Source organism: Lysinibacillus sp. NPDC096418 (assembly GCF_044762775.1).
Lineage (GTDB): Bacteria > Bacillota > Bacilli > Bacillales_A > Planococcaceae > Lysinibacillus.
In genome coordinates, this window is the sequence record NZ_JBIWEY010000012.1 from 1 (window position 1) to 57,671 (window position 57,671).

Here is a 57,671-nt window from a genome sequence, read left to right on the forward strand (position 1 = left end):
ACGGACACCCTTGCTCTTGGCTAACCTCTACTTCTGTCTTCGGGGTTCGGGACTTACACCCTATAGTTCATGTGCATGCCGGGCGCACCAAAAAAGCCCCCATCCCTAAAAAGGGACGAGAGCTACCCGCGTTGCCACCCTAATTGATTAGGCATATACCTAATCCACTTATTTCATAACGGCATTTCAGCCGGCTACAGCCTACTTACATTACTTCGACTGTGCAACTCCAGGACGGATTCACAAGTGCTTCTATCAGCTTCCACCAACCGCTGACTCTCTAAAAAAAACATGCTTGCTACTACTTCCCATCATCGTGTTCAGTTATTTAAATTTTAACCATACTGTACTATATGAAAACAGATTTTGCAAGTATTACTATAGGATACAAAATATTCTAGAATCACGGTTAATTCCGGATGAAATTCACAACCCAATAAATGACAATTTTGCACTAAGATAATTTTCCCCTCATATTCAGCGAATTTCAACATATTTACCGACTGCTTTAATATGAGGAGCCCGAAGTCTTCAATGGAAAGGTCAGAATAAAACGATTGAATGTTTTCAATAAAGTTATATTTCATCTAGAATAACCCTTTAAGTATCTTTCTATTGTTTAGCTTAAGGACAATCCTTCACAATCTCAACTATAATTTAACAGAAAAATCCAAATACTTTAATACCTTTACAAGTTACTCCACAATATGGCCCTATTGCTGAATAAGGCACAATTCACCTTCAAGAATTGCGCCCAATTGTTGTAGTTCTACCCTTTCTGACTATAAAATCCATAAGCGATAGATCCAAGTAATAACCCAATTCCAGCTCCTATAGCAATTGAAAACCCTTGAGAAATTGGTTCGAAAAATATGCCAAGAATTACACCAATAGCAGAACCAAAAATCATCCCTAGTGGTATTAAACTATTTATTAGATCTTTATTTTTCACACCTAATGTTTCTCCCCTTCATGTAACTGTAATTTTATATCCTCTAACAATCTGGCACGATAGTTGAACACAAGTTAAACAACACTCTTCAACTAACCTGCTGCGTTAGTTCAATAACCCTTGCTCTTTCCATTGGTCGAAATACTTTTGATAACCCATTTCTTCAGCAGTCATCGTGTATTGAGTAGCTTCCAATTTAAAAGTATGAGAACCCGACAAGGCTTCATAGGTCGGATTCTCTTTTGCATCCCCGAAAAGCGTTTCGAATGTATTCACATCCACTGATGCTGTCGTTCCATTCTCGTAGGTTTCACAAAGAATGAAATCAACCTCTCCCTGTTCTGCATGCCCTTTAAACATTAAATCCGCTTCTTTTAATGACAAATTTAATTGTTTCATACACAACCTCTGCTTTCACTGAAAAATTAATTACCTTATTATACTAAACTGCATCGTTAGTTCAATAAAGAAAAAAAGAGCTGCATATGCAACTCAATGATCTTCAATTAACGCCCCAGTTACTTTAAGTGTAAACCTTCACAATATTGAGTTTTAGTAAGGTATTGTTTTACCTTATTCGAATCTTTAGAAGGGTATTGATATTCAAGAATATTAGCTACTTCAATAGCTACTTGCTCAAACAAGTTAATTGTTTCAAACAATGAATTCCAAACTTGTTCGTAATCTCCATTAGGATATGTTCTCATCAATCTTTCCCAAATGTCGTTATCAAGGTAGCTCTTTAAGTACTTACTGTTTTTTCCTACACTCAATGAAAAATTGGTTTCTATACCAACTTTCCACTCAAGCATTGTTAGTAACATCTCTCTTGCGCTATTCAAATGGTCAAAAGCGTAAAGTATTTCTTGTCTCCATAACCCTTTTGTTACATAAGTTGAAACCCACCAAAATTCATTACAACAATCTGCAAAAAATTCAGCAGAAGGCTTTTTTACCCAGTAATCTTTATCTGTTGGTTCAGAAAGTTTAGGCATATCCCCATCTTTATCCAATAAGATAACTGTTAATCCATCTTCAGTACAATAAATATCTTTTTCCTCATTCGGTATCAGCATTAAATCAAGTCTATGCCCATCTTCAAATAACATTAAATATGTAAACCTCCCATCCAATTCAGGTGGAAACATTGCCATATCCTCTGGTGTTTGCATTATTATTCTTTTCCCAAAAACATTTACCCAATCAGGATTGATTAGAAACGATTGAAGGTCAGAAACAAGATAAACAATATCATAATCTCTGAAAGTATCTTTAGGCACATTAGAATTCGTACGAGAACCATTCATTGCAACAGCTCGTACTCTCTCATCTTTCTCGGCAACTTTTAATATCAATTCCATAATTTCTTTTTCTGTTCGCATTTTTTATACCACCTAAATCTATATTATAAGTGTTATTCAACTAAACTCCCTCGTTAGCTCAAGAAGCGATTGCTCTAATTGAATAATCGCCATTCATGTCGCGTAAAATCAACGCTACACTACAGAAAATGGGGGATTTTTACGTTCTTTCATGGGAGTTTAAAAAGACAGCTTTGGAAACCAGAAGTAGCCTTTGATAATATAAATAATTTTTTAACAGTACATCTTTTTTTCAAACAGTCCGACTTTATTTCAAAGACACAACGATTTCACTACGCAATTTTTATTTATCCCACACACTCATCTGCTAGTACTACTATTTTTTATTAGGAAATTAGCCGTTTCACTCGGATGGCTAAGAGGAAAATGATGACCATATGGAACAAAATCAACCTTACCAAGATTCGAAGGAGCAGAATAGCCTCTGTCATAATCCCCCCAAATAATGTGAAGATTATACTTTTTTACTTCATTGAAATCACTTTGATAGTTTTTCAATAGTAAACTGTTAAGCTGAACCGTAGTATTTAAAATTCTAGGAGAAGTAAAACTGTTACTTATTTTTTTAATATAATGTTCAGGGATGCTCTCCGTACTTTCAAACAAACCATTACTTAATACATAACGCTCTATCAAATTAGTAGTTGCCAATTTCAATGTCCATTTGTTCATAAATTGAGGAACATTAAGTACTTTAGCATTTCTTTTAGCAACAGGTGGCTGAAGTAAAGTAATTGTATACTTCTTATCTATGTACTTTTGTACTAATGCTTCCAAAAGAATAAACGCACCAAATGAATGTCCAATTAGATGTGCACCATTAGTAGCTTTCTCCAACAACTTTTTCACTACATTCAAATAGATATCTAGAAGATTTTTCTCTCGTTTAAAAGGAGAACGTCCCAAACCTGGAAGATCCAAGATCCATACAGGTTGACCCGTTTTTTCATGAAGCTCTTGTCCTAAAGGAAATAAATCCTCTCCATCACTCAATAAACCATGTAATAAAATAAACGGTTTACCCTCTCCTTGTAATTGGTAAATGGTAGTGTTATCGCATAATGTTCGTTTAAATAAATGATTATGCTGGCCATTTGGATACATCATTCGATAATCCAGATCAGCTACTACGGCAGGGAAAAATTTCATTACACTCGTCTTCTTAAACCAATCTTCTCCCATAATTTTTTTCGCTGAACCATTTGAAAATGTTCGGTTTGTAATAAAATTCAGTCCATCAGAAGGAATTTGTGTTATTTTACTTACTCCACTATTCATAATTGTTTTCATAAGTGGCATTGGGACAGAGATTTTAGGTACCCTTATATTCATACTTTCCGACATAACACTTAATAATTCAGAAATGTTCTGATCATGCTGTTTGTCTTCAACAAGTGTATATGTTTGAATAGTCGATTGCCCCAATCTGAAAACCTGGACAATAAACTTCGCAAGCTCATCATTTGAAATAAGTGGTAATCTATATCCCTTACCTCCAGGAATCACTGGCATGAGCCCTCTGCGCATACTCATCACAAGCAAGCCTAAGCCTGCTATCTGCTCTGTACTCCCTGTTTTACTACTACCAACTACTGTTGGTGGATTAATTACAGAAAGTGGATAACCTACAGCAGATGCCTGCTGACGGATATAAAGATCTGCTAAAAATTTTGTTCTCTCATATGGATTTTTTATTTTCAAATAATGGTTTCCTTCTTTAAACACATCAATGGCAATCTTGCTATTTTTATCATCAAAGGGACTCATATAACCTACAACATGAATAAATTGTTGCAATCCCTTCAATTGATGAATATTTTTAGCGAATTCACTAATATGTTGGGCACCATTCAAAAATACGGAAGCTGCCTCTTTGCTTGTCGCTTGAATATCCATGGGGCCTCCTGCGTGAATAATCACATCCGTTTTCAATACCCTCTCCTTATCTTCAGCACTTAGACCTAAGTCTATTTTCGTCAAATCACCTTCAATAAAGTGCATAACTGCCTCTTTTAATATACCTCTTTCTTGATAAATGCGTGTTGCTTTACTTTTCGACCTCACTAAAAGGAGTATTTTAACATCCTCTTTGGCTAATTCTTTCACTAATTGCTTTCCAATAAAGCCTGTTCCACCAGTTAAAAATACTGTTCTCATATAAAATCCCCTTTTTAGTACTATTCAGTACTAATTTGATGTAAAAAAAATGCTTCTTTTATCGAAGCAAGTTAAAAAAATGATCTGCAGTTTTCGCGATTACAGTTGCATCCTTCAATGTTTCAGAAATAAATAGCGCTCCTTCAAGATTTGTAATAAAAAGTGATGCAACCTCATCAATATTAATCGTATTTCTGAATTCCCCATTCTCTACCCCTTGTTTAAGTAATAGAGAAACTTTCGTTTGTAATCCTGTAAAAAAAAGACCTATCTTTTCTTTTACTATTGTGGCATTTGCAGGGCTTTGAATATAAAGCGTAATAAATGGACAGCTCCCCTTATATTCTCTCGACTGAACTCCTTGCGATAATTGCTTTAAAAACAGTTGAATACGATCTTCAACTAAAAATTGGTTCTGAGAAAGTACGTCCTCAATTGCAGATTGATACATTTCAATCCAATAATCAACGACCCCTTCTAATAATTCTTCCTTATTAGAAAAGTGATAATACACATTAGACTTTGAAACTTTGCTTACACGCACTAATTCATCCATACTTGTATAAGCAAACCCTTTTTCTAAAAATAATGTTGCAGCTACTTCAATCACACGTTTTTGATTCATTAATTTTACCTTTGTCATGAATAGTACTATATAGTACTAAAGTGAATGTTGCAAGTATTTATATTGGTTTAGAAACAGTTTAATTAAAAAAGTTCCTCTAACATTGATTTTACTACCAAAAATGATCTCATATTGAACGAAGATGATCCGAACCCTGAAACTATTAATACATTCCGTCAAATAGGACTTCTTTACCTTCTTCATTTTCATTCCATTGATAAACAGTTATGTAAGTTGTCTTTTCTTTAGGCTGTTTTCTCAAAGATTGTTGCTTCTGGTTTGACTATCTTTTTCAACTAAAGCCTTTAGTAGCACCAGCACTAGAAGAAATACTCAATATTATAAAGAATAGATAAGATGAACATCAAAAGAATAATTGTAGTGACGTATTGTTTTGAGTTCTTTATATATTTCCATTCCAGAATAGCTTGAAAACCCCATATTATAGTTACATAGAATACCCAATACCACATTGTATTATATATATCATTCGCAAAGACAAAGGGCAGTGTGCATAGCAAAATGACTAAAATAATTCCCCTTCCCCATCTGTCAATACTTTTACCAGGGGTTTCGGAAATTTTCCTTTTTTCTACGCCAAGTAATTTATTGGTTATTTTCTCTAACAAGAACGCAAAAATTGCCAAAACGATTAAAGACCCTAAAAATCCCATAATAATTCCCTCATTTCATCTGTTCCCTTACAGTCCATATTTGGATTGTTAGGGCTTTTTTTATGGCTGTTGTCTCAAAGCTACAAGTGAAACGATTACACCTAAAAATGAAACTAGAAGTCCGAAAGTTGTTGCTGAACCATATGATGTTAAGATAAGTGCTATACCAAAGATTGATATTGAAATTCCCAAAAAGTGATAATTTCATAACTACATCTCCCCATCTTTGACTTGATATAAGAGTTATTTTTTTCAGCTCTTCATTAGTTGAATAGCAACAATCTTTTCGAAAACAGCTTTGTTTTTTCGTTTTTGTCAGATGTCGAAAATAAAAAGAGGAACTAATCATTAGCACACATATAGAAATTGCACGTTAAGCTTCTGCGAAGATTATCAAGCAAATCAATTCCTTTATAATAAACTTCAATGAACCTATTACTTTTTATACGTTTGAAATGATTATAAGTTCCATATATAAATGAATTTACTTTAAAATTAACAAAAATCCATCTATGCTTATTAAACTAAACTGCCCGGTTAGCTTAAGTACATTTTTTCACAAACTCACATCAAGATTAACATAAAACCCCATTTTTAATTTAGAAGTGTTATTCAATTAGATGGCCCGATTGTGGAATAAAATAAAATCCTGCTTTGATACAGGATTTTTAAACAAACTTTATTATGATCAATCTTTTTTAGAAATCTACATTATACTCTTCCTAAAATTTCTAAGGTTTTAGAAATCCATATTTCTACAGCTTTTTATTGGCGACACAAAATCCTTAATGTTGTCCGTTCGTTAGGTAATCAATCATTAAAAGGCATCGTTGAGAGTGATGAAACAATTTTCTTAGAAAGTGATAAAGGTAAAAAGTCTATCACACACAGAAAGTCTCGAAAGCGTGGCGGTGTCGCAACTATACGAGGGATTTCTATAGAACAAACTTTTGTTTTGGTAGCACAAGATCGTAATGGACAAGTCATTTCTCAAATGGCAGGTAAAGGGCGGATTAAATCAACGGATATTGACAGAGTGTAGGGTGAATTTTTAGACACCTCTGCTTTGTTGTGTTCGGATACCGCCACAAATTACAAGAAGTTCGCCAAAGACAAGGGAATGCAACACGAAATGGTGAATATGCGAAAAGGAATTTATGTGAAGAAATCTATCTTTCATACTCAACACGTTAATGCGTATCAAAAGCGACTAAAGCAGTTTATGGGTGATTAATGTGAGGCTACAAAATACCTTGATAATTATTCATTTTGGTTTAGAACCTTGAACAAAGTAAAAAAGTTACTCACAAAAAATGTAAAGCAACTTTTATTTGGTGCCTGCCAATAATCAAATTATAGTACAGTTGATATGATTAGAAGTGCATAAAAATGTTTGGTAGTACCGAACACTCCTATTTATTATCTTCGCCCCCTAATTTTGCTAAATAATCTATCAAAAAATGAAAAATGATAAGTGGTAAAATTGAACCTATTCCAATATAAAGAACAGAAAATATCACCCCAAAAACAGTGGTTCTTATAACGCCAGTGAATCCTTGGTAGGTATGAGCTAATCCGAATAAAAGTGAAGCCAAAAATAATACTAACCAAACAGAGAGATTTGGAAACAAATAAGCCAAAGCGAAGATTAAAAAACCTCTGTATATAATCTCTTCAGTAATTCCCGCTGTTAACGAAACATAGTTCCATATTTTTTTCTCTTTATTAGAAACTGGCAATATTTCTGAAAAACTGACCTTATCATATTCTTTCTGTTGTGCTTGTTCGAATTTAGTCCTAATCTTATCGCTAAAATGATAGCCGATAGAATAATACAAGATACCAATTAAATATAAAAAAACAATTATAAACACTGAATAAGTAACCAATGGTCCTAATGTGTTAGTGTTGATGTTTGGGAAAGACAAACCAATATCTTTTAAAGTTAATTCTGTAAAAGTAACTAAAAGCAATATGAAAATGGTAGGAATCCAAAGACCAACAATTATACTTTTATAAAATTTCAATCTCGCATCCTGATTTTCTTTTACATCAACTTTAAATTTTTTGAAATCAAAATACCCTATTATCGGTTCATATAATAACGCAAAGATGATAACCATCCAAAAACCAAATTCCATAAAACTCAATATCCCCTTTCATCTTTCCACTTTCCTTTATTTTACCATTTTTTAAAAAACAATCTTATTAAAAACAACAATCTATACGAAAACAGCGTTTTTTTAATTTACAATTTCTTCTCCTACTTTATCGTAAAATTCAGGATGCGCTTCTTTTAGTACAGTTGGTCGTAGCAATATGAGTGTTATTACAAAAATAATTGCACTCGTCACTAGCAAAATACCTGTCGCTGGTAAATAGTCGAACAATGCACCATAGACTAGCATACCGATAGGCATCATTGACATCGCCATCGTTTCCATTAGACCGAATACCCGCCCTCTATAGTCCTCCGCAATGAGCTTTTGCATATAAACCCCAAGTGGCATATTAATGCCCATTTCAAAAATCGAGATGATAAAATATAACCCAATAAAAAATCCTACTATGTTCATATAAGAGAGGTCTATAAATAGTGGTAGCACTGCTAGTAATAAGCTACCCGAAAGTAGCAGTAAATTGATTTTTGAAAAGCGCAATGGCGTTTTGATTTCTGCCTGCGTTGCAAAATATATGGAAGCTATAAGCATCCCTACAGCACCCGCTGCCTCGATAAACCCAAAATGTTTAGAACTCACCTCTAGTAATTGGATAATTATATACGTACTACCAATCGCCACCCCAGAGAAAAATAAATTAATCCACACTGAAAGTAACATGACAATCATTATAATTTTATGCTGCTTAATATAACGGAATCCTCCCATCAAACCCGCAAACAGCTTTTCCTTTTCCACAGCTTCCCCTCGTGTACTATATAACGTAAAATTCATTGTTGCCTCTAAACAAAAAGCAATCCCATACGCTACCATATGAACGATTAAAAATACATCCATCGGGAAAAATCCATACATCACCCCGCCAATTACAGGGCCACCAATTGCAGCGATTGAGATAGACATCTGGTTAAAAGATATAGCACGTTGCAAACGCTCAGGATTAACGAGTGTGGCTATTGCAGAACTAAATGTTACGCCCGAAAACGCCGAGCAAAATGTATATAAAATCGTTGCTACATAAATCGCATTCACCGACATACCCATTGTTTCCGTATAAAGTAATAAGCCACCTGCTGTTAGTATTCCCCCAGCCTGCGCAAGTAAAATCGTACGCTTTTTCGGAAAATTATCTGCTACATAGCCAGCAAGTGGTGCAACAAGCGCTCTCGGTAAAACAGAGCAGATCATATTTATTGCAAAACTCATTGCTGAACCAGTAAGCGCTAAAATATACAAACTAATACCGAAAGAAAGGACACTCGATCCCAACATAGCAATCATTTTACTCGCCGTAAATGTCCACAAATGATATGTGGCTTTTCGATATTTCTCTGCTTCACTCATCAAACCCCTCCATTTATTTAATTAAAATAAATTGTTTAATTTAATTAAACAAAAGATACCATAGTTATCCCTTTTCACGCAAGATAAAGTTTAATATAATTAAACATAGGGAAGGGTGAGGCGATGGATTCTTTAGGTGCGCGTATTCGAAAATTACGCAAAGAACAAAAATTAACATTAGAGGCACTAGCCGCAGATCGTTTGACAAAGGGCATGCTGAGCCAGATTGAAAATGATAAAGCAAAACCATCAATTGAAAGCTTACAATATATCGCCGAGCGTCTCGGTGTCGAAGCAAGTGAATTATTGGAGCAAATAAATCCAACTTCATTACGCCATCTTCTAGAGGATGTTGAGTCATTATTTACGAAGTTGAAAAACGGTGATCAGGACAACCACCAACAAATTGTAGATATGATTGAGCCGTATGCGACGGAATTGCCATTTTGTTATGAGTCAGGCCGATTACTATATATTTATGCTGCTGCTCTATATAAAACTGGTATCAGGACTTGGGAATCTCCCCTTACACAGGCGCGTGCAATATTCAAGGACATTAATTTACCAAGCCATTGGTTTGAAACCTATGTATTACAACTTGGAATACTATTAGAAAACCGGCAGTTTGACGAGGCATATACCTGTATTTTGCAAGCGAAATTGGAAAGCGAGGAAGAAAGTGTTCAATTAGATATACGTGATACAAGCAAAATGTCATACTATATTTCCATCATGCAACTAGCAATTGGTGAATACGAAGCTGGGAAAAAGTTAATACATGAAGCAATTACAAATGCACACCAAAATCAGTTGTATTATTACATTGACGATATGTATCGTATTGCTGCTTACTGTGCCATGATTGATGGTGATTTCAAACAGGCAGAGCACATGTTGAAGAAGCTGGAACAGTATCGAATATTTGCAGAGCATGAAATTGTGGACGCATTAATATTTGTATTAAGAGCACATTATTTTAGTAACTATCTACTGGATTATCAGAAATCATTAGAAGAAATAGAGCGTTTTAAAGCACTCATACATAGTGATTCCATACAAATAAATGAAAACTTTTATTTCGCCGAAAAAGGGAAATCATTGTATTTCCTTGGACGCTATGATGAAGCAAAAAAAGCATTTGAACAATTTACTAATGTCCCTGCTTTCATTTTACATCCGTACGATATACTGAGTATGAATGAGTGCTTCTCTTATAAAGCACTTTGCTATGCACAGTTTGGTGAGCTCACAACTGCTTTTGAAATTGCGAAAAAAGCCTATGTAGATACGCTCGATTTAATTGAATTACCGTATAAGAAAACCATTGCTAGTGTTTACTTTGACATAAAAGCACAAATTGACGAGAAAAAGGACTTGTAGAAAATACTCTGCAAGTCCTTTTTTATGCCGCTTTATGTTGAGCTTCTTGATTCAAAGATTTTCGAACCTGATAACAATAGTAAAGCTTCAATCCTCACAAATATAATGCTAAGGTACGTTACGACCATACCTCTTTTGTTTGCCCTACATATAGCTTTCCAAACTAATAATTTATTTCAAGAAAATCGCAACATCTTTGTTTTCCTTATAAAGTCTTGATAATTATAATTTAAAATTTCATTTACAAAGATTTTTTCAGCAGTGATCAACTTGTTGAAGAAATTAAATAACAATCAAAAAGGATGTTGTATATGAAACCAAGGCTTTCACCCATTTCTGCCAAAGAGCGGATGGAAACACTCGATATATTAAGAGGGTTCGCATTATTTGGAATTATACTAGCAAACATTGTTTGGTTCATTTATCCTGTCTACATGCAGGAAGATCCAAGTTTTAAAAATGAGTGGACTTCTTTTTGGAATCAGACTGATCACACAGTCAAATTCCTTCTTTCGATGTTTGTCGATGGAAAGTTTGTCATGCTCTTTTCCATACTGTTTGGCTTTGGAATGGTTATTATGCAGGAAAGAGCAGCTGCAAAGCAATTAAACTTCTGGGGAATATATTCTCGACGACTTATAGCTTTATTTATTTTCGGTTGTATCCATGCCTATTTCATTTGGTTCGGAGATATTTTAACAGACTACGCAATTTTAGGATTAGTACTCCTTCTCATGCACAAATTAAAACCTAATGCACTGCTAATCATTAGCGTAACTTTATATAGCTTACTTTTTGTACTTTTTACGCTAGGAGCTCTATCCTCCGATTCTACGATGCCCATGGCAATATCAGAGGAAAGTCGTCAGCTTATGAATGCTACAATAGATGCCCATCAAAATGGGAGCATTCAAGAATTAATGGATGCAAATTTAATGGAAAGAACTTTTTATACAACGCGTAATGGGTTATATGCTCTTTATTTAGGTAAGCCTATAATTTATTTATTTTTAAATCTACCGTATTTACTAATGTTCTTATTTGGGGCAGCTGTTGCGAAGAAAAAGTGGATTCATCGTTTTGAAGACTATCGAAAAGGTTTTTTCATTACTTGGTTAATAACATTGATTTTGGGTGGAACATTGAGTTGGATACTACCTTTCCTTTTAGAAAATTCATCAGGAGCTCAAACAATACAATATGTCAGCTCTCCATTCCTCACAATCTTTTATGCAATTAGCTTGCTCTTCATCTATCACACGGTTAAAGGGAAGAAAGTTTTGCAGTGGTTAGCGTTCCCTGGAAGAATGGCATTCACAAACTATATTGGCCAATCTATCATTTGTACATTTTTATTTGGGCCATTTGCATTTGGCGTATACGGGAAACTACACTTAACAACAGCCATCATCATTGCCATCGTCATTTTTGTGCTACAAATGATTTTTAGTAAACTGTGGTTATCTAAATTCCGCTTCGGACCATTAGAATACGTGTGGAGGTCAATCACTTATTTAGGAATTAAAAAATAATCTATTTATTACTTACGTTTGCTATTCTTATAAACCCGTAACATAAAGTATGTATGCTACACAATGACCAAGGTTCGGTGTACATTTTATCGATATTACTAAGTTGTTAAAGGATAAGACATTATCATGCACATGTCCCGTAAAGGTACGCTCGCTGATAATGCCCCAGTTAAATCGTTTTATTCTGCATTAAAGTCCGAAACATTCTAGTTAGACAATTAAGAAATACCACGAATACAAGTGAAACTAAACAACCAGTCGCCGGTGCAATTCCGACAACTGGTTGGATAAATATTTTTTGACCTCTGTCATATACGGGGGTCAACCCCTACTTCTACAGATGCTCTTTTTAAGCCGATTTATGTTGGGCTCTTCTTATTTCTACTATTTTCGAACCCGAAAACAATAGTAAAGCTAACCAAATAATACTGAATGCCAGCAATTCTACATTCGTAAATGGTTCTTTATACAATACAACCCCTAAAATTAACATCGTCGTTGGTGACACGTATTGAATAAATCCTAATAAATATAACGGTATATTTTGTGCACCTTTCGCGAATAAAATTAACGGTACGGCTGTTACGACCCCGCTTACGATCATCAAAATATCTGTTTTAACATCAACATGTAAAAATGATGCCTGCCCCGTCATAAATAAATACACATAAAACCCTAGCGCAAATGGCAGGATAAATAATGTTTCAATCGCTAAACCTCGTGTGGCATCAAACGTAATTTTCTTTTTCAGCACACCATACGTAGCAAATGATAACGCAAGAAGTAAAGCTACCCAAGGTATAGTGCCATAATTAATCGTTAAAATAAGCACGGCGATAAACGCAATACCAGTAGCTACCCATTGTACGCCACTCAACGACTCTTTAAAGAAAATAACACCAAAAATAACCGATAGTAATGGGTTGATGTAATACCCAAGGCTTGTCTCAATAATATGCTCATGCGTTACAGCCCAAATATATAAATACCAGTTCATCGAAATGAAAAATGAAGCCGATGCGAGCAACCAAAATACCTTCTTATTCGCCCATAAGTATTTTAGATCCTCTACTAACTTCTTACGCATACCTATTAGTATCACGACTATTACCGTAAAAACAAAGGACCAAATAACGCGTCCTAATAATATTTCCATACTGTCCACATGCTCGAGCATTTTCCAGTAAAGCGGGAAAGAACCCCAGATGGCATAAGCTAGAAATGCTGCCCATACCCCTTTTTTCTCGTTTGACATTACACTTAATCTCCTACTCTAGTTGTATCCCTGCAGATTAGACTAATTATAGGACTTAAGCCGAACGCTGTAAATGCTCATTTTGTCATTGTTGCATTTCAATGTCTATGCGAGCGATATAGATAAATTGATAAGCGTTTATAAACGCTATTTATATAAGTGATTTTCCTGTTTTAGAATGCCTATTCTTTATAAGAACTTTCATAAAGAATAACGGATAAATCATTAAGTATAAATTAAATAACCACCAAGTAAAATCGAAGTCTTTGATAAATGCCCAAAATGCAATTGCTTGCAATCCTGAGCAAAATGTTAAAACAAGAGAAATAAGCGCCATACTTTCCCAGGTAGGACGATTCTTTCTGTACAAATACAAACTATACAATCCTGTAATAGAAATTAGAATATCCAAAGGGAAAAATGACCAGTTCCATGCAATAATCATTGGATTATCATAGTCCTTAAATGCAACTTCCTTTGGTATTAAATAAAAATAGGTGGCAATCCAATAAAGAATAAAACCGACATCTGTTACAAGAAAAAATGGTTTTAATAATTTCATTTATCTTCTCCTTAATATGGAATATTATGTATTTTGATGTTCAAGTACGTTTGTTGCTTTGTTGAAATATTATAAGAGTACATTGATTTTTGTTTCGGGATGCTATCTTTCCTTGGACAAGCAGAAGTCGTGTCCCCCTCTGGCTACAATTAAATAACAGTTGTATTTTGTGGATAAATTGAAAATAACTTTTACTAATTAATTTCTTCTATTTCTATTGTTTCTTCAATACTGCTATGATTACTTTCCATATTCAAAACGACAACCCCTATTAAAATAAGAATAATTGATACTGCTTTTACTATACTTAACTTTTCGTGAAACATGAAAAATCCAATTAAAGTTATAATTACTATTCCTACTCCAGACCAAATAGCATAAGCAACAGAAACATCTAGGTTTTTTAACGATAACGTTAGAAAAGTAAAACTTCCAAGATAAAAAGCTATCATTAAAATACTTGGATACAGCCTCGTAAAACCTTCTGATAACTTCATACTAGTTGTTCCACCTACTTCAAAAATAATAGCTAAGCACAAGTAGAGCCAATGCATTTCTATTTATCACTCCGTTCATTTATAATTCCTTGAAACAACATATCTACTACTGACTGAAATACTTCTCCAACTGCCATTTCATTCTTACTAGCAAATTTAGATTGATAAATTTGATTAATTGCCCCTAAATATACCTCAATGAATAGAGATAAATTTATATTTTTTATTAAATTTTCTTTAATCGCCTGCTCCATTAAGTAAACTAGACTATCCCACTCTTCTTTCAAAAAACGATCTAATTTTATCCATTCCTCATAATGATATTTTTTTAAATCTGCAAGTAACCGTACATCCATTAATTCAAATTGTTTAGGTACGCAAATGAGTAATTGATGTATTTTTTCCAATAAACAAAGTTGATTGTTCTCAATAATAAATCTCTCTTGCTCTTTAATCTGAATCAATAAATGTTGAATTACTTCTTCCACTAGCTGATTCTTTGAAGAAAAATATGTATAAATAGTTCTTTTACTTGTTGATAATCCGTTTGCAAGATCACTTACTGTAAATGAGAATCCTTTATCTTCAATCTGCAATATTGTTTCATTAATAATCCGTTCTCTCAAAAAATTACCTCCTAACATTTTTGGTACCAGTATAGTTTTTCTGGTACCGCTATTTAAAAGTATACACACTTTCTGTAAAAATCCAATGTTTTTTATAAATTATTACTTTATAGGAATATTTTTTCCTAGACGTACATTCAAAAAGCTTAGAATTTCGAATGATGTCAAAATAACAAGTTAAATTCCTTATGATGCCGTAGATTTTTGAAGGTTGATATATCTAAGCTCATTAATCGCTAGTCTATATGCATTGAATCTAACTAAATTACAATGAACTTTAGCCTTATTCATCTAAGTTTCTGTAGTTCTGAAACAAAAGAGGCTTTGCTTAAACAAAAGGGAAACATAAATATTGAAAAGTGCGAGATGAAATGCCTGGATGCCATTTCTAGCAAATGATAAAATGAAGCGATGTGAATACGTGGCTTTAACGCTAAATAGTATGAATTCAGATAATGAAACATGGGACTTCGCTCAAGGTTGGGCTTTATGGAAGTCATTAATTACTTACGATGAAAAATCCGTGAAAACATCCATTTGACAATCGATGCTATTTTAAATGATAGATGTGAGGTAAACATGAATATACAAATAATGAGGTTTAAAGAAAGCGATGTTGAAGAAATTGTTTCCTTGTTTTACGAAACAATTCATTCAGTTAATTTAAAAGATTATACTCAAAGCGAAGTAGATGCTTGGGCACCAAGAGAAGAAAAAGAAAAGAAAATTAAATCTTGGATCGTTTCATTAGGTCAAAATATATCATTTGTTGCAAAAATTGATGATCAAGTAGTGGGCTTTGCCGATTTAACCTATGATGGACACTTAGACAGATTATATGTGCATAAAGATTATCAAGGTCAAGGTATAGCTTCCGTATTAGTTGATAAGCTTGAAAGTGAAGCGAAAAAGTTAAATCTATTTGAAATTGATACAGATGCAAGCATTACAGCTCAGCCATTCTTTGTACATAGAGGCTACGATACTGTTTGCTCACAAACGGTTGAGCGAAAAGGTGTCAAATTGACTAATTATAAAATGGTAAAAAAGATAAATGGTTCATCTCCTTCTACTCTCTTATAAAGTAAAACAAATTTCTAATAAATATCTAGTTGATTGGAGTGGAAGACGGTGACGCCTAGGGAATCTGCGAGCAACTTGAGATCCTGCTGGAGCATTAGAGTAACGAAGGCTAAAGACGTCACGTCCTGTGACAACGCCTTCATGACCAACATCCTGTTGCCCCAAGCGGTTCAAAGTTCGCACCCTGGAAAGCACCGTCTGTAACGGAGATCAAAGGGTCATTCATCTATTACCCTTTTTTGTTCGATTCTAGCTCCGAAATATATTTTCTTACCATACTATAGCTGATATCGGGATTAATCTGACGTTTAATGCGAATGTGAATTTCTTTAATGCCTACCCCCTGCTCGCGTAAATCACGGATCATTGACTTTAACGGGCCTGAAAGCGATTCCTTAGTGAAAACAGTGAATTTACTTAGCTCAATCAATAATTCAGTATTTTGGCTACGGAGCTCTTTCATCTCATCGACAATGCAATTATTCTCCGTTATCTTTTTTTGCAGCACTACATTTTGCTGCGTCAACTTTTGGATATCATTTAATAGTACTTCATTTTGTTTTTTTAACTTCTTACGTTCTTGCTCTAATATGTATTGCTTTTCACTCAACCCCTCTTGAATAGCGTTGTATAATGCTTCTATTCGCAATAACTCTTTGTATCGTTCTTGTGGTAACAGCATTAATGTATCAGTTGCAGTCACAGCAAGCGCTCCATCTTGCAGCGTTTCATAGGTTAGCGCTATTTGGTCCATTTTATTTATCATCAGTCATTCACTCCATTACAAAGATGTTTGTGTAATGGTATTTCTTTAATTGGCATTCTCTAACTTCCTTCAATTTTGATAATCATTCTCATTTATATAATCATAATTTCTTATTTTCATTTTGTCAAAATAAAAAGCTCTTTGTACGCAGCTGGTACAAAGAGCTTCACACTTACATTTTTTTCAGTTTCTCATATTCAAGTTGTAATTGTTCAATACGTTTGCGACCTTCTTCACGGTTTTTCGCTGTTTCCGCTTGAATTTGCTTCGTTTCTTGAATACCACTCATAATTGTTTGCCATGTTGTTTCGATTGTTTCAATCTTAATGCTTGGGCTACCAGCCGTACGTGCAATATTGACACTGTTTTTACTAATATTTTCAGCATTGCGCACTAGCATTTCGTTTGTACGACGATCAAGCTCGCTCATTGAATCTGCGATAAGTTTTTGGCGCTGTAATGTTACTGCATGAATAAGACCTTGCTTGAAAATAGGAATTGTCGTTACAAATGCCGAGTTAATTTTACCGATCAGGTGATTATTACCTTGTTGCATTAAACGAATTTGTGGTGCTGATTGGAATGACACTTGTTGCGCCATTTCTAAATCATATCGACGTTGTTCAAGTAAATCAACCGCACGTTGCATGGACTCATATTCCATAGCTGCTAACTGGTCACCTGTTTGCGCTTTTTGCTCAAATGCAGGTAGTGTTGCACGTACTTGATCTGCCTTTACTTCAATCGCCGCAATATATTTACTTAATGTTTGGAAGTAATTTAAGTTTTGATCATATAAATGTTCAAGGTCGACTGTATTACGTTTCATTTCGACCTCATATTTCTGAATTTCATTGAAAATCACATCGATTTCCTTGTTCATGCTGTCATATTTAGAGAGGATTCTTTCTAATTGCTCTTTCCCTTTATTGAAAAGTCTTGTGAGGAAGCCACCTTTTTTCTCCTCTACAAAGTCTTTCGGATCAAATTTATCCATAATTTTATTTAAATTATTTAAGAGTACACTTGATTCCTCAAGCTTACTTGCTTTCATTGTTGCAAGCATTCTATCTGAGAACGTGGAAATGCCACTTGCCGTTTCTTTTCCAAGTTCAAGCATGGCAATTTGATCTTTCACGTCGATTTTTTGCGCAAGTGCATGCACTTCTGGATCTTGCTTTAATGCAAGCTGATTTTGTGCAATTTGCGAACGCTCTTGCTCAGACACAAGCTGCACTGGTGCTGAAGCCGGCGTAGGTTGTAATAACGGATTTGGCTGTGGTTGTAGTAATGGATTTTCTGAAGCAAATGGATCTTTTGGTTTGAATAAATCATTGTCGAATTCTGACATGCGTAATACCCCCTGCAATTAATATCTATTATGTTAATACGATTTGAAGGTTAAAAAGGTTTCATTTATTCGAACACGATTAAATTTGAGCGTTTATGCCCCTTCAACACCTTCTTTTCTTAAATTATAGCTTGTTTGAAATACAAATACGACTGTATTACCGAAATAACTCATATCATTTGTTTCGAATGCAAAAGAGCAGCCACATAAAGTAGCTGCTTTTCATCATCATGTTGTCACTTTCAACACAGTTTTAATTTTTTGGATCACGCCACCTGTGCTATATGTCAGCACACTGCGTTTATAGAACGATAAGCTAAACATGTACACAACAATAATTGTGCCAATTAAAATACCGAGTGACAACATCGGCTCTATCACGCCAATATCTGTCGCACCAATTCGCATTGGCATAACCATGCCAGATGTAAATGGAATATATGAAAATACTTTGATAAGTATCGTATCTGGGTTGCCGATACCTGTTAGCATGACATAGAAGCCAACCAGTGTAACCATCATCGCTGGCATTAAAACTTGATTGCCTTCCTCCACTTTCGAAACAAGAGAGCCAAACAAAGCACCGACAATCAAATTCAATATAATTGTTAGCAGTAAAAAGGCAACTGCATATAACACATAACCAAGTGATAACTCTTTAATAATGTCAGCTGCAACACCCCAAATTACGCCATCCTTTGTGAATTTTGCGTAGAGTAGAAATGCCCCTAAAATAATCATCATTTGGGTGATCGCTAAGAGGAACACTCCTGCAATTTTCGCCTTGAAATGTGTGGTCGGTTTAACACTAACTAGTAGCATCTCCATTGCGCGAGAACCTTTTTCAGAAGCAATTTCTGTCGTAATCATAGATAAAAACCCTACAACAAATATATAAATTAGGATACCTACCGCATAAGAAACCCATAATCCGGCTTGCTTCTCACCCTCACTTTTTCCACCTGATACTTCTTCGTTCAAACTTTTATTTGTGATAATTGTTTCAGCAGCCATAATTTGCGCAGCTTGATCTGGTGATAGCGATAATTGTTGTACCGCATAGTTCTGACCAGCATACTCCAATAAAGAAGAAAGCGTCATTTGGTCATTTAATTTCAATGGGGTAAACGTAGCTATTTCCGCATGTAATTGACCATTTTGGTCATTCACTTCAACGATTGCTACAATTTCTTCATCTTTCACTTGCTGCTCTAATTTACTTACATCTGTTTCATCCAAAATATACTCGAAATCACCAGTTGAAATAAAAATTCCACTTAGATCTGCAGTTGTGTTATTGACAATAGCAACTTGCTTTGCCTCATCATCACCTGTAAAGAGTTCTTTAATATCTGACCAGAAAACTGCTACTGACATCATTACAACATATAGCAGTGTCGTCAAAATAAAGGTCTTTGATTTTATTTTTGACGTATATAGTTGCTTCATTAATAAATTAAACTTCGACAACGTTGCCACCTACCTTATCTTTGAATATTTCATCTAGTGATAAATAATCTAAGCTGAATTTTTCGATATACTTCCCATTCGAAAGCTTTGCGAAAATCTGTTGTGCATAACGCTCATCTTCAAGAGTTAATACAGTTTGCTCTTTTTCTTCACGTACTTCTTTGACACCTTCAAGTGACTGTAATTCTGCAATCGACCAATCTGTACGCACAGCGAGCTTCGTTTTACCATACTGTTTCTTCAAGTCTAGTAAGCTTCCTGAAAATAGTGAGACACCACGTTTTAATAAACATAGATGGTCACATAGCTCCTCAACATTATCCATTTGATGACTTGAGAACAAAATCGTTGCGCCCTGATCTTTTAATAGTAAAATAGCATCTTTCAGTAAATCTTTATTGAGCGGGTCTAGTCCACTAAATGGTTCATCTAAAATTAAAAATTGTGGCTTATGGATAAAACTCGCAATCAACTGTACCTTTTGCTGATTCCCCTTCGACAGCGTCTCCGCCTTATCCTTACGCTTTTCCTCTAAATCAAATCGAGCAATCCAAAAATCGATTTCCTTTTTCAGCTCTGATTTCTTCATGCCACGTAGCTCGCCGAAAAAGTACAGTTGCTCCTCAACTTTCATCGTCGGGAAAATACCACGCTCCTCAGGTAAATACCCAAGTACATCACGGTTAATGCTATTAACAGGCTGGCCGTTCCACGTAATCGTGCCAGCAGTCGTCTCCTGCAGATCCAAAATCATACGGAACGTCGTCGTTTTCCCCGCTCCATTTTGCCCTATCAACCCGAAAATTTCACCCTTTTCAATTGTGAAATTTAAATTATCGACTGCTGTAAAATCCTTATACTTTTTCGTGACATGTTGTAATTGTAATGTCATCTCATATCCTCCTTAACCTTCATATACATGTAGTACTTGCTTCAATCTTTTTTCGACCTTGAATTTTCGAAAGTGTATCTGAGTACAATTCAAATCCTCCATCTGAGGCTTCTTTCCGGAAATAAACCCAGCCTGCGAATTTAGAGACTCATTTAATATTCATCATCGTTAAAAACTCATAGTAATCATTGCTTTATTTAAAGATCTATTCATTACGATAAATGTAATTACCGGACTCGCCCTTCACAAATGGAAAGTCACATAAGAAATTTTTTTGCTAGCGCCAACCTTGTAAAGCCATTTCATTGACCCATTTTTCTTCTTTTTCATAGTCTAGAAAAAATCAAAACATCGCTTCTTCATCAGCGCCCTCCTTTACATGTAAATTAATTGGGGTATTCGTGTCAACTTAGCCTTCGAATAATTGTTGAGTCGCCTTTAATGATTTTTTACGTTGACTATTTTTATAAATTGCTATGTAAAACATAAGTGCAACGAGAAAGTTCCCTGTAATAGCAATCATCATTCCTATTGGTTTTTCATTGTATAGAAATAGATTCACCAAATTCATAATGACAACGAAAATATTTAATATACAAGCAGGAATGAAAAAACTATTAATTTTAGAGAGATAACGGATTTTATCTGTCGAATCAGAATAAATGTCGAACGGTCCATCTATACGTTTTTTACGGAAGTACGACCAAAACCCAAAACGATGTACATGCTCTAGATTCATCGTTTCCAAAAACTCAATATAGTCTTTTTTCCGTGTCATCACCATCTCGTTACGGTAAATGTATTCACCAGGGTTGCCCTTTTCAAATACATGAACAAAAGGCCAGAATTTCTTTAAATGCCAACCTTGCTCGGCCATATCATTTACCCATTTCTCTTCTTTTTCATGATCAATAAAAAAGCGAAATTTTATCTTCTTCATATGTAGCCCTCCACTAATCTGTATACACATCCAGTTCCTTTTTCAAATGCTTTTGTAGCATGATAATACGTATCAAAGGTAATGCAAACAGTACAACAATAAGGAGATTACATATACTCATCATGAATGTAACATATTCTGTAGCTAACTCTGGTAACCCTCTCAATAAACCTGTGAGGCCAATCACTAAATTCAATAATAATAAACATGCGAGAAGTGTTATTTTTTTCGACAAGTTATTGACCTTGGTTTTCTTATCGGTATAGAGTTCAAATGGCCCTTCACTTGCCCTTTTTCTAAAAAACATGACATTTCCAGAGCGATCTACACATTCAATCCCCGAAGATTCTAAAAATTCCAGGTACTCATCCTCGTGTGCTGTCCCCCATTCCAATTCATCATGGCGATAAATGTGGCTCCCTGGCTCGCCACGCTCAAATGAAAAGCGTAGCCAAGTAAATTTTTTTAAATGCCAACCTTGTGCTGCCATATCGTTGACCCATTTCTCCACATCATATGGATTGAAGACAAAGCGATATTTTTGCATTTTACCCATCCCCTTCCGTTATACGGATACCATTGTCAAAAAGTTCCCTTAATCTTAAAATTTCATGATTTACGACTTTTTTGCCTGTTGCTGTAATGATGTATTCTTTTTTACGACCATCGCCCTCAAGCGCTTTAATCCACTCTCGTTCTTGCAGTGTTTTTATGGCACCATAAATTGTACCGGCACCAAGACGGACACGCCCATTACTCATTTCTTCAACCAATTGCATAATACCGTAGCCATGGCGCGCTTCATATAATGCCAATAAAATATAATACACACCTTCTGTTAATGGTGGATGTTCCTGTGTCATAAAAAAACCCCCTTTATATCGACAAACAATATATCAGCTGACGATACAACTAAAATATATCAGCTGTCGATATAGTTGTCAATTATTATTTTACAGAAAAAAACAATGTAGCAACTGTATCATCACTACATTGTTATCGTTCATATTAAATTCTTTGTAAGAATCGTACATAGTCCTAAAGAATCTATATCACCTATCTGTCGTTCCTCCCACACAGGCATAAGTGCGTTCATTTCAACACCCTTAGTAATAACCTGTTGTCTCCAGTTGGTATCTTGTAAAAGTAGATTGATTTTATCGGTCAGTGCCGTTGTGGAGAAGGCAACTTTTTCTGCTGGTATTGTTGTTAGTGGTTGCCCAACATAAGTAGCTAATACCTCAGCAATCACACGACAAATTGATTCAAAATGCATTTCATATAATTTTACATCCTCAATCGAATTAACAAAACAAACTTCAATCAAAATAGCAGGCATCGTCGTACGATGTAAAAATGCCAGCTCTTGTCTCTTTTTTGCTCCACGATTTTTCAAACCTGAGGTATCAGAAATGGCCTTACTCATAGTTGTTGCTAATAAAACCGCATCATAATACAGGACTTCTGTACCAATTCCATACGGTACACGATTTCCACTTGCATTAAAATGTACACTTACATCTACTTTTCGTTTACTGCCATTATGTTGTTGCACTAAATAGTTTAAATTACTTGAAGGACTCTTCGACACATTATCTTCAATCTTGGTCGTTAATATACGGTGATCCTCCAAAATCTCGACTACTCGATTGACCACTTTTCTGGCCTCCACTACTTCATCTAGTAAATCGCTTGCCCCTGAACCAACTCGCCAATGCCCCGGGCTTATTGTAATCATGTCTAACATCCCCTTCTCCCTTTATGTAATATATACACGTTTAAAAGGGAAGAAGGGACAATACATTCATTTTTAATTTTACTTGAGAAGTTCGTATTCCTGCTGGTTCTCTACTGAAAAAACAAGTCATTGAAAAATCAACTTCACATACTTGCGTCTGGATTTAGCATTTAGAGAATAACGTGTTTTGAAGAAACCGCTAAACGCACAGCAAGCTAAACAGTCTAAACTAGTCTTTTATCCCAAAGTCATTTATACAATTTTTACATCATATACCGTAATGAAAGAACAAACCAAAATGCTAGCCAATGAGAGGAGCCTATGAAATGGAATTCCCCGAACAAAATACAGGGATGTACAAAAATATTCCCCAGCCTATCCGGAATGATGGCTCAGGGGGATATGATACCGGGCCACGAGATATTATGCGGGATCTTGAAAACCCAGACATGCTAGTTCCTCCTGAAACGGATGCTGGCTTGCTTCCTAATTTAAAATTTTCGTTTTCAGATGCTTCAATGACATTAAATCATGGAGGTTGGTCACGAGAAATAACAGTTAGGGAACTACCCATTGCAACCACGCTTGCGGGGGTAAATATGAGCTTAACAGCAGGGGGTGTGCGCGAATTACATTGGCATCAACAAGCAGAATGGGCCTATATGATATTAGGTCGTGCACGAATTACTTCAGTCGACGCAGAGGGGCGAAATTTTATTACTGACGTAGGACCTGGTGACCTGTGGTACTTCCCATCCGGACTTCCGCATTCAATTCAAGGATTGGAACACTGCGAATTCCTACTCGTATTCGATGATGGTCACTTTTCTGATCTTAATACTTTATCGATCTCCGATTGGTTTGCACACACGCCAAAAGATGTACTTTCCGCCAATTTTGGCGTGCCCATTAGTGCTTTTGACAACATTCCTTCAAAACAAGTCTATATCTTTCAAGATAATGTTCCTGGCCCACTTGAAAGTGACAAGATACAATCCCCTTACGGAACCATCCCTCTAAGCTTCAAGCATCAGCTACTTGCACAAACACCTATTATTACACCTGGTGGAAGTGTACGAATCGTAGACTCTTCTAATTTCCCAATATCAAAAACAATCGCAGCAGCGCTAGTTGAAATTAAACCAGGTGGGATGAGAGAACTACATTGGCATCCGAACAACGATGAGTGGCAGTATTATCTTACCGGACAGGGCCGTATGACGGTATTTTCTGGCAATGGTATTGCTCGTACATTCGATTACCGAGCCGGTGATGTTGGCTATGTTCCATTTGCTACTGGTCATTATATTCAAAATACCGGGAATGAAACTTTATGGTTTTTAGAAATGTTCAAAAGCGATCGATTTGTCGATGTGTCGTTAAACCAATGGATGGCACTTACCCCTAAGAATCTAGTGAGTAACAACTTGCATGTAGGGCCGGAATTATTACATGCGCTACGCAAAGTAAAATGGCCAGTCGTCAAATATCCTGGGTTTTCCTACTATCCTAAATAACTGTTTATAATGAGGTCGGATTCGGATTCTCTCTTTATGAGAGCCTCTACTTAATAGTAAAGGGGATCCTACCTTGGATTTTTGTTTTAGGTTGCAAGTTTAGCCTTACTCAGCAATGATAGTCCAATTTGACAATAGCCACGAGCTGCTCATTTAAATAGCTGGCACTCTCCGCAAAATCATTGTTGTACCATTCAATGATCATACCGATTATCGCATTCGCCTGATACGCACTAAAATAATCAATACTGATCATGCCTAGTTTATTTTGAGCCATATCTCTTTTCAATAATTCGTGTATTTTTTCAAACAATAAATAATAATAAGTTAGTGGAACATTCTTTGAGAATACAATCCGATAAAACATTTTGAATTTCTCAATATGATGAAAAATCCGCACCGTTTTTGCATCAAGCAAATTTTTATTAAACTCAGATACAGCTCTATATGGTTCCTCGTATGAATGCTCTAGATCTACCATGATTTCCCTAAAATATTCTTCAAACAGTTTTTCTTTTTGTTCATAATGTAGATAAAATGTTCCCCTATTCACCTTCGCCTCACGACATATTTCTGCAATTGAAATATTTTCTAAAGGTTTTATACCTAGTAAAGTGAGTAACGCCTGGTGTAATGCTTGCTTCGTTTTCACTACGCGCAAATCTTGTCTAGTCATTTTTTCACCTCTCAAATGAACAGTTTTCTTTAAAGTGTTGTTTATTAAACGTTTCCAAGATTTCTGCATATTGAAATCGTTTACACTATTATTATATTATTTTATTGAACACATGTTCAACATTTAACCAAATTGGTGTAAAGCGAAATTAAAATTAGGAGGTCTTTATGATGAGATTAGAAGGCAAAGTAGCAATCGTTACAGGAGCAGCTTCAGGTATGGGTAAAGCAATCGCAGAAGGTTATGCCAAAGAAGGCGCAAAAGTGGTCGTTTCTGATTTAAATATTGAAGGTGCGCAGGCTGTTGCAGATGCTATTCAAACGGCTGGGGGCGAGGCAATCGCGGTACAAACAAATGTCGCATCAACTGAAGACTTACAACGATTATTTGATGAAACAAAAAATGCTTTTGGCAAATTAGATATTCTAGTAAACAATGCAGGTATTATGGATGGTATGGAGCCAGTTGGGGAAATTTCTGACGAACGTTGGGACAAAGTTTTTGCTGTGAATACAACTGCAGTCATGCGCTCAATGCGTATGGCAACAGACATCTTCTTAGCACAAGGTCACGGTGTATTCGTCAATAATATTTCTGCTGGTGGCTTATATGGTGCTCGCGCTGGAGCGGCTTACACGGCTTCGAAACATGCAGTTGTTGGCTTAACGAAAAATACTGCGTTCATGTATGCTGATAAAAACATTCGTTGTAACGGTATCGCGCCAGGTGCTGTTATCACAAATATCGGGGCGTCAATGTCGAACATAAGCCAAACTGGTGCTGCTCGTCAAGGATTAGGGATGGCCATTAATCCGCGTGCTGGACAACCAGAAGAAATTGCACAACTTGCTATTTTCTTAGGCTCTGACGAATCAAGCTTTATCAATGGACAAATAGTAACAGCTGATGGCGGTTGGACTGCTTATTAGCATTAGCATGCACGCACATGGAATGAATCCTGTGCGTGCATTTATGTATTGTTCAGTTTTACATTTTCTCTGTCGCAATTCGAATACCGATGCCTACTAACAAAACACCTGTAATTATATTAAATACGCCTTGTACTGTCGGTATCATAAACCATTTTCGAATTCCGTTAATAATTAGAATGACAATACCAAGCCATATAATCGATAGGAAAATCAAAATACCCGCTAATAAAACTAATTGAGAATTGACATTAAAATCTGGTTGAATAAATTGCGGCATTAATGTCACATATAATAATAACGTTTTAGGGTTTAGTAAATCCGTTGTAATCCCCTGCGTCATACAGCTTAGCGAAACATTTTTAATAGAATTGCTCTTCGATGTTGCCGCTTCTTGTAGCTTCATATTTTGAGACTTTGCTCGCCATGATTGAATACCTAAATACACTAAATAGGCAGCTCCTGTATATTTAATTGCTAAGAAAACAATCATTGATTTTGAAATGATTGTAGCAAGCCCAAGTACTGCAAGCGTTGTCCAAACAAAGAGCGCAACAACAATGCCCATCATTGTAAAGAACCCCGCCTTTTTCCCATGCACCACGGTATTTTTTAAAACAAGTAGAGAATCTACGCCAGGCACCATTACAATCATCAGTGCCACCGCAGTAAACATCCAAATCTCTTGCATTCCATCATCCCCTGTAACAAAACTTCATTTATTTTAACTTATTTGCGAGAATAATCTGACAAAAAACCAGTCCAAACCACCACTCATATTGTTGTTGTGACCTTATCAGAACGCTCTCCATAATCAATGAATCCATCACTTTAACAAAAGTTGAAGTGATGGATTTATCCTCTATGACTCTATTTTTTTCGTTTAAAGAAGACTATTAATAGGACAAGAATTGCTATTAATCCAACGAATGCAATTATCCACCAATAATAGTTATTTTCTCCTTCTATTTCAGCTACTTCTTTTAATTCTTTTCCATCTACCGATTGTTCGTTCGTGAAAATTTGGTCGGTATTCATTTGCACAATGACATTCGATGTCACGTCAGTATCTCGTAAAAAACTCAGCAACTCTTTCGGTAAATAGCTCGTTGCATCACTCATTTTATCAAATACAAGCAATGCATAATCATTATTCCAATAGTTCGGTTGTACAAATGTAAACATTGCCGTCGTTGTATTTATGAAACCATGTTCATTTAACTGGGCAACCCCGTTCTTATATTTCACAAGAGATTTGTCCACTTTTTCTAATAATGGATGAATCGAAGGACCACCTACGAAAATAACGTTTCCTTTCTTTAAATCATCCTCTTTCACTTCATTCGATTTTACAATTGAGATCGGCGGAAGGTCATTATTCGTCGTTAGTGCACCGTATAGGCGTAAAAGCTCGTCCTCTGACACTTCACCTGAATCTGGTACAACAACAATCAATTTCTTATCAAGTTTGGCAAACGGGAACGGGAACTGACTGAATGAAAGTGATTTGGACGATTTTGTAGTCGACATTGGCAATCTTAATTCACTATCATCATAAAGGTAGATCCATTTTTTCTGATCTGTCGCTACACATGGATTTTGCATCATGAGTCCATTCGCCGCTACTTTAATTGATAGCACCTGAGAGTCCTTTAAAATATCCGGATTAAATGGAATTGTGACATAAGCATCACCATTCTCTTTCCGTTGAATCGATTGCATATCGATTGCGTGTGGAACATCATTTAAATACACATTCAATTCCACTTTTCCTTCTAAAACACTCGCGCTATCCGATCGCTCTATTAGCTCATCATATGAAGTAATAGTATCCGAATATTTTAAATGTAATTCAATCGATGGGTCGGTAATATCATGTTTATTTACTGGTAAATAATAAAAATACGTATTTGTTAAACTTTGCATATCATCCAGTGTGAAGTTTATCATACCAATCTGTTTAAACGTCACTTTATTTGAATCTTCCTGAGCTTTCACTTCAGGCATTTGCTCAATAACTAACTTTTTCCCAGTTAATTGTTGAACTAATGATGGTTTTGTTAAAACGACAATTTTATCAAGATCCCCAGCGTTTCTCGCAGTTACAAGTAATGCATGTACAGCTGCATCCCCATTCACAACTTCCATTTGGGAGATTTGTAGCCCTTTTTCTGGTGGCTCATTTTTTGTGACAATCGTTTTTGCCCAATTTGATGAAAACTCCTGTTGTAAGCCAATTAAAACGACATGATTTGTTAATGAGCTTACCTCTTGCTCCTTTACGACATGTATGGAATTTTCAGCCGAATTTTTAGATAAATAATTTGCTACTTGTAATGCAGCATTCAATGTTTCTGTTGATGCTTTTTGTGGCACAACGACTTGAATACCATCTGTCTCTGTACCTGAAAATAATTCAGGATAGCTCGTTAATGTTTGCGCTACTGTTGAAGTAATACCCTCAATATTTAAAAATGAATTGATTTGTACCGTTACCCAATTACTTGACGATTCTTGTGGAACACAAATCCCTTCCTTCAAATATCCTGTAAAGTTAAGGCTAATATTATGGAGGCCTGCCTTTAACGCCTTTTTCGGTAAATTCACTTTAAATTCAGACGTTTTATTTGCAAGTGAAATCGATTGAATCGGCTCACCATCGATTTTCACCGTCAATGCAGATGGTTCAATTAATACACTCGAATGGTTAATATTAAACTGTGCATAATAATCTCCTGGTTCTAAATCAGATGATAGCTCATAGTAAAAGCTCGTTTCAGAATTCGGTCCTTCCAAATGAATTGTTTCATTTGTTAATGGCACTTTCTTCTGTGTGATTGCTGGTTTTATCGGCAAGTCAATGGATATTGCTTGTGCATGTCCTGTTTCACTACCGATGACTAAAATAAATAGAATCATACTAAATAATACGAATAGCCTTTTATGCAAGATCATTTCCCTCCCTTTATTGTGAAACGTTCTGTTTTATACCATTTATGTTCCTCTTTGAAAATGACGCGTTTGATTTCTAAAAATAGAGAATAAATTACGAGTAAAATCCACATTTGTGAATACGTAAAATACATCGCTATAACATAAAGTATATTTTTAAACGTTAACTGATCTTTTTCGATGCTAAGTGCAATCATAACTTCTGTTAAAAATAGTAAAAACGCAAGTCCCCATAAAACGACAGCTACATTCCCAATGGATAAATTCAAATCAACGAAGAAGTTGACGATAAATATCCCGTTTGAAATGATTACACCGAAGAAAAATAGGAAATACGTAAAGAAAAAGTAAAAAATATCAAACATAATACGCTTCTGCTTCATTGAAAATAATTTACCTAAAAACTTTAATACTACATATTGATTGCCTCGTGCCCATCTCGTACGTTGGCGCCACCATACACCTAACACCTCAGGCTCCTGCTCCCAAGTAATCGCCGCTGGGAAAAAGCGAATATGATAGCCGAGATTATAAACACGAATCGTTAGTTCGGTATCTTCCGCCATCGCTGATTCGTCCCAGCCACCTAATTCTTCAATAATTTCGCGGCGGATAGCAAAATTCGTGCCTGGTATAGTCGCAATACCAAACCAATTCCAGCGACCTGCCTGAGCCATCCACTGGAAGCAAATCGTTTCGATATTTATGAAATGCGTTAACCATGTTTTTGTCGCGTTAATAACACGGAATTTACCCACCATTGCAGCAGCTTTCGAATCATTCAGTAAACCCATGACTAAATACCAGACTGCTTTTTTTTCTGGTGTATTATCAGCATCGTATACTGCAATTATTTCGCCTTTACAATGCAAAAGTGCATAATTGAGAGCAGTTGATTTACCTCTCCCTTTATATGGACCTTCCGTTTCAATGATTTTTATAAATGGATAATCTTTAGCAAAACTTTCGCCAATTTCCTTCGTGTTATCGCTGCAATTATCACAAATCAAAATGACTTCTAAACAATCTTTTGGATACGTCAGACGCACCATTGCCTTTAATGTTTGCGCAATAACTACAGCTTCATTATGTGCCGGAATAAAAATACTGACAAAAGGTAAATCCCCTTCCATCTTCTTTTCCCACTCTGGAATCACTTTGCTAAATTTTTTGAAATGCAAATAGCCACCCTGCGCTAAAAACATGTGATACAGTAACATTAACCAAATTAAAAACAAAGAAATATAAAATAATATATTTGCCATTACTATCGCTCCTCAAATAACCTTTTTCGATAGCGTAGACGTAAAAGGAATATATTCAACATAAAAATCCCAACAAAGATTGAAGTTAATCCAACGATAAGCCATAACACAATTTCGAGCGGACGTTCTTTTGCCATCGCTCGTAAGTCGTCCTTATATGACAATGTAGATTGTGTAATTACTTCACCGTTCTCGGTTGTTACGCTCACTTTATCGGTATTCACCACTAATGGTGCATTTTTTACGTCTAACCATTTTAAATTCGGTACCGCTTCATACAGGGCTACCATCTCTTTTAGATAATCGATTCCTAAATAGGGATGATAGAATCCTCCAATCATGGAACCTGGCACATCAATCACACGTGCAATGTTCTTCTCGATCTCTGAAATAGGATCATCTAGTAATGGATCAACGTATCCAACTGTTTCTGGGTAGAGCATCATTCCGTTCAAAAGTGTCGGTCGACTCATTAATAATGGACTAGTCATAACTTCCCAATTCGTATCAGATAGCTGAATTTGCCCAAATATACTTGAAAAATAACTAGAAGCTATTTTATAACCATTCGTACTCATTGTATAATGGGGCGCTTCAAAGGCAATAGGACTATAACCTAACTCGATTAAACTATGAATGGATCTTGTTAATTTATCGTTCAAATACTCTGTTTCGATTGCCTTATAAGGTGCTAAATAGGCATCATACGCTTCTTTACTACTAAATTGATATACTTTTTCTAGCAGTGTAGGCTCGTCCAGTGGACTCACTGTAGTTATCGGTTGATTCAGTACAGAATCCCAAAATTCAAATCCTTCCCCTGTCTCTGTATAGCGATACGTATGTGTATAGCCGTGTGCGATGATGTAAGCTCCGCGTTCCACCAAATTATCAATGACCGCTTTTAACTCTGGGATATCACGAATCATCATCGTTTTCCCTGTTTCGTTATTCACATATACCGGTATGACGGCCAGATACACAGGAATACCATGATCCAATAAATAATCACCGGCCTGCTGCAGTAATTTGGGATCCGTAACTGGTGAAATATCCTCTAAACGAATGTAAGCATAATGGACTTCTGGCTTTTCAATTTCTAATAAATCATATAAAAAAGTAGTAAATATAAAGCGTTCTTCCCCATATAAATTAGTTAAATTAATATAGGAAACATTGCCTTTCTTCATAATAAGTGGATACGTTTTATCATACTGCATTCCTTCTAAAAGAACGTCTGTTTGATTATCCACTTGGATTTCTCTAATAACTTTTTTATATTTTAATTGCTGATTTTCGATAAAACGAATGGAAATATAATTTAAAAATGTCCAGTCATTAAACTGCTCTAAAAATTCAGCGAATTCTCCTATAACTACTAATTCCTTTGGATAGTTTGAGAGCATTTTAATCGCAAGATCGGGAACTTTTTCATCCGTTTTCGCATAAACAACAACAATATCTGCCTCGTTTAAATCAGATTGTTTTAATTGTTCTACATGAATAAATTCCGTCTGCTGAAATAATCCACTCATCGTTGCCTGGATTAGGTGAACATTCGCAATCGCGTTTTCATCTTGGTTGGTATAAACAATAAGTACACGACGTTCATCTAAATTTTGCATGTTCGCATCAACATTCATCGAAAAAGTAGCGGTAAACAATACTGTGAACAATAGAATGAATTTACATCTCATAAAACATAATCTCACTCTCTAGCTCCTCGATAAATTGTTCGTAGGATTGCTGTTTTTTTAGCGAATCATATTCATTAAAACTAATATGAAATGAAAGTGTTACAGTCTTACCGTTTGTCAGCTGATGTGTTTGTAATTGTGCGGCAAGTTTCTCAATAATTATTTCGACATGCGCTTTTGGCGTTTCCGTTAATAAGAAAGCAAAGCGATTGTCGAGATAACGAAACTTACGGTCGGTAGTTCTTAACAAATCATTCGCCTTCTGACCAATAGTCAAAAGCAAATGTTGCATTTCTTTAGAGCCATATGCCTGATTGAACTCTCTGTAATGATCCAGTTCGACCATTAACAGCGAGAAACTTCCTCCATGTCGATTGACACGACTCATTTCTCGATTAATTTCTAGTTTCATCCGTTTAAGATTATCGAATGACGTTTCAGTATCGATTGAGACAAACTGTTCTACCTCGTAGCGCAGTCGTTCCCGATCATTCATCACTTCTCGAACTCGTTCCTGGATTGCCCCCGCTATAATTACACTCATGATTAATACGAGGCCAAATACGACAAATTGTTCGATTGAAAGCATTTGAAATTGAAAACTATTAAATGTCGTTTTTTTAACCGACATAATTAGTAAAGTGGTCCCCATTAAAAAGAGAAGTAATAAGCTTGCAACTAATCCATTTAATGTCCCATTAAATAACGACAAGCCAATAATGATAAACAATAAAAGAGCAAGCAATAAATTCATAGATGATGTACTTTCAAAAAACAAAACAAATGAACTTAAAGTACCTAGAAGAATCATAATTTGAATATAAATGAAATATACTGACTTAAAAAATGCCCGCATCTTTCCCCCTCCTTTCAGCAAGCAACGATAAGATATTATCAAACATATGTGTATAAAGACCATCAACAACGATATAGCCGCCATAATACACACTTTTCGAATCACTAATGCGCATCGTAATTAATTGTTGAAATAATTGCTGTGCAAGTTCATTTTCCTCAAGCTCTAACATCATCAAAGTAGCCAGTGCATAAACAGCTGCAGCTTCATACTCTACAGTCGGCGCCTTCGTTTTTGGGTTAATACGCCCGTAAATCTTACCTTCTGATGCCATTGCTTCTTTCGTTAACGTGACCAATGATTGTACGTCATAGCCCCACTTCGCACGATGATAACCGATATAATATTGATCAATTAAATTAATCTCTGCGTCATATTGATAGCTTTTTGTCGTGACGACATATCGTTGTGGAAAAAAGCCATCTTTTGAAAGCGGGGCATTCGCAACAATATTTTTATTCTCTGTATACTGACTTTTTGTAATAAAGCCTTTTTCGAATAACATGTCATACGCTTCTGGGATAATATAAGATATTGTCACGAAATCTGCCTGACTTGCTGTTGCTACATCATAGTAATCTACGAGTATTCCTTCCACTAGATTCGTCTTAACTAGTGCAGATGCCATGTCATCCGCAAGCTTTTCATAGCCCTGTTCCTCCCAAAGAACTGCTCCATTATACAATGCAAGCATGATACGTAAATCATCGATTAATGCATTTACAGTCGACTTTTCATCATTTAAAATAAGCCAGGAAACAGTACGATCCTTAGTTAAAAAATGTTCTTCCAACATCTGTACTTGCTTTTTAAAATGGATTGGATCATTTTGTTCTACTAAAAATTCCATCCAAAGACCGATCGATTCAGATAAATATTCATCAGCTCGCTCCGTTAAATCCGTTTGTACCCAACCATTTTTCAATAGATGTTCCTGAATGAATTGTTGTGTTGGCAAGAGGTCTTGGTAGATAGACAGCACATACTTATCACGCTGACACCCAATTAGGATATACATACAAATTATGAATGTAACAAAACCAATTGCCCATTTGCTAAACAATTTCATTAACTTTCCCCTTTTCTCTTATCCAATCACTATATTTTACTTAAACACCGGGTAGAATTTCATTTCAGTCAGCACGCTATCAAAATAGCATACTGTTTTCCCTTAATAAAGTACACTTTTACTACAGTTTATAGGCACTATAAAATATAGTATTAAAGTAATATTTTGTAAATTATTTTTGTTATTATTGTGTATGTACTTCTTTATACAGGCGATTCGAAATTTGAAAATGCTACAATTTCTTCATCGTCTCCCGGGTAGCATAAATGAATAAAAATCTAATTCTTTCTTCTCAATCCAGAGGGCACCAATAAGTCATTTAGCCTAACTTTTCGAGTTATTGACCGATTGAATCACCGACCCCCTCCTTTTATCATACACCCAAAAGAGACTAATAGGTAGATAGCGCTCCCTAAAAAATGCTCAATATATGTCCATTCATAGCCATTCACGATTTCATTGTGCAAAAAGTTAATATGCTTCATCAAATCGATGAACTGGTTGATTTTTCATTCATTTTAGAAGAGGTTATAACAAAATAATGTCTAGACATCGGACGAAGTGCGGAACTATCATCACCCTGACGAACAAAATAATGAAAAATATCCTTAAGAATTGATAAAAAAAGACAGCCTATTCTAAAAAGGGAAATATCGGATACATAAAAACGAACAAAATGTCACCATTCACAAAGTTAATACTAGTGATTATTCAAAGAGCAAGAAATGAATGAGAAAGAATCAAAGTCATACCTATTATTTTGATATAGAAAAATGTAAGGTCTGCCAAATGAAATAGGGCTGTTACAAAGAAGGTACAACAAATAAAACACACGCTGTCACAATTAAATTAGATACACATACCGAGCAGGAGGCATTTCAAAACACGGAAGCATTTAGGTATTTAGCCAAAATCGCTATACAGTGGAGCGAGAAATAGTGAATAAAAAACGGACACACGTACAATACAGCGGCGGGGCTATTCATGAAAATTCAAGATTCCACAACGATATTGGACGTCAATTTGAAACGAATATTGAAGCTACTAAATGAAAAAGGCACTGCATAGGGTTCCCCCTTTACAGCGCCTTTTTAAATTATCAGAATCATACGTATATTAGCATTTAATTAGCCACTGACCATTCAACATGATCTAAGAATTTGTAAACATCTTCATAAACTTTGTGGCGTTCTTTGTCTAGTGTAATAATATGTCCAGAGTTTTCATACCAGATGATTTCTTTATCATCCGTATCTACAGTGTTTAGAATGAAAGGTGCGCTTTCTTGATATAGCTTATCATCAAGTAAACCTTGCATGATTAGTGTTGGTGCTTTAATCGATTGTAATTCTTCACGTGTTTCAGTTGTTAAACGTGTAACACCATCAAGTGAATCTTTTGGCGTAATACGTAATTCGTGTAATTCAGAAATAATTTGATCTTTTGATTTGTTTTCAAAATGCTTGTAAAGGCGCGCATAATGGTATAGACGCGTAAATAATCCTTTTGAGTTATCACGTGAAATCGGTGCGCACATTGAAACAACTGCTTTTACTGGGAATTGTTCTGCTACTTTTAATGAGAACACACCACCAAGTGAAATGCCTACAACAGCAATTTCTTTGTGCCCTTTATTTTCTAAGAAATGATAGCCTTCCACAACATCGTTCCACCAGTCTTCTGGTCTTGTTTCAAGTAATGCTTCTGGTTCCACACCATGCCCACTATAAATTGGTGCATGAACTGTATAACCACGTTCGGCTAAAAATTCTCCTAGCTTTTTTACATCTTTTGTGCTACCAGTAAATCCATGCAGTAATAGTACGGCTTTTTCGCCCCCCTCAATCGTTAAAGGTTGCGGTTTTGATAACTTCATTTTGTAATATCCCCTTTACGGAAATTCGTATTTGTGTATTTTATGTGTCTATCTTATCACCCTTTATTCATAATGTACAATTTATAGTTTTTATCGTTATGATGCATATTATGCATTAATGATGTGAAGTTTATAGGCAGAAAATAAAGTAGTTGTTAACAGTACCAAAAGCTGTTATTCCCTTATGAAAGCTTACTTCTCAGAAGTATTATATTTCTCCATATTGTCACCTATACTTCCTAAGTTTTTACGTTATAATGCAAGTAACTCAAAAAATTGCCGGAGGTGACCAAAAATGGAATGGCAACAATTAGAATATTTTGTAGCCGTGGCAAAGCTTGAACATATGACACGTGCTGCAGAAGTACTAGCAATTTCACAACCTGCGCTTAGCCGTTCAATTTCTAAATTAGAGGAAGAATTAGGTGTCCCATTATTTGATCGCCAAGGACGTTCAATTATGCTTAATCGATACGGTGAACTATTTTTGTATCGTGTACAACGTATGCGTAAGGAATATGAAAAAGCCGTCATAGAATTACAAGAATTGAATAACCCTGAGCTAGGTGACGTGTCACTCGGTTTTTTACATACTCTTGGTACGAGTATTGTGCCCGATTTAATTCGTGCATTTCGTCAACATCACCCCCATATTCGTTTTCACTTTACACAAAACTATTCTCACTCTCAGCTCAAACAATTAATTGCGGGAGAGCTTGATTTATGTTTACTTTCTGCAATTGAAACAGAACCACCTGTCTGTTGGAAAGAGCTATGGCGAGATGAACTATACATCATGGTCCCAGTCGATCATCATTTAGCAAATCGGACAAGCATTAAAATGAAAGAACTTGAAAATGAAAATTTTGTCCTAATGAAGAAGGGCTACACACTACGTCGAACTGCAGATAAATTATTATCTGCTGCTGGCATTAAACCAAGAATCACGTTTGAAGGTGATGAGGTAGCTACAGTGACAGGCTTTGTCGGGGCTGGTCTTGGTGTTTCACTTCTACCAGATGATGAAAATCTAAATCCAACAAAAATCGTGAAAATTCATGTAGAGGATATGGTATGCGAACGCATCATCGGTATGGCCTGGATAGAAAACCGTTACCTCCCGCCTTCTGCAAGGCAATTCCAACAATTCATTTTCGATTTTTATGAAGAGCAAAAGCGTTAATAACTTGTATGTACAAAAAAACGGGCTATCTCCATTATGAAGATAACCCGTTTATTTTATTGTCCAATATATTTTACTTTATATGAGTACATATCAGTAGTTTCACCATCAATTTCAAATTCACCTTGCGTTGCTAGGGCAAAAATACGTTTTTCAATAAACGCATCCCCTACATAGTCATCTAAATGCCCAACTGCTTCACCGATCACACGAGCTGGCAATAGCCACTCATATCCTTCAGATTCATGTACACGTTTTGCACCGTCTATAATAACTTCATCAAATGTATTTTCCTCGACATGGGCTATTCCATTTTCCCAAATACGAAGTGTACTAGGATTTTGCTGTAAAGCATGCCATTCTTTTGATAGTCTTTGTTCCTCTTCGACAGAAAAACGCTTTGCATCAGCACGCAGCTTCATTAAAGAATTTGCTGGTAACTCACCAGTGTGACGAATCGTAGAGTTCGGCTGTAAACGTTTTAAGTTCTCTGTAGCATCAATACCAAACACCATGCTACATTTATTTGAAAACTCACTCATCACAAAACGCAAACCAATTTCTTCATGTGCATTTTGACTATACCAAATCCATATATCGACATCACAAGGAACACCCTTTATTTTATTCTGCCAATCCTTTTGCATATCCTCAACCAATTCGCGCTCGTCTTCATCTTTAAGGATATGTGTATGTAACCACTTTTGTCGTTCTTCTAGGTTAGCCAGTGGTCCTATCGAGAAAATATCATTGACACAAATCACCGATTCTTCTCGTTGTAATTTTTTTTGTCGTATTGCTTGTTTGAGTGACCCCTGAGTCGATAAGCTAAAGGTAATATGTAAAATTGCCATGAAATTTCCCCCTTTTATTGTTTACTAAGTGCAATTTGGATCCCAATAAATGTGAACAATACACCCTGGATCGTATTTAAACGCTTAGCAATAGCAGGCTTGCCAATAATGAATGTTCGAACCTTCCCAGCAAAAATACTAATCAATGAAAATAGCACTAATGCTTGTACTAGAAAAACGATACCCAGTATGAACATTTGTAGAGCAATATGGCCCTGTACCGGATTTATAAACTGTGGTAATAGTGCTAAGAAAAATAATGATACCTTAGGATTTAAAACATTCATCAAGATTCCCTTTTTATAAAGAGCAACATAAGCTTGTGTATTTTGTTGATTTAGAGTAAATGGATCTCCCTTTGCTCGGAACGATTGCCATGCTAAATACAACAAATAAGCTGCTCCTGCAAATTTAACGATTGAAAAAACAACCGTTGATTGATATATTATTGCCGAAATACCAAGGACCGCTGCTGATATATGTACCAGTAATCCCGTACATAAGCCCAAGGATGTTACAATACCTGCCTTTTTGTCCTGTGCAATACTTTGAGCGAGCACAAACAAATTATCCGGTCCTGGCATTAATGTTAATATAATTGCAGCCCCTAAAAAGGCCATTAACGTTGATATTTCCAACAGTGTCCCTTCTTTCTATTTAATAAGAAAGCTATCATTCTTACAATGTATATATTTTAATTATACTATACGTTCCATCCTCTTTTTGTCATAATTTTATGACTTTATTCGTAACTTTAAGTAAAAAATATATTCTGTAAAACGCTTAATTAGACAATACTTTCCACCTTAAATGCATTATAATGGATGCACATCTAATATTAATTTGAATATTTCTCAAGAGTGACCGACTAAGCTAAGTTACTGTCGGAAGGAGGGTCTCTGGGTCAATGTCGAGCGTACCTGCGACACACTTGAGTGACTCTAATCCAATGTTGAGCGAACTTGTGCCACACTTGAGCGACTCTGCTCCATAGTTGAGCGACTCTTTACCAAATTAGAGCAACCTTGCTCCAATGTTGAGCGAACCTGTGCCACACTTGAGCGACCTTACTCCAATGTTGAGCGTACCTGCGACACACTTGAGCGACTCTGATCCATTGTTGAGCGACTCTTTGCCAAACTAGAGCGACCTTGTTCCAATGTTGAGCGAACCTGTGCCACACTTGAGCGACCTTACTCCAATGTTGAGCGTACCTGCGACACACTTGAGTGACTCTAATCCAATGTCGAGCGTACCTGTGCCACACTTGAGCGACTTTGCTCCAATGTTGAGCGAATCTTTGCCAAACTTGAGCGACTTTCCTCCAATGTTGAGTGTATCTGCTACACACTTGAGCGACTCTGCTCCATTGTTGAGCGACCGCTCGCTAGGTTTGACATCTAATACTTCCATCCAGGGAACTGCATCCACATTTACACATTCATGAGTAATTTAAAAATCTATTGGGAATTCTAAACATTATAACGTTTCTTCACTAAAATGTAATAACAAATTATACCGAATCATTATTGTTTGGGAGGAGTGATTGTATGGCAGTTAGTGATATTGTCAAAGAGCATATCGATGAAAATGGCGATGTTTATTACACAATGTGTACCCATGATATTCAGGTAAAAGCAACCAATTCGTCAGGATTAGCACCCGTTATCAGCTATTGGATTAATGAAAAAGAAATTACCGATGATATTCGTAAACTGCGTTTTAGTCCACGTTTACCGTCCTCTTATATCCAGGATTACGACGAGTTTCAAACAATGCTTTACACAAAGGAACAAAAGGCGATTAATGATCTTTACGAACAACATAGCATTAAGCCAAAAAATATGACGACACCTAAGCAAATTCTATGGAGCTTTTTCGTCATGCTATTAGTTATGCTCCCGCTTCTCTTTGTGATATGGTGGGTTAAATAAGACTTCAATTATTCTAAACTTTCTACCAACTTCACTATATTACTTGACAGATTCGCTAAATTAGTGCATTCTTTAGACAATTCATATCTAAAAAAACGCACGAAGAATAGTACTTAGACACTAATTGGTTAGAGAGCAATGTTCACCGGCTGAAAGACATTGTACAAGAAAGACTAACGAACCTACTTCGCTAAACGTCCTAGCAAAACTAGGCGCAGTCTCAAGCGTTATGAGGAAAGTGGAATGTTCACGAACATTCAAGCTAGGTGGTACCACGGGAAGCAAACCTTTTCGTCCTAATTTATTAGGATGAGAAGGTTTTTTTTATCTTCATTCAGCGGAAAACTCCCACCTCTATAGGTGGCGAGATGAATGTGGTTTTAGTCCTTTTTCTGTGGGTGTCCAGATGTTTTGTGCGCAAAAGCGAAGCGACAGCAGCAAACGCCCACTGAATGAAGACAAAGCCTCTGGCAGATGTCACAGATTTTGAAAGGAGTGAATTTAGGATGTTAGCCTAAGGACGTCGCATCCATGCGACAACGGCTAACTGACCTGCATCGTGCAGGCCTAAGCACAATTTAAAATCTGGACGCAATTACGCCGAGGCGTAATTGATTGTAGAAAACAACACGACGTAGGCGAACTGGAGGAATAGGTAATGGAAAGAAAAAGAATCGTCGTTAAAATCGGCAGTAGCTCTTTAACAAACGCTAAAGGGGAAATCGATAAAGTCCGTTTAATGGATCATGTGCAAGCCATTGCGGAACTAAAAAAATACGGACATGAAGTACTACTCGTATCATCAGGTGCAGTTGCAGCAGGTTTTAAACAGCTAGGTTACCCTTCCCGCCCCGTCACTGTTAAAGGCAAGCAAGCTGCAGCAGCTGTTGGGCAAAGTTTACTTATCCAAACATACCATGCACTATTTAGCATTTATGATATTCTTCCGGCACAAATTTTACTGACACGTACCGATTTCTCGAAAAAGGAACGCTACAAAAATGCCTATGCCACATTTGAAGTGCTTTTAGAGCGTTCGATGCTACCAATTATTAACGAGAACGATACGGTTTCTGTTAGTGAATTAACATTTGGCGATAATGATATGCTGTCGGCTCTAGTAAGTGGCTTAGTACATGCAGACCAACTGATTATTTTAACAGATATTAACGGCTTATATGATGCCAATCCAAATAAAAACCCTGAAGCAAAACGCATTGATCGTTTAACAGAAGTAACAGAAGAAATGCTTGGCTTTGCAGACGGTGCTGGCTCTAAAGTAGGCACAGGTGGCATGGAATCGAAGCTTTTAGCAGCTAGAGCGGCCTTAAATGCAGGTGTGAAAGTGTTTATCGGGAATGGAACAGGTGCCAATAAGCTTATAGACATTGTTGAAGGACATGGTGACGGTACGTATGTCGAGCATGACGACTTAGCCGTATTAACAAACAACAAGCAATGGATTGCACTAACGGAAATATCTGGTAAAATTTATATAGATGAAGGCGCAGAAACAGCCTTGTTATTGAATGGAAAAAGTTTATTACCTGCTGGCATTTACAAATTCGAAGGTGAATTTGTAAATGGAGATGTGGTCGAAGTGTATAGCACAAATGGTTTACTTGGACGTGGCGAAGTACTTTATTCATCACAAGAACTTGAAAATGCAATGGGTAAACGCACAGACGAATTAACGAAATATCCTATCGAAGTTATACATCGTGATAAATGGTTGAAAATGCAAAGAAATTAGGAGGACTCTACATGACTCAAATAACAACACAAAGTGAAGTGCAACGTAAAGGAAAGCTCGCAAAAACAGCAAGCTATTTGTTAAATATTAAAACGACAGCTGAAAAAAATGATGCTCTAACAAAAATTGCAGAACAATTAGTACTTGACCAAGACTATATAATCGAAGAAAATGCAAAAGATTTAGCAAAAGGCCAAGAGCAAGGTATGCCAACATCTACGCTTGACCGCATTATGCTAAACAAAGACCGTATTGTAGCAATGGCTGATGCGATTCATCTATTAGTAGATTTAAAAGATCCAGTTGGAGAATTAATCGAGCGTATCGAAAAAGAAAATGGACTAATAATCGAAAAGAAATTAGTACCAATTGGTGTAATCGGGATGATCTACGAAGCACGCCCAAACGTAACAATTGATGCAGCAACATTATCACTGAAAACGGGTAATGCCGTTATTTTACGTGGTAGCTCTTCTGCAAAATTTTCAAACGTGGCACTTGTTGCAAGTATTCACCGTGCGCTTGAAAAATCAGCCCTACCTGTAGATGCTGTCCAATTAATTGAAGATACAAATCGTGAAACTGCTAAAGAATTATTCCATTTGAACGAGTATTTAGATGTGTTAATTCCACGCGGAGGAAAAGCCTTAATTGATTTAGTAGTACGCGAAGCTTCTGTGCCAGTCCTTGAAACGGGTGCTGGGAACTGCCATATTTACGTTGATGCAGCAGCAGATTATACAAAAACAGAACCGATTGTCATCAATGCAAAAACGCATCGACCTTCAGTTTGTAATGCTGCAGAAAGCTTACTTATTCAAAGAGATTGGTTTACTGAACATGGTGAAAAACTTTTACAAGCTATTCATAATTCAGGTGTTACAATCATTGGTGATGAAACAGTTTGCCAAACTGTCGATTTTGCAGAGCTAGCAACAGAAGAAGATTATGCTACAGAGTATTTGGACTTGAAAATCAGTGTAAAAATCGTGGAGAATGTCTATGAAGCCGTGGAACATATAAATCGTTTCGGTACAAAACATTCAGAAGCAGTTATTACAGAGGACCAACTTATTGCAGACGTCTTTTTAAACAATGTCGATGCGGCTGCTGTATACCATAATGCTTCAACTCGCTTTACAGACGGCTTTGAATTTGGTTATGGTGCAGAAATCGGCATCAGTACACAAAAATTACATGCACGTGGACCAATGGGCTTACCCGCTCTAACATCAACAAAATACTATATTCTCGGTGACGGTCAAATTCGCGAATAACAATGGCACATTTATATGTGAAGCCGGCAGATGTCATATACTCTGCTGGCTTTTTCTATACTTTAATTATGAAAGAAGGTTGGCTATGAACGTTTCAGCGATGATCAAACTATCGGTTTCCATGGCACTTTTCGGGTCCATTGGATTTTTTACGATACAAACAGGTTTGCCCGCTATTGAACTTGTTTTTGTACGCTGTATTTGTGCAACATTATTTCTAGGTGGCATATGGCTAGCAACTGGCGGGCATAAAACAGAGCCTTGGGAGAAAAAAGAAGTAATCCGTACCCTTATATGTGGCGTATTCATCGTTTTAAATTGGGTGTTTCTCTTTAAAGCCTTTGAAGAGATGTCTATTTCGATTGCCATTTCCATCTACAATTTAGCACCTATTTTCGTGCTCATACTAGGGTCTATTTTCTTAAAAGAAAAAATGACCGTACAATCTTTACTTGCTACAGTCACTTGCTTTATCGGCAGTATTTTCATTATTGGTTTGAACAATTTTTTATCATTAACTGATTTCATGCAATCTGGCTTTATATGGGCACTTTTATCGGCACTTTTTTATGCGCTGACAATGTTAACAAGTAAAACTATTAAGAACTTCAGTGCCTATGCCCTAACCTTCACACAAACAACAGTTGGGATTGTGCTGCTTCTCCCATTAGTTGACTTTACGCTATTCAATGGCTTAACGACGACGAACTGGTTGTACATTTTAGGAACTGGCTTTATTCATACAGGATTTGTTTACTATTTATTTTTTGATAGCATTCGTAATCTATCGACGATTGTTGTTTCTGTTCTAGTTTTCGTTGACCCAGTTGTTGCCATTTTACTAGATATGTTGCTATTAGATTTCATGCCTACCCTACTACAGACATTTGGGATTCTTCTGATTTTTGGCGGCATTTCATACACTTTGTATACACCCAAACAAAAAAATAAGCTTTTGACGGAGGAATAAATCTATGAACAAGCTTATAGCGATTGGAGAATGTTTAATCGACTTTACGCCAAGCGAACAAGGTGGTGCTCTTGCTGAAGTGACCGGTTTCACCAGAAATGCGGGTGGCGCACCTGCCAATGTTGCAGCAGTTGTCGCAAAACTGGGACAACATGCGGCTCTTCTATCTCAAGTAGGTCAAGATCCGTTTGGAGATTTTCTCATCAAAACGATGGAGATGGCCGGTGTTGATACAATGTATATCGCTCAAACAACGGAAGGTGAAACGAGTCTAGCCTTTGTTTCGTTGACAGAAGAAGGTGACCGTGACTTCTTATTTTATCGTCGCAATGCAGCCGACTTACTTTATCGAAAAGAACAGCTACCCAAAGACCTGTTAACAACTGGCGATATGCTCCATTTTTGCTCAGTTAATCTAGTCGATAGTCCGATGAAGTATACACATGAAGCACTAATTAAACAAGCACATGATGCGGGTTGCCTTGTGTCTTTTGATCCGAATGTACGTCTTCCTCTTTGGCATGACACAGAAGCTTGCCGCCAAACTATTTTAGACTTTTTACCAAAAGCACATATCGTCAAACTTTCTGATGAAGAATTGACTTTCTTAACACATATTGAAGATGGACATCAGGCTGTCCAAAAACTATTCCAAGAAAGAGTACAAGTACTTTTCGTCACACATGGAGCAGATGGAGCAACCATTTATACAAAACAACAACATGTAAAAGTCAGTGCAGATATCATACAAGCCATCGACACAACAGGTGCCGGCGATGCCTTTATCGGTGCAGTGTTAAATATTTTACTGGAAAACAATATCACACCAAAAACACTCGAACAATTTTGCGAAAGTCAGGCAGAGTCCCTACTCTCCTTTGCTAATCAGTACGCAGGAGCATCTACACAAGGACATGGCGCGATTGCTTCTTATCTTAATAAGGATTCACTTCCTTTTAAGTTCTAACTCAAAATAGAGTTGACCTATTAAATTAGGTGCAACTCTATTTTTGTTATTTGTGAGGATAAAAATTATCAAGTACCAGGTTGATTTATATAGCTCGAGCTACGTCAAATGGAATTTCCTCGCTATTTTTATACAACAAAATATATTCATAATCTCGATCTGTTGTTAATTTATAAATATGCTGCTTGGCCTCTTCATTTTGCCCGTCCTCTTCTTCAATCTTTATAGAAATTTTATCATCATTACTTTCGACACTGACCGTAACTATGCCTTTTGTATTGATAACGATATACGAAATTTCTTTACTAACATCATAAATCTTTTCTACGTAACTATTCTCCTCAAACTGATCTAATGCTTTTTCTACATCATTTGGTACAGATTCCAATTCTGTGATTGCCAATTCTTTATTACACGCGGTCAATGCAAGTACCACTACAAACAGAATACCCATTAGCTTTTTCAATTTAACTGCCCCCCTTTTTCCTATTATAGATGTCATCCTACTAAAATCCCCAAAACCTTTTTAGAAGTAGAAGCTTTTCATTCTTAACTCACTAATAATCCATTTGAAACCTTTTCCATTGATATTCGTATTATTTTATGAGAGTTAAATACGTTAGGAGGAACTTCTATGGAATCCATTACAAAAAAAAGAGCGAAAGCATTTATGATAGACGTGGCAGTCTCAAGCGTAGTTACTGTGGGGGTAGAATATCTCCTACGAAAAAAAGTGAAGAATGAAGCTGTTCATGCTTTAGTCACACCAACAGTCGTAATGTGGGCATTAGAGTACGCACAATTGCGCCAAAATGGACAAACAATTGGTTACAAAGCAATGGGACTTACTCTTGAGAATGAGGAGGGTTCTGAATTAAAACCTGGTCAGATCCTCAAACGCATGGCTTATCGGGATACTGTAAGCACGTTCGATTATTTAAAAGACCCTAAAGAATTTGAAAAACAAGAAGGCGAAATACTCCCCCATGATCGCTTTTCAAGTACGGTAGTGAAGGAATTATAATAAAATAAATACCTCGTTTTGAACTGCACCCCCATTGTATCTAATAATTGGAGGTGCTTTTCTTATGTCAAATTTTACTGTAGCTGAAAAGAGAAATGCTGAGGAATCTAGCAGTAGAACTAAAAATTTTTCATTACTGGATAAAAAAATACGAATATCATAATAAACAGAAATTAAACATCAAAAAAATCAATCAACAAATATAAAAATCAATAAACTAATTGTAAATAACAAATAAGCAAACTGCATGATTATATACATGTTAAATTCAAAAGATGATAGTTTTCTTTGTTTCTTGGTTTTACTTAGCTGTCGTAAATAAATACCGGAACAAATAATTAGTATACCTATAGAAATTGCACGTATAATATCCGCGAAGATAATCAATCACATTAACTCCTTCCTAATAAACTTTATGTAGCAAAGGATGTGAAGAAACATGGCATAAGATAATTTGTTTATTTCCGTCAAACTAATGATGCCCCTGTTACACTCACCTAACTGGCGTTAACTTTAATACGATCCAAAATGGTAAAAGTTCCAATTTTATTTAAATTAACCATTTTTGAAGCGATACGTTCATTAGGCTTAAAAAGAATGGGAAACTCTTATAGATTGAGTCTCCCAAACGGAATATACAGGTTTGAATATCTAGTTACTCTTGATCATAATGACCCTATTATTTAGTGATTGCTATTTTTTTCAAGAGTATATCGTGTAGTTATTGTATCTAAGAACAATACAACGGCTGCTAATCTATATCGTTTTTCATATGAGAGAGTATTATTATCATTGATAAAATCATTTAACTCCTTTTCTTGTAAGTGAGAATATAAAGCTAATGACTCATTCGAAATTTGAAAACTAGTATTTAAATGTTCGATAATAGCTTTAACTCTTTCATCTGCCGTTACAAGTTCCATTCCATCTGATAATAGCCCAATAAAATTCCCGATGAATAATTCTTTCTCCAAAGATAAATTGCTCAGAGTAGTATTCTCATATGCATAATCTAAAACTTCTTCTTCATTAACTCCACTAATTAACCCAAACGTTTTAGGTGACACTTTATATTTTTCTAATATCTTGTTTAAATCTTCTCTTGGGTTTCGAACTGTTACATTATCTCCAACTATGATAGCCAACTATAATTTCCCCCTTACCTTTTTAAACATAATACTGATGTTAGTTTTATTGTATTCTTATACAAACTCTATCTACATTAACCAAAATCACTACCATTAGCTAGCAGTATAATGCCCACGATAAACATGACCCATGATAGCGCTGAACTTGTATTCTTTTGAAATAAAGCCTGCAAATTTCTTAATGGCCTCTGCATAAAGCGACGGAACAAAATATGAAGGAGAAGTAATACAAGAGCAGGAGCAACCATCATTACATTATACCCTGCTAAAACAGGTAACCACTCATACATAGTAAACTCGTTGCTGATCATAAGACCGATTGAAGCAAAATAAGGTATTGCAGTGGCTACCTCTAAAAGAGAAGTAGATATTCCCAATGCAATCATCGCACTCACATTAAACTGCCTCGGCTTAGGTGATTCAGCAATTTTTTTCTTTGGTACAAACCAACTTCCAATAAACAGAATGGCACCAATGATGGTCATAAATTTTTTCGCAGTATCGCTACTTAAAACATCTGCAATTGGCTTAAATATAATATCTAAGCCAAGCATTAGAAACACACCTGTACAAAAATAAAAACCGATTACAGTCATTAAATAAGCCATAATAAGCTGTGTTTGTTTTCTCTTCCCTACAAGTAACACGTACACGGTTACGCCGATTATAGCCGGGCTAAACATATCAAGAATAGCCAATGCACCAATATACAATAGTATTTCATTACTCACTGGTTCCCCTCAACTCCCTAGCTTCATAGATGTTAAAAGCTTCTTCAATATACTTTAAAAACTTTTCATCAAGTGGATATAATCCGACTTTGTCCGAAAGTGAGGGAGATTTTCGTATTTCCCACATTTTCTCTAGAAAAGATTCATTATCTGAATATTCTTCAGTGCTTTTCTCGATCATCCGTTTTATGATACGTTGGACTGAATCTGACTCTGCCCCGTATGACATTAATTGTTTCAGCTGACCTAATAATCCCATCCACTCTAAAGAATTTGGATCATTGCGATTTAAATTTGGAAGGCTTTGTACCAAATCCCATTCATCATTTGAAAACATTTGCTGTCGAAATGCTTGTTTTTTCTCACTTTCTCGATTAGTAAGTTTAATAATCTTTTGAATTAGTGCTTCATTCAATTCTCCCTCAATTGCCAAGGCATTCTTCAACCCATTTATTGTATTCTCCATTTGCTTCAACTTTTCTTGCTCTTCTAAAACATATGCAAGTTGATGATCCAAACTCGTTGACCATTCCCACGTTTCATTCAAGAGTCTTTGAATTTCTTTTAATTTAAACCCTAGATTTTTGAGAAAAAGAATTTGTTGTAACCTTTTCAATTCTTCTTCACTATACAGTCTGTGTCCGCCTTCTGTTTTATCAGAAGGAAAAAGTAATCCAATCTCTTCATAGTAACGTAAAGTACGAACCGAAATTTCAGTTATTTTTGATATTTCCTTAATCGTAATCATTTAGCACACCCCTTTGTTCGTTAACAACATTATACAAAATGACGTTACGTAAGTTTCAAGTGTTTTCGAACTAGAAAAAAAACGGAGCCTAATGACTCCGCTAATATATACTCTTTAATTCAATTACTTTACTAGCTAAATTGCTTTTTCATCAAAATATGTGGAATACCTGCATCCATAAATTCATCACCTGAACGTACATAGCCTAATTTTCCATAAAACGGCTCGGCATATGATTGTGCATTCAGCTTCGATTTCGTAATCCCCTTCGCCTGCACTAATTCTTCCAACTTCAGTGTGATGACCTTACCAAGGCCAAATTTACGGAATTCCTCTAAAATACAAATACGCTCTAGTTTCCCATATCCATCGACTACACGGACGCGTCCTGTTCCTACAGGCTGATCGTTATAGTACACTAAAATATGTTCACATGCAGCATCTAGTACGTCAAACTCATCCATTTCCTCTTCAATCGAAACACCCTGCTCCTCTACAAATACTTTTTTGCGAATAGCAAATGCTGTTTGTAAATCTGCCTCTGTTGTAATCTTTTTTGCGTTCATATACATTCTCCTCTAGCTGTATCTTATTGTTAAGTCATAATTCTTAGTATAAAACCACATTTGTTGCAAAAACAACAACATTTTCAAAGTGTGACTAAATCACTTAGTATTCCGTAATCAGATAGACCCTCCAAATTGAGGGCCTTTTTTAGTTTTTCGGACCTGTTTTCAAATTTATCGGACACATTCTTTAATTTATCGACATCTAAGCGAAAAACCAACATTCCTTTATCAGAATGTTGGTTAGTTTCACTTCAACTATTGACGAGATTCAGTCATTTGCTTCCAAACAGAGCCTTTTGCTTCCTCGCCTTCTTCAATACGTGCAATGGCCATTTTCACCTGTAGCTTCACTTCAAATTCTTTGTCCTCTTCAGCAGCTTTTAACGCATCTAAAGATTTTTCTGTACCGACTTCATATAAATACATCGCCGCGCGCCAGCGTACAAGTTTGTTTTTATCTTGTAAAGCTTGTTGCATAGCATCTTCAAACTCTACAAGGCCAAGGTCACTCATGCAGTCTCCTGCAGTTCGGCGTACCGCAGCACTTTTATCTTGCAATGCTTTCTCAAGATAAGGCACAACTGCAACATCCTCAATCATACCAAGGTAAACCGTTGCTAATCGACGAATCGACATTTGCTCATCCTCTAGCGCTAAACCTAACAGCGGTAAATCCTCCACTGCTGGATCTGCCATTTGGTCAAGCAACTGGAAACGTTTTTCCCACTCTGATTGTTTAAATTGCTCTACTGTTACTTTTATTTTCTCAGTTTTTCCAACCTTTTCTATATCATTAATTGCAGCTACTATTTCAGCTAGACGTTCTTCCGAATACGTCACATCAATTTCTTGTTTAACCGCTTCTGCTATTTCTTCTAGTTCTCCGTAACGCACGCCGTAGTCAATCCACTTACGCTGGAAAATGTAGTTTTCATCCACTGCTTTCTCCATAATTTGATTGAACGCGTCAATAAAACGTTCGCCTACTCCTAGACGGTACTCACGTTGATTATCAAACGCCTTTACTTGCAGTGGCACTTGCTTGTAAAACTGCACATGTACGTAAACTTCACCGTAAAATTCATCTGCCACTTGTTGCTCTTCAGTTGAAGTAACATCTTCACCAAGCGTTTGACGAATACTTGATAGAATACCTTCCCACGCATATTTAGCATTACGTTCTACCGCAAAGAAGTCGGATACGTGGTAAACACCTTTGACGCCTTCAATTGCTAAAATAGCTGCCGCTTCTCCTGTTGCCTCATGTTTATTATCTTTTGTGAAATTAAAACTTTTACCAAAAGGAAGCTCCGAATCAACTACGATTTTCATGGAATTCGGACTCGGTGTAGGTTCAATTGTGATGATTTTCATATTTTTCGCTCCTTATCCGTTTACGATTTCGTCTAAATACGACCATCTTTCAATAAGTTGTTCATATTTTGCATTCAATTCATCAAGCTTAGCCGTTAACTCCTGAAGCTTTGTAAAATCAGCGCCAGCGCTAGCAATGCCCTCTTCTGTTTCCATTATTGCCGTTTCTGTCTTTTCAATATCATCTGCAATGGTTTCCCATTCTTTTTGTTCTTTGAATGATAGTTTTTTCTTCTCGACTTTCGGCTTTTCTGTTTTAGGTTTTTCCACTTTTGGCGTTTCTACCTTGACAGTTGAAGCCTGCTCGCGTTTTTGTAAGTAATCACTATACACATCTAATGATTCCTCTACATGTCCTTGTCCATCTAATATCCATAACTTTTTCGCAATACGGTCTAAGAAGAATCGGTCATGGGAAATCGTAATGACAACACCAGGGAAATGCTCGATGAAATCTTCCAACACACCTAGCGTTTCGATATCTAAATCATTCGTTGGCTCGTCTAGTAATAAGACATTCGGCTGTTCCATCAATAACTTTAATAAATGAAGTCGCTTGCGCTCTCCACCTGATAGCTTACCAATTGGCGTACCGTGCACATTTAGTGGGAATAAGAAGCGCTCAAGCATTTGTGCCGCTGAATAACGAACGCCTGCCGCATCCGTTATATCATTAGATGCATCACGAATGTATTCAATCATGCGTTCATTTTCATTCATTTTCGGTAATGTCTGTTTGAAATGCGCGATTTTCACGGTTGAACCAACATGGATTTCACCTACATCCGGCTGTAATTCACCCGCTAGCATTTTCAGTAACGTCGATTTCCCTGCTCCATTTGCACCAATAATGCCTATACGATCGCCCTGTTGAAGTAAAAATCCAAAATTCTCGACAATTTTTTGTGTACCGAATGCTTTCGAAATTTTCTCTGCCTCTAACACTTTGCGACCAAGACGTGTTGTAGCTAGTCCCATTTCAAGCGATACATCATCAGACTTACGCTCTAAATTATCTTCTAACTGCTCAAAACGTTGGATACGTGCTTTTTGCTTCGTCGAACGTGCCTTCGCCCCACGACGAATCCATTTTAATTCTGAACGATAACGGTTACGGTCTTTTTGTGCAGATGCAGCAGCCATTTCTTCACGTATTGCACGTGCCTCCAAAAAGTCTCCGTAATTTCCTGTATGACGATACATGGTTTGGTCAGCTATTTCATATATATGCGTCGATAGCTCATCTAAGAAGTAACGGTCATGGGTAATGAATATTACCGCTCCTTTTAGACGCAACACCATTTCCTGAAGCCACTCTGTAGATTGCACATCTAAATGGTTGGTCGGCTCGTCCAGTAAATATAGGTCAGCAGGTTCAATTAACACTTTCGCTAATGCTACACGCTTTTGTTGCCCACCAGACAGTGTTAACACTTCCTTATCAAACATTTCAATGCCTAGCTTCGTTAGCGCTGTTTTCGCTAACGCATTGACATCCCAAGCCTGCTCTTCATCCATACGATGTTGTAAACTAAATAATGTCTTTTGCAGACTTTCTGATGTAGGATTTGCAGCGAGTGCAGCAACTGTTTCCTCATATTCACGGTTTAACTTTAAAATTGGTGAATCCCCAGCAAACACTGCTTGAAGTACTGTATCTCCACTATTAAAAGTCGGCTCCTGTGGTAAATATGCGATGCGGTATTTATTTGGACGATCGATGTCGATTGTATCTGCATCTAATTGTCCAGCTAAAATAGATAGCAAAGTAGATTTACCTGTACCATTAATCCCGATTAATCCTGCACGTTCGCCTTCATAAATCGTGAATTCAATATTGCTAAAGAGCGTTTTGTCGCCCACTGTCTTCGTTAAATTTTGTACGATTAAATGACTCATTACGCTTTGCCTTCTCTTTCTCTTTGTAATTGATCTAAAAAGCTTACCATAAATTGATGACGTTCTTCAGCCATTCGCTTGCCCTTTTCTGTTGTCATTAAATCTTTCAACAACAAAAGTTTTTCATAAAAATGCGTGACTGACGCAGTATTTTTACTACGATACTCTTCCTCAGACATTTCAGTACGTGCTTCTTCAGCTTCATCATACAGCTTGCGACCTTTTGCACCACCAAAAGCAAAAGTACGTGCAATGCCGACAGCACCAATGGCATCTAAACGATCTGCATCGCGCACAATTTTGGCTTCAATAGAAGTGGCTTTTAGTTCATGTCCACCATTAAACGAAACTTGTGCAATACAATCACGAATATGTTGCTTTTTTTCCTCACTCATCTTTAATTCGGCAATCAGTTTCTCTTCTTGCTCTTTACTATCCGTATATTTTTTATCACTTACATCATGCAAAAGCACAGCTATTTTCACTACCTCTTCATCTGCGCCTTGCTCTGTATGTAAAATCGCTAATGCATTTTGGTAGACGCGCTCAATATGTTGAAAGTCATGACTTGCATCAAATCCTTCATAAATTCCACGTACTTTTTCAACTAATTCTTTCATATATTACACTCAGTCCTTTCCCTTTCTTTATTATACTGTATTGCCTGCATTTATTGATAACTATCCAACCTTGTTCTCTAACAAAAGAAAATTCTAATTTCTTCACAGATGAAAATGATATCAATTGACAAATTATTCAGAATATTATAATATGAAAATACAGAACATTTCTATATGTTCTGTACGCTCACTATTTAAGTGATGTATAGCTTCTATGCAAAAGTAAGATTGTTATAGCAAGGTTTTAAACCTTCAACGGGAATTAAAATTCTTTTTAAGCTTTCAAGATTAAATTTAACTCCACAAGAACAAATAAAAGTGAACAATTTCCCTTAGCAATTTAGATTTGTAAGTTCGCATAGATGATGTGCAGCACGAAAATAAGTGAACAACAAGTAAGATTTGTCATTACGACCAAGTAGGATCTGACCAAATTATAGGTATGGTGTGGTTGATTTAACAGTTAATTGATGTTACCTTCTGATGTTGACTTTGTTTGAACGTAACTTCTTTATTTAATGTTTAAATTGGTCACCAACGAACTTCTATGATTTTGCCAACCATCCATTTCATTCGAGTCGTAATTGCAAAAAAGAAAGGTTGTTTAGGCAACGTTTTTTCCGAGACTAGGAAAATAATTTGTTAGCGCATGCTTTAGAACGTATCGCGTTTGAAGGAAGTAGGAAATATATTGATGTTACGTATTACCTTCCCGTTGAAGGAACAGTAAAAGCTGCCCATCTAGAAAGTAGATGAGGGCAGCTTTTTTATGCGCTTAACAATATCTCAAAGTAGATTACTACGTTCAAAATTAATTGATTGCTTCCCCACTAGCATTCAAAATTACAATCTCATAAGATTCAATGTCAGCTATAGAATTTAGTTCTTTTGAATGGAACATTTCATTGACTTTCTCTTTCATTTCCATCGCTACCTCACGTGCATCTTTATTTAAACCCTTTATTGATGTATTGACCATAATGAATGCTTGTGCCTCAATTACTATATTCTCGAAAACCTCATACTGTTTAAGACCATTCGCTAAAGTCTTTATTAAGAGTGGGTGTGCTTCGTCATTTATAGAGGATAACTCCCACCTCTCAAAAACAACTTTATAGTTTTTTAATGGGGAAGTTTCAATTACACTTTTCACAATGGATGCCATATCCTTTTTTAAGGAATAAAAATTGACTTCATCCGCTACGACTTGGATCACCAGATCTTTCTGCGAAGTCGTTTTTACATCAACCCCTACATATTTCTCATGAAGCTTTTCTCTCAATACAGCGATACTCTGCTCTTCTTTAATAACTAATGATTCCTTCATCTTTTTATTTGTATCATCTTCAATTAGTTTAGTTAACATGCTATATGTCGCAATCCCCACTAGAAGTATTCCAGCAATGATCAAGATCCTTTTGACCAAATTACCCCTCCTGTTAAGAAGGTATGTCGGATAGCTCTAATTAAATACCAAGAACGCATAAGCTACTTTCTTAATCTATATGGCCGTTAGAATAAAAGTTCACCAAAAAGGCGCTAATCATTTTTCAGATCAATGCCTCACCCGTATGTGACTAATATCTACAGTGTTCCTTTAAATCTCTTTGGATTTTTCACATAGCCTTCGATAATAAATCCGCATTCAGTACAAATAATATATTCAACATTTGATCCGAGGATCTTATTATCTGGCTGCATAACTGCATATCCACTATGTTTTCCCTTCCCTAACTCTCCACTTCCACATTTTGGACATTCAGTTATTTTCGTAGCATGTTCCATTTAAAAACCTCCCCTTTATATGTAAATAAAATCCACTAAAAGAAAACCCTTATACTATTACTTTACACCGGGCGTGTTGATTAGGGAAAAATCGGATGGTTTTCATCGCTATTCCTCCCTTTTATAAATTGTAGTAGCCCGTAGCAGAAATCTCCGTTTTCACCATAAATATAGGATAAAATTGGATAATCAACGCACCTGACTTTACACTTTATTAACTCAGGATTTTTCTGTTGTCTTCCTATAATTACGGATGAACGATAAATTGGTTTCATCTTCTCTCACTAAAATGAGTAAATTGACAATAAAGTTGTTTAATTTTAAAGTCATAAAACAGACATAACCCCGTTCTAAATTAGGACGGGGTTAAAATATAGTTTTTTAATTTTTGATGTCAGATGCTTTATGCACTGATAAATATAATAATAAAGTTGTTTAAATCTAGTAGTTCTACCACTATCGCGCCCGATTGCAGAATACTCTAAAGCAGTTTGTTCTCCCTCCACCTTACAAAAATCGCCATAACGAATAAAATAATTGCATTCGCAACCAAAAGTCCGCCAAAAGTAAAACCCGCCACAGCACCTGCAATTCCATCTCCAACATTACGACCAACGCTATTCATTGTCAGAACTAGGACTATTGGAGAAGAAATAATAAAAATAACACCCGCAATTCTCCATACCAACCAATTCAATCTTGATAAAAAGATAACCAATATATTAAGGGTAAAGAGAACTAAAAGGAATATAACCAAAGAATTCATAATACCCCTCCTTGTAATGCCACATTATGACTCGATTGTTTAATAGAGTATTGACGTAAATAGAACGTAAAGAAAAATATCTGCTGTCAATCCCATGTGTACACTCCGTTCAATATCCTATTTGATCTAATCCTATTACTATAATAATCAAAATCACATCAATAATAGCCAAGATCCCAGAAATTTTTTCGACTGTATCCCCAAACCATATGGTAAAAATAGATGTAAAAATGGCTATAACACCTATAATAATTATGAGAATACCGACTCTGTTCCCTAGTCTTTCTTTATTAACCGGTTCCCACGTTTCCCTGAAACCTGCAAGAAATGCAAATACCTGTTTTGTCCGAACAATATAGCCAGCCCAAATTAAAAAAACACCGAAAACTAGGCCGATAACCATTTCAATACCCATTTCTTTAATCCTCCCTTTATATCAGCAGTTATTTTTACAAATTTAACATATAAATGGTTTTATTTAATCAACAAAATGGACCTTATGTGAAGCACTGGTAATTGGATGATCCATAGGAAGTGTTGTCCAAATCTTTGTTATGCTTTAATTTTAATTATGATATGTATACGCTATGTTCACTTGATTACTCATATTAGCCTCCTGTTGGTATCGTCAATTGGCATCAGAAGTGAAAGTATTTTTTTGATTTTATGTAAATACAATACAATGTTTTAAACTTTTCCCTTATGTAATGTTATACGGAAGTTGAGTAATAAAAGTTTCATTATTTATGTTCCCAAGCGTCGTTTAGGAACTATTCTTTACTGAACATTGTAAATCCGCATAAATCTGACGGGCACCCTCCCATATCGGGTGCCCTTTTTTATTATGTGACAGCTCTTGATGCCAAAGGGATTAGAATTGTGAATTTAACTCATACAATTGTCAAATTCTATTTTAGCCCCAACGGAATCGTATTTTTATATTATTCTAAAAAAACAAAATAATTGACTTAACGCAAATTTTCTTATATTCTAAGTTTTATTTCATAAGATAAAATTGTTGTTATCATAATTATTGTAGGATAGCCATGATGAACGCTTAGCAATGAAGTAGTAGATGTCATGCTCAGCCCTACAAAAATTTTCGCGATAAATAAAATGCACTCTAGCATATGTGGTGCCTCTTCTTATTAATTTTAGAAGAGGCCCTTCTTTGTATGTTAACTGATGCACACTACTTAAAGGAGGAAGAAATGCAAAAAGGAAATCCGTGGGCATTAATTCCAATTGTTGTATTTTTAATTTTGTTTATCGGCTCAGGAATTGTATTAAATGATTTTTATGCATTCCCTGTAATGGTTGCCATTTCGATTGCAAGCACTGTTGCCATTTTCATGAACCGCAAAGAAACGATCACAAAAAAAATTGAAACCTTTACGACCGGCGCCGGGAATTCGAACGTCATGTTAATGGTGATCATTTTCTTACTTGCCGGTGCATTTTCAGAAACCGCAAAAGGAATGGGCGCTATTGAAGCAACGGTAAACTTTGCACTCTCCATTTTGCCACAAAACTTATTAGTTATTGGCTTATTCATAATTGCGTGTTTTATATCTTTAGCAATGGGCACTTCAGTTGGAACGATTGTTGCCCTCGCTCCAATAGGTTTAGCAATTGGGGAGCAAACAGGACTTTCAATACCGCTATTAATGGCAACTGTTATTGGTGGGGCTATGTTTGGCGATAATTTATCATTTATTTCGGATACAACGATAGCATCTGTCCGCTCACAAGGCGCAGAAATGAAAGACAAATTTAAAGTTAACTTTTTCATCGTGTTACCAGCAGCAATTGTCACATGTGTTATT

57 protein-coding genes, 1 pseudogene and 1 other annotated feature (1 of these 59 running past the window's edge) are annotated in these 57,671 nt (G+C 36.1%); of the genes and pseudogenes, 15 read left to right on the plus strand and 43 right to left on the minus strand.

Features of this window, described 5'->3' with window-relative positions; all coding sequences use genetic code 11:
* Positions 1-108: 108 nt before the first annotated feature.
* Positions 109-324 (minus strand) — a binding site (T-box leader).
* 445 nt (positions 325-769) lie between these two features.
* From ACIQZG_RS11200 to ACIQZG_RS11230, 7 genes are all read right to left on the minus strand, one after another.
* Positions 770-952, minus strand: coding sequence for a hypothetical protein (locus ACIQZG_RS11200; RefSeq protein WP_354470620.1), 183 nt, complete (start codon positions 950-952; stop codon positions 770-772).
* A 105-nt stretch (positions 953-1,057) separates the two neighbouring features.
* A complete protein-coding gene (locus ACIQZG_RS11205; RefSeq protein WP_402755268.1) occupies positions 1,058-1,351 on the minus strand; it encodes a hypothetical protein in 294 nt (97 codons plus the stop codon).
* A 119-nt stretch (positions 1,352-1,470) separates the two neighbouring features.
* Positions 1,471-2,334 carry an aminoglycoside 6-adenylyltransferase gene (locus ACIQZG_RS11210; RefSeq protein WP_402755269.1) on the minus strand — a complete coding sequence of 288 codons (864 nt, stop codon included), beginning with the start codon at positions 2,332-2,334 and terminating at the stop codon, positions 1,471-1,473.
* Positions 2,335-2,634: 300 nt separating this feature from the next.
* Positions 2,635-4,491 carry an alpha/beta fold hydrolase gene (locus tag ACIQZG_RS11215; protein WP_402755270.1) on the minus strand — a complete coding sequence of 619 codons (1,857 nt, stop codon included), beginning with the start codon at positions 4,489-4,491 and terminating at the stop codon, positions 2,635-2,637.
* Between the two features lie 58 nt (positions 4,492-4,549).
* Entirely contained in the window at positions 4,550-5,116 is a 567-nt protein-coding gene (locus tag ACIQZG_RS11220; RefSeq protein WP_402755368.1) for a TetR/AcrR family transcriptional regulator, read from the minus strand.
* 320 nt (positions 5,117-5,436) lie between these two features.
* Positions 5,437-5,790 carry a DUF4181 domain-containing protein gene (locus tag ACIQZG_RS11225; RefSeq protein WP_402755271.1) on the minus strand — a complete coding sequence of 118 codons (354 nt, stop codon included), beginning with the start codon at positions 5,788-5,790 and terminating at the stop codon, positions 5,437-5,439.
* Between the two features lie 60 nt (positions 5,791-5,850).
* Entirely contained in the window at positions 5,851-5,982 is a 132-nt protein-coding gene (locus tag ACIQZG_RS11230; RefSeq protein WP_402755272.1) for a hypothetical protein, read from the minus strand.
* Positions 5,983-6,502: 520 nt separating this feature from the next.
* Here ACIQZG_RS11230 and ACIQZG_RS11235 point away from each other — a divergent pair.
* Positions 6,503-7,138, plus strand: a pseudogene (locus tag ACIQZG_RS11235) (IS1595 family transposase); the annotation flags it as partial.
* 64 nt (positions 7,139-7,202) lie between these two features.
* On the opposite strand, the gene ACIQZG_RS11240 reads toward ACIQZG_RS11235, so the two are convergent.
* Together ACIQZG_RS11240 and ACIQZG_RS11245 are read right to left on the minus strand one after the other, a co-directional pair.
* The gene (locus ACIQZG_RS11240; protein ID WP_402755273.1) at positions 7,203-7,931 is read right to left on the minus strand and encodes a CPBP family intramembrane glutamic endopeptidase; all 729 of its coding nucleotides are present in this window, start codon (positions 7,929-7,931) and stop codon (positions 7,203-7,205) included.
* Positions 7,932-8,033: 102 nt separating this feature from the next.
* Positions 8,034-9,314, minus strand: a complete 1,281-nt coding sequence (locus tag ACIQZG_RS11245; protein ID WP_402755274.1) for an MFS transporter — start codon at positions 9,312-9,314, stop codon at positions 8,034-8,036.
* A 123-nt stretch (positions 9,315-9,437) separates the two neighbouring features.
* Between ACIQZG_RS11245 and ACIQZG_RS11250 the strand changes: the two genes are divergently transcribed.
* Positions 9,438-10,694 (plus strand): helix-turn-helix domain-containing protein, encoded by a 1,257-nt coding sequence (locus ACIQZG_RS11250; RefSeq protein WP_402755275.1) that lies wholly within the window; start codon positions 9,438-9,440, stop codon positions 10,692-10,694.
* A 311-nt stretch (positions 10,695-11,005) separates the two neighbouring features.
* A complete protein-coding gene (locus tag ACIQZG_RS11255) occupies positions 11,006-12,226 on the plus strand; it encodes a DUF418 domain-containing protein (protein ID WP_402755276.1) in 1,221 nt (406 codons plus the stop codon).
* Between the two features lie 349 nt (positions 12,227-12,575).
* Here the strand turns inward: ACIQZG_RS11255 and rarD are convergent, their stop codons facing one another.
* The 4 genes from rarD to ACIQZG_RS11280 form a co-directional block, all read right to left on the minus strand.
* Positions 12,576-13,481, minus strand: coding sequence for an EamA family transporter RarD (rarD, locus tag ACIQZG_RS11265; RefSeq protein WP_402755277.1), 906 nt, complete (start codon positions 13,479-13,481; stop codon positions 12,576-12,578).
* Positions 13,482-13,632: 151 nt separating this feature from the next.
* Positions 13,633-14,043, minus strand: a complete 411-nt coding sequence (locus tag ACIQZG_RS11270) for a YvaD family protein (protein ID WP_402755278.1) — start codon at positions 14,041-14,043, stop codon at positions 13,633-13,635.
* 194 nt (positions 14,044-14,237) lie between these two features.
* The gene (locus tag ACIQZG_RS11275) at positions 14,238-14,597 is read right to left on the minus strand and encodes a DMT family transporter (RefSeq protein WP_402755279.1); all 360 of its coding nucleotides are present in this window, start codon (positions 14,595-14,597) and stop codon (positions 14,238-14,240) included.
* Between the two features lie 2 nt (positions 14,598-14,599).
* A complete protein-coding gene (locus ACIQZG_RS11280) occupies positions 14,600-15,166 on the minus strand; it encodes a TetR/AcrR family transcriptional regulator (protein WP_402755280.1) in 567 nt (188 codons plus the stop codon).
* 379 nt (positions 15,167-15,545) lie between these two features.
* Here ACIQZG_RS11280 and ACIQZG_RS11285 point away from each other — a divergent pair, with 379 nt between their 5' ends.
* Both ACIQZG_RS11285 and ACIQZG_RS11290 read left to right on the plus strand, forming a co-directional pair.
* Positions 15,546-15,707: a hypothetical protein gene (locus ACIQZG_RS11285; protein ID WP_402755281.1), complete on the plus strand. Its 162-nt coding sequence runs from the start codon at positions 15,546-15,548 to the stop codon at positions 15,705-15,707.
* A gap of 44 nt (positions 15,708-15,751) precedes the next feature.
* Positions 15,752-16,249 carry a GNAT family N-acetyltransferase gene (locus ACIQZG_RS11290; protein WP_402755369.1) on the plus strand — a complete coding sequence of 166 codons (498 nt, stop codon included), beginning with the start codon at positions 15,752-15,754 and terminating at the stop codon, positions 16,247-16,249.
* Between the two features lie 229 nt (positions 16,250-16,478).
* Here ACIQZG_RS11290 and ACIQZG_RS11295 read toward each other — a convergent pair whose 3' ends face one another.
* From ACIQZG_RS11295 to ACIQZG_RS11330, 8 genes are all read right to left on the minus strand, one after another.
* On the minus strand, positions 16,479-17,015 hold the full coding sequence (locus ACIQZG_RS11295) for a hypothetical protein (protein ID WP_402755282.1): 537 nt from the start codon (positions 17,013-17,015) through the stop codon (positions 16,479-16,481).
* Positions 17,016-17,187: 172 nt separating this feature from the next.
* Positions 17,188-18,366 carry a toxic anion resistance protein gene (locus tag ACIQZG_RS11300; protein WP_402755283.1) on the minus strand — a complete coding sequence of 393 codons (1,179 nt, stop codon included), beginning with the start codon at positions 18,364-18,366 and terminating at the stop codon, positions 17,188-17,190.
* A gap of 228 nt (positions 18,367-18,594) precedes the next feature.
* The gene (locus ACIQZG_RS11305; protein WP_402755284.1) at positions 18,595-19,836 is read right to left on the minus strand and encodes an ABC transporter permease; all 1,242 of its coding nucleotides are present in this window, start codon (positions 19,834-19,836) and stop codon (positions 18,595-18,597) included.
* Positions 19,823-20,728, minus strand: coding sequence for an ABC transporter ATP-binding protein (locus ACIQZG_RS11310; RefSeq protein ID WP_402755285.1), 906 nt, complete (start codon positions 20,726-20,728; stop codon positions 19,823-19,825). The genes ACIQZG_RS11305 and ACIQZG_RS11310 overlap by 14 nt, the downstream gene beginning before the upstream one ends.
* Positions 20,729-21,137: 409 nt before the next feature.
* Positions 21,138-21,668 (minus strand): DUF2812 domain-containing protein, encoded by a 531-nt coding sequence (locus tag ACIQZG_RS11315; protein WP_402755286.1) that lies wholly within the window; start codon positions 21,666-21,668, stop codon positions 21,138-21,140.
* A 13-nt stretch (positions 21,669-21,681) separates the two neighbouring features.
* On the minus strand, positions 21,682-22,215 hold the full coding sequence (locus ACIQZG_RS11320) for a DUF2812 domain-containing protein (RefSeq protein WP_402755287.1): 534 nt from the start codon (positions 22,213-22,215) through the stop codon (positions 21,682-21,684).
* Between the two features lies 1 nt (position 22,216).
* Positions 22,217-22,531: a PadR family transcriptional regulator gene (locus ACIQZG_RS11325; protein WP_402755288.1), complete on the minus strand. Its 315-nt coding sequence runs from the start codon at positions 22,529-22,531 to the stop codon at positions 22,217-22,219.
* Between the two features lie 140 nt (positions 22,532-22,671).
* Positions 22,672-23,406 carry an N-acetylmuramoyl-L-alanine amidase gene (locus ACIQZG_RS11330; protein WP_402755289.1) on the minus strand — a complete coding sequence of 245 codons (735 nt, stop codon included), beginning with the start codon at positions 23,404-23,406 and terminating at the stop codon, positions 22,672-22,674.
* A 326-nt stretch (positions 23,407-23,732) separates the two neighbouring features.
* Between ACIQZG_RS11330 and ACIQZG_RS11335 the strand changes: the two genes are divergently transcribed.
* Complete coding sequence (locus ACIQZG_RS11335; protein ID WP_402755290.1) at positions 23,733-24,923, plus strand: oxalate decarboxylase family bicupin; 1,191 nt, start codon at positions 23,733-23,735, stop codon at positions 24,921-24,923.
* A 109-nt stretch (positions 24,924-25,032) separates the two neighbouring features.
* Here the strand turns inward: ACIQZG_RS11335 and ACIQZG_RS11340 are convergent, their stop codons facing one another.
* The gene (locus ACIQZG_RS11340; RefSeq protein ID WP_402755291.1) at positions 25,033-25,599 is read right to left on the minus strand and encodes a TetR/AcrR family transcriptional regulator; all 567 of its coding nucleotides are present in this window, start codon (positions 25,597-25,599) and stop codon (positions 25,033-25,035) included.
* A 170-nt stretch (positions 25,600-25,769) separates the two neighbouring features.
* Here ACIQZG_RS11340 and ACIQZG_RS11345 point away from each other — a divergent pair, with 170 nt between their 5' ends.
* Positions 25,770-26,528 carry an SDR family oxidoreductase gene (locus ACIQZG_RS11345; protein WP_402755292.1) on the plus strand — a complete coding sequence of 253 codons (759 nt, stop codon included), beginning with the start codon at positions 25,770-25,772 and terminating at the stop codon, positions 26,526-26,528.
* A 58-nt stretch (positions 26,529-26,586) separates the two neighbouring features.
* Here the strand turns inward: ACIQZG_RS11345 and ACIQZG_RS11350 are convergent, their stop codons facing one another.
* From ACIQZG_RS11350 to ACIQZG_RS11380, 7 genes are all read right to left on the minus strand, one after another.
* Positions 26,587-27,219 carry a LysE family translocator gene (locus ACIQZG_RS11350; protein WP_402755293.1) on the minus strand — a complete coding sequence of 211 codons (633 nt, stop codon included), beginning with the start codon at positions 27,217-27,219 and terminating at the stop codon, positions 26,587-26,589.
* Positions 27,220-27,398: 179 nt separating this feature from the next.
* Entirely contained in the window at positions 27,399-29,477 is a 2,079-nt protein-coding gene (locus ACIQZG_RS11355; protein ID WP_402755294.1) for a cellulose biosynthesis cyclic di-GMP-binding regulatory protein BcsB, read from the minus strand.
* Positions 29,478-29,479: 2 nt separating this feature from the next.
* On the minus strand, positions 29,480-30,745 hold the full coding sequence (locus ACIQZG_RS11360; protein ID WP_402755295.1) for a glycosyltransferase family 2 protein: 1,266 nt from the start codon (positions 30,743-30,745) through the stop codon (positions 29,480-29,482).
* Positions 30,746-30,747: 2 nt separating this feature from the next.
* Positions 30,748-32,442 carry a DUF2334 domain-containing protein gene (locus tag ACIQZG_RS11365; RefSeq protein WP_402755296.1) on the minus strand — a complete coding sequence of 565 codons (1,695 nt, stop codon included), beginning with the start codon at positions 32,440-32,442 and terminating at the stop codon, positions 30,748-30,750.
* Entirely contained in the window at positions 32,432-33,298 is an 867-nt protein-coding gene (locus ACIQZG_RS11370; protein WP_402755297.1) for a diguanylate cyclase domain-containing protein, read from the minus strand. Before ACIQZG_RS11370 ends, ACIQZG_RS11365 begins: the two co-directional genes overlap by 11 nt.
* Positions 33,282-34,367: a lipoprotein YdaJ gene (locus ACIQZG_RS11375; RefSeq protein ID WP_402755298.1), complete on the minus strand. Its 1,086-nt coding sequence runs from the start codon at positions 34,365-34,367 to the stop codon at positions 33,282-33,284. The genes ACIQZG_RS11370 and ACIQZG_RS11375 overlap by 17 nt, the downstream gene beginning before the upstream one ends.
* 1,123 nt (positions 34,368-35,490) lie before the next feature.
* The gene (locus ACIQZG_RS11380; RefSeq protein WP_402755299.1) at positions 35,491-36,243 is read right to left on the minus strand and encodes an alpha/beta hydrolase; all 753 of its coding nucleotides are present in this window, start codon (positions 36,241-36,243) and stop codon (positions 35,491-35,493) included.
* Positions 36,244-36,538: 295 nt separating this feature from the next.
* On the opposite strand from ACIQZG_RS11380, the gene ACIQZG_RS11385 reads away from it, so the two are divergent.
* The gene (locus ACIQZG_RS11385) at positions 36,539-37,426 is read left to right on the plus strand and encodes a LysR family transcriptional regulator (RefSeq protein WP_402755300.1); all 888 of its coding nucleotides are present in this window, start codon (positions 36,539-36,541) and stop codon (positions 37,424-37,426) included.
* Between the two features lie 56 nt (positions 37,427-37,482).
* Here the strand turns inward: ACIQZG_RS11385 and ACIQZG_RS11390 are convergent, their stop codons facing one another.
* Both ACIQZG_RS11390 and ACIQZG_RS11395 read right to left on the minus strand, forming a co-directional pair.
* Complete coding sequence (locus ACIQZG_RS11390) at positions 37,483-38,280, minus strand: DUF1835 domain-containing protein (protein ID WP_402755301.1); 798 nt, start codon at positions 38,278-38,280, stop codon at positions 37,483-37,485.
* Positions 38,281-38,294: 14 nt separating this feature from the next.
* Positions 38,295-38,918, minus strand: a complete 624-nt coding sequence (locus ACIQZG_RS11395; protein ID WP_402755302.1) for a LysE family translocator — start codon at positions 38,916-38,918, stop codon at positions 38,295-38,297.
* A gap of 912 nt (positions 38,919-39,830) precedes the next feature.
* Here ACIQZG_RS11395 and ACIQZG_RS11400 point away from each other — a divergent pair.
* From ACIQZG_RS11400 to ACIQZG_RS11420, 5 genes are all read left to right on the plus strand, one after another.
* The gene (locus tag ACIQZG_RS11400) at positions 39,831-40,214 is read left to right on the plus strand and encodes a sodium:proton antiporter (protein WP_402755303.1); all 384 of its coding nucleotides are present in this window, start codon (positions 39,831-39,833) and stop codon (positions 40,212-40,214) included.
* Between the two features lie 658 nt (positions 40,215-40,872).
* Positions 40,873-41,967 (plus strand): glutamate 5-kinase, encoded by a 1,095-nt coding sequence (proB, locus tag ACIQZG_RS11405; protein WP_402755304.1) that lies wholly within the window; start codon positions 40,873-40,875, stop codon positions 41,965-41,967.
* 11 nt (positions 41,968-41,978) lie between these two features.
* Entirely contained in the window at positions 41,979-43,244 is a 1,266-nt protein-coding gene (locus ACIQZG_RS11410) for a glutamate-5-semialdehyde dehydrogenase (protein ID WP_402755305.1), read from the plus strand.
* A gap of 85 nt (positions 43,245-43,329) precedes the next feature.
* Entirely contained in the window at positions 43,330-44,214 is an 885-nt protein-coding gene (locus ACIQZG_RS11415) for a DMT family transporter (protein ID WP_402755306.1), read from the plus strand.
* Positions 44,215-44,218: 4 nt separating this feature from the next.
* Positions 44,219-45,181, plus strand: coding sequence for a carbohydrate kinase family protein (locus tag ACIQZG_RS11420; protein ID WP_402755307.1), 963 nt, complete (start codon positions 44,219-44,221; stop codon positions 45,179-45,181).
* A gap of 85 nt (positions 45,182-45,266) precedes the next feature.
* On the opposite strand, the gene ACIQZG_RS11425 is transcribed toward ACIQZG_RS11420, so the two are convergent.
* Positions 45,267-45,647 (minus strand): hypothetical protein, encoded by a 381-nt coding sequence (locus ACIQZG_RS11425; RefSeq protein WP_402755308.1) that lies wholly within the window; start codon positions 45,645-45,647, stop codon positions 45,267-45,269.
* A 168-nt stretch (positions 45,648-45,815) separates the two neighbouring features.
* Here ACIQZG_RS11425 and ACIQZG_RS11430 point away from each other — a divergent pair, with 168 nt between their 5' ends.
* Complete coding sequence (locus ACIQZG_RS11430; RefSeq protein ID WP_402755309.1) at positions 45,816-46,205, plus strand: RDD family protein; 390 nt, start codon at positions 45,816-45,818, stop codon at positions 46,203-46,205.
* Between the two features lie 683 nt (positions 46,206-46,888).
* Here the strand turns inward: ACIQZG_RS11430 and ACIQZG_RS11435 are convergent.
* The 11 genes from ACIQZG_RS11435 to ACIQZG_RS11485 form a co-directional block, all read right to left on the minus strand.
* The gene (locus ACIQZG_RS11435) at positions 46,889-47,350 is read right to left on the minus strand and encodes an HTH domain-containing protein (RefSeq protein WP_402755310.1); all 462 of its coding nucleotides are present in this window, start codon (positions 47,348-47,350) and stop codon (positions 46,889-46,891) included.
* 77 nt (positions 47,351-47,427) lie between these two features.
* Complete coding sequence (locus ACIQZG_RS11440; RefSeq protein ID WP_402755311.1) at positions 47,428-48,084, minus strand: GAP family protein; 657 nt, start codon at positions 48,082-48,084, stop codon at positions 47,428-47,430.
* Complete coding sequence (locus tag ACIQZG_RS11445; protein WP_402755312.1) at positions 48,077-48,832, minus strand: MerR family transcriptional regulator; 756 nt, start codon at positions 48,830-48,832, stop codon at positions 48,077-48,079. Before ACIQZG_RS11445 ends, ACIQZG_RS11440 begins: the two co-directional genes overlap by 8 nt.
* Before the next feature lie 131 nt (positions 48,833-48,963).
* Entirely contained in the window at positions 48,964-49,398 is a 435-nt protein-coding gene (locus tag ACIQZG_RS11450; RefSeq protein ID WP_402755313.1) for a GNAT family N-acetyltransferase, read from the minus strand.
* A 258-nt stretch (positions 49,399-49,656) separates the two neighbouring features.
* Positions 49,657-50,775 carry a conserved virulence factor C family protein gene (locus tag ACIQZG_RS11455; RefSeq protein ID WP_402755314.1) on the minus strand — a complete coding sequence of 373 codons (1,119 nt, stop codon included), beginning with the start codon at positions 50,773-50,775 and terminating at the stop codon, positions 49,657-49,659.
* A 12-nt stretch (positions 50,776-50,787) separates the two neighbouring features.
* Positions 50,788-52,674 carry an ABC-F family ATP-binding cassette domain-containing protein gene (locus tag ACIQZG_RS11460; RefSeq protein ID WP_402755315.1) on the minus strand — a complete coding sequence of 629 codons (1,887 nt, stop codon included), beginning with the start codon at positions 52,672-52,674 and terminating at the stop codon, positions 50,788-50,790.
* Complete coding sequence (locus tag ACIQZG_RS11465; RefSeq protein WP_402755316.1) at positions 52,674-53,294, minus strand: HD domain-containing protein; 621 nt, start codon at positions 53,292-53,294, stop codon at positions 52,674-52,676. Before ACIQZG_RS11465 ends, ACIQZG_RS11460 begins: the two co-directional genes overlap by 1 nt.
* A gap of 811 nt (positions 53,295-54,105) precedes the next feature.
* Positions 54,106-54,720, minus strand: a complete 615-nt coding sequence (locus tag ACIQZG_RS11470) for a hypothetical protein (protein ID WP_402755317.1) — start codon at positions 54,718-54,720, stop codon at positions 54,106-54,108.
* A gap of 158 nt (positions 54,721-54,878) precedes the next feature.
* The gene (locus ACIQZG_RS11475) at positions 54,879-55,079 is read right to left on the minus strand and encodes a transcription initiation factor TFIIIB (RefSeq protein WP_402755318.1); all 201 of its coding nucleotides are present in this window, start codon (positions 55,077-55,079) and stop codon (positions 54,879-54,881) included.
* A gap of 481 nt (positions 55,080-55,560) precedes the next feature.
* Positions 55,561-55,845: a hypothetical protein gene (locus ACIQZG_RS11480; RefSeq protein ID WP_402755319.1), complete on the minus strand. Its 285-nt coding sequence runs from the start codon at positions 55,843-55,845 to the stop codon at positions 55,561-55,563.
* Between the two features lie 109 nt (positions 55,846-55,954).
* The gene (locus ACIQZG_RS11485; RefSeq protein WP_402755320.1) at positions 55,955-56,260 is read right to left on the minus strand and encodes a DUF3784 domain-containing protein; all 306 of its coding nucleotides are present in this window, start codon (positions 56,258-56,260) and stop codon (positions 55,955-55,957) included.
* A gap of 796 nt (positions 56,261-57,056) precedes the next feature.
* On the opposite strand from ACIQZG_RS11485, the gene ACIQZG_RS11490 reads away from it, so the two are divergent.
* Positions 57,057-57,671: the start of a Na+/H+ antiporter NhaC family protein gene (locus ACIQZG_RS11490; RefSeq protein WP_402755321.1), read on the plus strand. The gene runs 681 nt beyond the window's last position; 615 of the gene's 1,296 nt are visible here — the first part of the coding sequence; it begins with the start codon at positions 57,057-57,059; its stop codon lies off the right edge, out of view.

Bases quoted from the DNA above. Each gene is read 5' to 3' on its own strand.
- ACIQZG_RS11360 (WP_402755295.1), bottom strand. From the start codon at position 30,745: ATGGCAAATATATTATTTTATATTTCTTTGTTTTTAATTTGGTTAATG.
- ACIQZG_RS11385 (WP_402755300.1), top strand. From the start codon at position 36,539: ATGGAATGGCAACAATTAGAATATTTTGTAGCCGTGGCAAAGCTTGAA.
- ACIQZG_RS11475 (WP_402755318.1), bottom strand. From the start codon at position 55,079: ATGGAACATGCTACGAAAATAACTGAATGTCCAAAATGTGGAAGTGGA.
- ACIQZG_RS11370 (WP_402755297.1), bottom strand. From the start codon at position 33,298: ATGCGGGCATTTTTTAAGTCAGTATATTTCATTTATATTCAAATTATG.
- ACIQZG_RS11375 (WP_402755298.1), bottom strand. From the start codon at position 34,367: ATGAAATTGTTTAGCAAATGGGCAATTGGTTTTGTTACATTCATAATT.
- ACIQZG_RS11390 (WP_402755301.1), bottom strand. From the start codon at position 38,280: ATGGCAATTTTACATATTACCTTTAGCTTATCGACTCAGGGGTCACTC.
- ACIQZG_RS11450 (WP_402755313.1), bottom strand. From the start codon at position 49,398: ATGAACGCAAAAAAGATTACAACAGAGGCAGATTTACAAACAGCATTT.
- ACIQZG_RS11455 (WP_402755314.1), bottom strand. From the start codon at position 50,775: ATGAAAATCATCACAATTGAACCTACACCGAGTCCGAATTCCATGAAA.
- ACIQZG_RS11245 (WP_402755274.1), bottom strand. From the start codon at position 9,314: ATGAGTGAAGCAGAGAAATATCGAAAAGCCACATATCATTTGTGGACA.
- ACIQZG_RS11205 (WP_402755268.1), bottom strand. From the start codon at position 1,351: ATGAAACAATTAAATTTGTCATTAAAAGAAGCGGATTTAATGTTTAAA.
- ACIQZG_RS11415 (WP_402755306.1), top strand. From the start codon at position 43,330: ATGAACGTTTCAGCGATGATCAAACTATCGGTTTCCATGGCACTTTTC.
- ACIQZG_RS11320 (WP_402755287.1), bottom strand. From the start codon at position 22,215: ATGCAAAAATATCGCTTTGTCTTCAATCCATATGATGTGGAGAAATGG.
- ACIQZG_RS11325 (WP_402755288.1), bottom strand. From the start codon at position 22,531: ATGACACAGGAACATCCACCATTAACAGAAGGTGTGTATTATATTTTA.
- ACIQZG_RS11215 (WP_402755270.1), bottom strand. From the start codon at position 4,491: ATGAGAACAGTATTTTTAACTGGTGGAACAGGCTTTATTGGAAAGCAA.
- ACIQZG_RS11210 (WP_402755269.1), bottom strand. From the start codon at position 2,334: ATGCGAACAGAAAAAGAAATTATGGAATTGATATTAAAAGTTGCCGAG.
- ACIQZG_RS11430 (WP_402755309.1), top strand. From the start codon at position 45,816: ATGGAATCCATTACAAAAAAAAGAGCGAAAGCATTTATGATAGACGTG.
- ACIQZG_RS11330 (WP_402755289.1), bottom strand. From the start codon at position 23,406: ATGATTACAATAAGCCCGGGGCATTGGCGAGTTGGTTCAGGGGCAAGC.
- ACIQZG_RS11225 (WP_402755271.1), bottom strand. From the start codon at position 5,790: ATGGGATTTTTAGGGTCTTTAATCGTTTTGGCAATTTTTGCGTTCTTG.
- ACIQZG_RS11460 (WP_402755315.1), bottom strand. From the start codon at position 52,674: ATGAGTCATTTAATCGTACAAAATTTAACGAAGACAGTGGGCGACAAA.
- rarD (WP_402755277.1), bottom strand. From the start codon at position 13,481: ATGTCAAACGAGAAAAAAGGGGTATGGGCAGCATTTCTAGCTTATGCC.
- ACIQZG_RS11465 (WP_402755316.1), bottom strand. From the start codon at position 53,294: ATGAAAGAATTAGTTGAAAAAGTACGTGGAATTTATGAAGGATTTGAT.
- ACIQZG_RS11380 (WP_402755299.1), bottom strand. From the start codon at position 36,243: ATGAAGTTATCAAAACCGCAACCTTTAACGATTGAGGGGGGCGAAAAA.
- ACIQZG_RS11335 (WP_402755290.1), top strand. From the start codon at position 23,733: ATGGAATTCCCCGAACAAAATACAGGGATGTACAAAAATATTCCCCAG.
- ACIQZG_RS11300 (WP_402755283.1), bottom strand. From the start codon at position 18,366: ATGTCAGAATTCGACAATGATTTATTCAAACCAAAAGATCCATTTGCT.
- ACIQZG_RS11255 (WP_402755276.1), top strand. From the start codon at position 11,006: ATGAAACCAAGGCTTTCACCCATTTCTGCCAAAGAGCGGATGGAAACA.
- proB (WP_402755304.1), top strand. From the start codon at position 40,873: ATGGAAAGAAAAAGAATCGTCGTTAAAATCGGCAGTAGCTCTTTAACA.
- ACIQZG_RS11310 (WP_402755285.1), bottom strand. From the start codon at position 20,728: ATGACATTACAATTACAACATGTCACGAAAAAGTATAAGGATTTTACA.
- ACIQZG_RS11270 (WP_402755278.1), bottom strand. From the start codon at position 14,043: ATGAAATTATTAAAACCATTTTTTCTTGTAACAGATGTCGGTTTTATT.
- ACIQZG_RS11400 (WP_402755303.1), top strand. From the start codon at position 39,831: ATGGCAGTTAGTGATATTGTCAAAGAGCATATCGATGAAAATGGCGAT.
- ACIQZG_RS11445 (WP_402755312.1), bottom strand. From the start codon at position 48,832: ATGATTACGATTAAGGAAATATCAAAAATAACTGAAATTTCGGTTCGT.
- ACIQZG_RS11345 (WP_402755292.1), top strand. From the start codon at position 25,770: ATGAGATTAGAAGGCAAAGTAGCAATCGTTACAGGAGCAGCTTCAGGT.
- ACIQZG_RS11340 (WP_402755291.1), bottom strand. From the start codon at position 25,599: ATGACTAGACAAGATTTGCGCGTAGTGAAAACGAAGCAAGCATTACAC.
- ACIQZG_RS11240 (WP_402755273.1), bottom strand. From the start codon at position 7,931: ATGGAATTTGGTTTTTGGATGGTTATCATCTTTGCGTTATTATATGAA.
- ACIQZG_RS11250 (WP_402755275.1), top strand. From the start codon at position 9,438: ATGGATTCTTTAGGTGCGCGTATTCGAAAATTACGCAAAGAACAAAAA.
- ACIQZG_RS11285 (WP_402755281.1), top strand. From the start codon at position 15,546: ATGCCATTTCTAGCAAATGATAAAATGAAGCGATGTGAATACGTGGCT.
- ACIQZG_RS11480 (WP_402755319.1), bottom strand. From the start codon at position 55,845: ATGAATTCTTTGGTTATATTCCTTTTAGTTCTCTTTACCCTTAATATA.
- ACIQZG_RS11365 (WP_402755296.1), bottom strand. From the start codon at position 32,442: ATGAGATGTAAATTCATTCTATTGTTCACAGTATTGTTTACCGCTACT.
- ACIQZG_RS11485 (WP_402755320.1), bottom strand. From the start codon at position 56,260: ATGGGTATTGAAATGGTTATCGGCCTAGTTTTCGGTGTTTTTTTAATT.
- ACIQZG_RS11350 (WP_402755293.1), bottom strand. From the start codon at position 27,219: ATGCAAGAGATTTGGATGTTTACTGCGGTGGCACTGATGATTGTAATG.
- ACIQZG_RS11295 (WP_402755282.1), bottom strand. From the start codon at position 17,015: ATGATAAATAAAATGGACCAAATAGCGCTAACCTATGAAACGCTGCAA.
- ACIQZG_RS11410 (WP_402755305.1), top strand. From the start codon at position 41,979: ATGACTCAAATAACAACACAAAGTGAAGTGCAACGTAAAGGAAAGCTC.
- ACIQZG_RS11315 (WP_402755286.1), bottom strand. From the start codon at position 21,668: ATGAAGAAGATAAAATTTCGCTTTTTTATTGATCATGAAAAAGAAGAG.
- ACIQZG_RS11220 (WP_402755368.1), bottom strand. From the start codon at position 5,116: ATGAATCAAAAACGTGTGATTGAAGTAGCTGCAACATTATTTTTAGAA.
- ACIQZG_RS11420 (WP_402755307.1), top strand. From the start codon at position 44,219: ATGAACAAGCTTATAGCGATTGGAGAATGTTTAATCGACTTTACGCCA.
- ACIQZG_RS11275 (WP_402755279.1), bottom strand. From the start codon at position 14,597: ATGCATTGGCTCTACTTGTGCTTAGCTATTATTTTTGAAGTAGGTGGA.